At 34.7% G+C, this 57671-nt stretch carries 37 protein-coding genes and 4 pseudogenes (1 of these 41 running past the window's edge); 19 read left to right on the top strand and 22 right to left on the bottom strand.

From position 1 onward, the window contains the following. The 7 genes from F6K23_RS26400 to F6K23_RS26370 all read right to left on the bottom strand — a co-directional run. A protein-coding gene (locus F6K23_RS26400) for a cell wall metabolism sensor histidine kinase WalK (RefSeq protein ID WP_293161311.1) crosses the window boundary here: on the bottom strand, positions 1 to 175 show its beginning. Its footprint begins 1220 nt before the window's first position; 175 of the gene's 1395 nt are visible here — the first part of the coding sequence; its start codon is at positions 173 to 175; the stop codon falls past the left edge of the window. A 1052-nt stretch (positions 176 to 1227) separates the two neighbouring features. Then, positions 1228 to 1905 (bottom strand): response regulator transcription factor, encoded by a 678-nt coding sequence (locus tag F6K23_RS26395; protein ID WP_293161309.1) that lies wholly within the window; start codon positions 1903 to 1905, stop codon positions 1228 to 1230. A gap of 783 nt (positions 1906 to 2688) precedes the next feature. Continuing rightward, a complete protein-coding gene (locus F6K23_RS26390) occupies positions 2689 to 3477 on the bottom strand; it encodes a DUF3598 family protein (RefSeq protein ID WP_293161308.1) in 789 nt (262 codons plus the stop codon). A gap of 117 nt (positions 3478 to 3594) precedes the next feature. Then, positions 3595 to 3759 carry a hypothetical protein gene (locus F6K23_RS26385; RefSeq protein WP_293161307.1) on the bottom strand — a complete coding sequence of 55 codons (165 nt, stop codon included), beginning with the start codon at positions 3757 to 3759 and terminating at the stop codon, positions 3595 to 3597. Positions 3760 to 3864: 105 nt separating this feature from the next. Then, a complete protein-coding gene (locus F6K23_RS26380) occupies positions 3865 to 5070 on the bottom strand; it encodes an RNA-guided endonuclease TnpB family protein (RefSeq protein WP_293161306.1) in 1206 nt (401 codons plus the stop codon). A gap of 458 nt (positions 5071 to 5528) precedes the next feature. Next, positions 5529 to 6419, bottom strand: a complete 891-nt coding sequence (locus tag F6K23_RS26375) for an alpha/beta hydrolase (RefSeq protein WP_293161304.1) — start codon at positions 6417 to 6419, stop codon at positions 5529 to 5531. Positions 6420 to 7053: 634 nt separating this feature from the next. After that, positions 7054 to 8088 carry an SMP-30/gluconolactonase/LRE family protein gene (locus F6K23_RS26370; RefSeq protein WP_293161302.1) on the bottom strand — a complete coding sequence of 345 codons (1035 nt, stop codon included), beginning with the start codon at positions 8086 to 8088 and terminating at the stop codon, positions 7054 to 7056. Positions 8089 to 9077: 989 nt separating this feature from the next. Here F6K23_RS26370 and F6K23_RS26365 point away from each other — a divergent pair. Together F6K23_RS26365 and F6K23_RS42175 are read left to right on the top strand one after the other, a co-directional pair. Continuing rightward, complete coding sequence (locus F6K23_RS26365) at positions 9078 to 10457, top strand: aminopeptidase P family protein (protein WP_293161300.1); 1380 nt, start codon at positions 9078 to 9080, stop codon at positions 10455 to 10457. A 1314-nt stretch (positions 10458 to 11771) separates the two neighbouring features. Further along, a pseudogene (locus F6K23_RS42175) lies at positions 11772 to 12458 on the top strand (transposase); the annotation flags it as partial. 343 nt (positions 12459 to 12801) lie between these two features. Here F6K23_RS42175 and F6K23_RS26345 read toward each other — a convergent pair. Then, positions 12802 to 14124, bottom strand: coding sequence for a pentapeptide repeat-containing protein (locus tag F6K23_RS26345; protein ID WP_293161295.1), 1323 nt, complete (start codon positions 14122 to 14124; stop codon positions 12802 to 12804). Between the two features lie 535 nt (positions 14125 to 14659). Next, the gene (locus F6K23_RS26340) at positions 14660 to 15481 is read right to left on the bottom strand and encodes a pentapeptide repeat-containing protein (protein ID WP_293161293.1); all 822 of its coding nucleotides are present in this window, start codon (positions 15479 to 15481) and stop codon (positions 14660 to 14662) included. A 113-nt stretch (positions 15482 to 15594) separates the two neighbouring features. Between F6K23_RS26340 and F6K23_RS26335 the strand changes: the two genes are divergently transcribed. Then, positions 15595 to 15729, top strand: a complete 135-nt coding sequence (locus F6K23_RS26335; protein ID WP_293161291.1) for a hypothetical protein — start codon at positions 15595 to 15597, stop codon at positions 15727 to 15729. Positions 15730 to 15853: 124 nt separating this feature from the next. Here the strand turns inward: F6K23_RS26335 and F6K23_RS26330 are convergent, their stop codons facing one another. The 4 genes from F6K23_RS26330 to F6K23_RS26320 all read right to left on the bottom strand — a co-directional run bounded on the left by F6K23_RS26330 (position 15854) and on the right by F6K23_RS26320 (position 22870). Next, the gene (locus tag F6K23_RS26330) at positions 15854 to 17029 is read right to left on the bottom strand and encodes a pentapeptide repeat-containing protein (RefSeq protein ID WP_293161289.1); all 1176 of its coding nucleotides are present in this window, start codon (positions 17027 to 17029) and stop codon (positions 15854 to 15856) included. Between the two features lie 1700 nt (positions 17030 to 18729). Then, positions 18730 to 18855: a helix-turn-helix domain-containing protein gene (locus F6K23_RS42170; protein WP_367267826.1), complete on the bottom strand. Its 126-nt coding sequence runs from the start codon at positions 18853 to 18855 to the stop codon at positions 18730 to 18732. Between the two features lie 1160 nt (positions 18856 to 20015). Next, entirely contained in the window at positions 20016 to 21419 is a 1404-nt protein-coding gene (locus tag F6K23_RS26325; protein WP_293161287.1) for a hypothetical protein, read from the bottom strand. Positions 21420 to 22114: 695 nt separating this feature from the next. Then, complete coding sequence (locus F6K23_RS26320) at positions 22115 to 22870, bottom strand: WecB/TagA/CpsF family glycosyltransferase (protein ID WP_293161285.1); 756 nt, start codon at positions 22868 to 22870, stop codon at positions 22115 to 22117. Between the two features lie 231 nt (positions 22871 to 23101). Here F6K23_RS26320 and F6K23_RS26315 point away from each other — a divergent pair, with 231 nt between their 5' ends. The 3 genes from F6K23_RS26315 to F6K23_RS26305 all read left to right on the top strand — a co-directional run bounded on the left by F6K23_RS26315 (position 23102) and on the right by F6K23_RS26305 (position 28629). Next, positions 23102 to 24682: a serine/threonine-protein kinase gene (locus tag F6K23_RS26315; protein WP_293161283.1), complete on the top strand. Its 1581-nt coding sequence runs from the start codon at positions 23102 to 23104 to the stop codon at positions 24680 to 24682. Between the two features lie 1790 nt (positions 24683 to 26472). Further along, positions 26473 to 26790 carry a DUF6825 family protein gene (locus F6K23_RS26310; protein WP_293161282.1) on the top strand — a complete coding sequence of 106 codons (318 nt, stop codon included), beginning with the start codon at positions 26473 to 26475 and terminating at the stop codon, positions 26788 to 26790. A gap of 78 nt (positions 26791 to 26868) precedes the next feature. Further along, positions 26869 to 28629: an ABC1 kinase family protein gene (locus F6K23_RS26305; RefSeq protein ID WP_375340787.1), complete on the top strand. Its 1761-nt coding sequence runs from the start codon at positions 26869 to 26871 to the stop codon at positions 28627 to 28629. Positions 28630 to 29783: 1154 nt separating this feature from the next. Here F6K23_RS26305 and F6K23_RS26300 read toward each other — a convergent pair. The 3 genes and pseudogenes from F6K23_RS26300 to F6K23_RS26280 form a co-directional block, all read right to left on the bottom strand. Continuing rightward, a complete protein-coding gene (locus F6K23_RS26300) occupies positions 29784 to 30428 on the bottom strand; it encodes a Uma2 family endonuclease (protein WP_293161280.1) in 645 nt (214 codons plus the stop codon). A gap of 128 nt (positions 30429 to 30556) precedes the next feature. Further along, positions 30557 to 32398 (bottom strand): annotated as a pseudogene (locus F6K23_RS42165) (SUMF1/EgtB/PvdO family nonheme iron enzyme). A 626-nt stretch (positions 32399 to 33024) separates the two neighbouring features. Then, a complete protein-coding gene (locus tag F6K23_RS26280; RefSeq protein ID WP_293161276.1) occupies positions 33025 to 33495 on the bottom strand; it encodes a transposase in 471 nt (156 codons plus the stop codon). 768 nt (positions 33496 to 34263) lie between these two features. On the opposite strand from F6K23_RS26280, the gene glgX reads away from it, so the two are divergent. After that, positions 34264 to 36387, top strand: coding sequence for a glycogen debranching protein GlgX (gene glgX / locus F6K23_RS26275; protein WP_293161274.1), 2124 nt, complete (start codon positions 34264 to 34266; stop codon positions 36385 to 36387). Positions 36388 to 36663: 276 nt separating this feature from the next. Beyond that, on the top strand, positions 36664 to 37209 hold the full coding sequence (locus F6K23_RS26270) for a hypothetical protein (RefSeq protein ID WP_293161272.1): 546 nt from the start codon (positions 36664 to 36666) through the stop codon (positions 37207 to 37209). 237 nt (positions 37210 to 37446) lie between these two features. On the opposite strand, the gene F6K23_RS26265 is transcribed toward F6K23_RS26270, so the two are convergent. Then, positions 37447 to 37989, bottom strand: coding sequence for a DNA-binding protein (locus F6K23_RS26265; RefSeq protein ID WP_293161270.1), 543 nt, complete (start codon positions 37987 to 37989; stop codon positions 37447 to 37449). A gap of 127 nt (positions 37990 to 38116) precedes the next feature. On the opposite strand from F6K23_RS26265, the gene F6K23_RS26260 reads away from it, so the two are divergent. The 6 genes from F6K23_RS26260 to treY all read left to right on the top strand — a co-directional run bounded on the left by F6K23_RS26260 (position 38117) and on the right by treY (position 46303). Beyond that, on the top strand, positions 38117 to 38401 hold the full coding sequence (locus F6K23_RS26260; RefSeq protein ID WP_237397217.1) for a helix-turn-helix domain-containing protein: 285 nt from the start codon (positions 38117 to 38119) through the stop codon (positions 38399 to 38401). Continuing rightward, entirely contained in the window at positions 38289 to 39377 is a 1089-nt protein-coding gene (locus F6K23_RS26255; protein ID WP_293161268.1) for a transposase, read from the top strand. Before F6K23_RS26260 ends, F6K23_RS26255 begins: the two co-directional genes overlap by 113 nt. Before the next feature lie 259 nt (positions 39378 to 39636). After that, a complete protein-coding gene (gene treZ / locus F6K23_RS26250) occupies positions 39637 to 41463 on the top strand; it encodes a malto-oligosyltrehalose trehalohydrolase (RefSeq protein ID WP_293161267.1) in 1827 nt (608 codons plus the stop codon). Between the two features lie 440 nt (positions 41464 to 41903). Further along, complete coding sequence (locus tag F6K23_RS26245; protein ID WP_293161265.1) at positions 41904 to 42338, top strand: hypothetical protein; 435 nt, start codon at positions 41904 to 41906, stop codon at positions 42336 to 42338. Positions 42339 to 42630: 292 nt separating this feature from the next. Continuing rightward, positions 42631 to 42774, top strand: a complete 144-nt coding sequence (locus F6K23_RS26240) for a hypothetical protein (RefSeq protein ID WP_293161264.1) — start codon at positions 42631 to 42633, stop codon at positions 42772 to 42774. A 670-nt stretch (positions 42775 to 43444) separates the two neighbouring features. Continuing rightward, entirely contained in the window at positions 43445 to 46303 is a 2859-nt protein-coding gene (gene treY, locus F6K23_RS26235; RefSeq protein WP_293161262.1) for a malto-oligosyltrehalose synthase, read from the top strand. 399 nt (positions 46304 to 46702) lie between these two features. Here treY and F6K23_RS26230 read toward each other — a convergent pair whose 3' ends face one another. The 3 genes from F6K23_RS26230 to F6K23_RS26220 form a co-directional block, all read right to left on the bottom strand. Next, entirely contained in the window at positions 46703 to 47152 is a 450-nt protein-coding gene (locus F6K23_RS26230; protein ID WP_293161261.1) for a hypothetical protein, read from the bottom strand. Between the two features lie 141 nt (positions 47153 to 47293). Continuing rightward, complete coding sequence (gene cobU, locus F6K23_RS26225; protein ID WP_293161259.1) at positions 47294 to 47857, bottom strand: bifunctional adenosylcobinamide kinase/adenosylcobinamide-phosphate guanylyltransferase; 564 nt, start codon at positions 47855 to 47857, stop codon at positions 47294 to 47296. A 312-nt stretch (positions 47858 to 48169) separates the two neighbouring features. Further along, on the bottom strand, positions 48170 to 48490 hold the full coding sequence (locus F6K23_RS26220; protein ID WP_293161257.1) for a transposase: 321 nt from the start codon (positions 48488 to 48490) through the stop codon (positions 48170 to 48172). 843 nt (positions 48491 to 49333) lie between these two features. Here F6K23_RS26220 and F6K23_RS26215 point away from each other — a divergent pair. The 5 genes and pseudogenes from F6K23_RS26215 to F6K23_RS26195 form a co-directional block, all read left to right on the top strand. Next, positions 49334 to 50251 (top strand): glycosyltransferase family 2 protein, encoded by a 918-nt coding sequence (locus tag F6K23_RS26215; RefSeq protein WP_293161255.1) that lies wholly within the window; start codon positions 49334 to 49336, stop codon positions 50249 to 50251. A gap of 328 nt (positions 50252 to 50579) precedes the next feature. Then, the gene (locus F6K23_RS26210; RefSeq protein ID WP_293161253.1) at positions 50580 to 51530 is read left to right on the top strand and encodes a glycosyltransferase family 2 protein; all 951 of its coding nucleotides are present in this window, start codon (positions 50580 to 50582) and stop codon (positions 51528 to 51530) included. Between the two features lie 1560 nt (positions 51531 to 53090). Next, positions 53091 to 53540, top strand: coding sequence for a hypothetical protein (locus F6K23_RS26205; RefSeq protein ID WP_293161251.1), 450 nt, complete (start codon positions 53091 to 53093; stop codon positions 53538 to 53540). 863 nt (positions 53541 to 54403) lie between these two features. Then, complete coding sequence (hpsU, locus tag F6K23_RS26200; RefSeq protein WP_293161249.1) at positions 54404 to 54979, top strand: hormogonium polysaccharide biosynthesis acetyltransferase HpsU; 576 nt, start codon at positions 54404 to 54406, stop codon at positions 54977 to 54979. A gap of 259 nt (positions 54980 to 55238) precedes the next feature. Beyond that, positions 55239 to 55714 (top strand): annotated as a pseudogene (locus F6K23_RS26195) (transposase); the annotation flags it as partial. 47 nt (positions 55715 to 55761) lie between these two features. Here the strand turns inward: F6K23_RS26195 and F6K23_RS26190 are convergent. Both F6K23_RS26190 and F6K23_RS26185 read right to left on the bottom strand, forming a co-directional pair. Beyond that, a complete protein-coding gene (locus F6K23_RS26190; protein ID WP_293161247.1) occupies positions 55762 to 57189 on the bottom strand; it encodes a proton extrusion protein PcxA in 1428 nt (475 codons plus the stop codon). A 105-nt stretch (positions 57190 to 57294) separates the two neighbouring features. Further along, positions 57295 to 57671 (bottom strand): annotated as a pseudogene (locus F6K23_RS26185) (hypothetical protein); the annotation flags it as partial.

Raw genomic sequence — 57671 nt, 5'->3', positions numbered from 1 at the left:
TTTGAGATGCTGCTTCTGCTAATTGGAGTAAGTAGTCATTAAATTGTTGGTTGAGGTCGTAAGTTACCCAACGTTCCACGACTAAAAATGATATGCCTAAAGTTGCTACCATTATCCCCAAATAAGAGCGCATCAGACGCCATCGCACCGTTCTTAACTGCTTAAAATTAGACATTTTATATCATGTTCGGTTGAATACTTACACTTTGGAGGAAGGAAGGCACTTATGCTGAAGGCACTTATGCTGAAGGAAAGAAAAGTTTAAAAGGGATAAAGTGTTTTGATCGCTGATTATCCAAACATTATATTATACCATTTTGAAAAAAGAATGTTACGAATAATAAGCGTGATTAAAAGACTTTATAAAACCCATTTGAGTTCTATATAATTATGGTAGTCAAGTCTTTTCGCACATCAATTTTGAGGAAAAATCTGAAGAAGGAGTGTTGAATTTTTTGTATTATCTCTACCCACATCTTCCCTCTTACCGAATTATTAATTATTAATTATTAATTATTAAATAATTCGCGCCTTGAAGCCTCCCCTTTTAAGGGGAAAAAGCGGTCGAGGGATGGCGAGGTCTCCTCACCATATCCAATCGACCAAGAGAAAAGAAATAATATCTCCTTATATTCAATTCCGTAACGGTTAAAACCCGAGGTAATTATCAATTATCCATTATCCATTATCCATTAATGAACTCCTGTCTCCTGACTCCTATCTCCTGACTCCTAGTTAAAAAAACTTGATATTTATGAAGATACGATCGGGGGTTTTATATCAAATCCGTTGGCTTTGGAGTAGTATAATTCTGTTGATCGTCATACAATCGGTAAGGGCAAATGGCCATTTGCTAACGTAGAGCTGCCGCTTTATATGTTGCGGAGCAAAACGCCCCTACAATATAGGGCTTAGGGCTAATGGTATTCACCCCTACTCTTTAACACTGAATAATACCGATGCTACCGGATTTGATATAAAAACATTCGGTAGTCCTGTATAGTAATGGTGAATTGTGGCTGAAATGCTTGCTATACCGTTACCGAAAAAATTACAATGCACCACTACCAAACATTCTTCATCTTCACCATTACTAAATATTATTTATAAATTTTTTCCCTCCTGACTCCTGACTCCTGACTCCTGACTCCTGACTCCTGACTCCTAAGTAATTAAATTAGTATCATACCCTAATTCACCAACGCCCAAAAATTTATCAATTTGGTATTAGACATTAGGATTAAGTCGATAACCGACACCATATATATTTTCAATAAAATTAGCAGGTGCCCCCGCATTTTTCAATTTTGAGCGCAACCCACGCACATGAGCTTTAACAGTTTCTTCTTCTGGTGGGTCTTCAAATTCCCAGAGGTTATCCAGAATAGCACGACGACTGAGAATGCGACTATTACTGCGGAGTAATAATTCTAGCAAAGCATATTCTTTGGGAGTCAGTTGTAATAATTGGTGGTTATACTTGACTTGGTAATGATTAGGATCGAAACGGAGTCGTTCCCATTCTAAGATAGGAGGTAGTGTGGTTTCTTGGCGTCGTAATAGAGCGCGAATTCTGGCTAATAACTCTTTCATCTCAAAGGGTTTAACAACATAATCATCCGCCCCTACATCTAATCCTAAAACTCGGTCGTCGCTAGTATCTTTACCTGTCAACATTAAAATTAATGTCCTGTCTCCGGAATTTCGTAACTGTTGGCAAAGAGTAATTCCATCTAGTTTCGGTAAAATTAGGTCGAGGATAATTAAATCGTAAGTAAAAGTTTTGGCCAGCTCTAAACCTTCTGTTCCATCTTGAGCAGTTTCTACAACATAATTGCGATCGCGCAATGCCTCCGAGAGTGCATCGGCAACTTGTTTATCATCTTCAACTAAAAGAATTTTCATCTGGCGTTGCTGAATTAGTGTATGATATTAATCTTAATTCTTTAGTGCTGTAGGGTGCTGTTAGCGATAGCGTAACGCACCAGGCAACATCAAAAATTGTGCGTTATATTATTTCCGATTAAATAGTTATAAATCACGAGATAGGAGTCAGGAGTCAGGAGTCAGGAGGGAAGAAGAAGAAAGAAGAGGAAATGAAGGGGAAAGAAGAAAGAAGAATAGGAGAAAATTTTTTTATCACTAATTATCCGGACATGATATTACCGAAGAATTAATAATTAATAATTAATAATTAATAATTAAATAATTCGCGCCTTGAAGCCTCCCCTTGATCGGGGAAAAAGCGGTCGATCTTCGGAGCTTCTCCGTTGGGTGGGATGGCGAGGAAACCTGCGCCATATCCAATCGACCAAGAGAAAAGACAATATTCCTTATATTCAATTCCGTAACGGTTTTAACCAGAGGTAATTATCCATTATCCATGATCCATATCCATTAATGAAGCTCCACTTTGTTCCGCTAACGCACCCTACTGGACTGACACAACTTAAATGTTGCAATAGGAAATTTTTAAGAGATAACTTCCTCTAGCTACAATGGCAAATCTAATGCACTATTTTAGCTGAAACAGTCCACTACTGGGCTAGAAATAATATCAAATCCGTTTGCTTGCGAGTGTTATAAGAAACTGGGTTTAAATGGGGCAGCAGAGGTACTGATAACTGATAACTGATAACTGATAACTGATAACTGATAACTGAAATGACCTCTCATCATTTTTCAAGTTTAATCTTTCCGGTCAAATACTTCAGAAATCAACTGAATAAATTTGCCATATTTATCATATTTAATAGTCATTCGTTTATACTTATTTTCTATCATCATCTTACCTCCTACCAGTTCAAACTCTTCTCCTATGTTTACCTTTTCTGGAACATTTATAACTATACCATCAGGCAGAAAAAATGTTTGATTTTTACCTGCAGTTGGATCTAACTCAAGTTCTGTAAGTTCTGGTTCTTGAGAAATTTGTAAATCAGGATTCATAGACTGTTTTTGCCCCACCCAATTTCCCGATATATTTTTTAATTCTACCCCTGGTTTTTGGTCGGGATAACTATTAAGATGTTCGCGAATTTGTGTAAACCCTGCTAACTCACCATTTTCTCCATACATAGAAACAACGCTAGTCCGAAAATTTTGATGTTGGAAAAATAATTCACAACCAAAACGATTCCCTATTTTTAATTGTAGACACATCCAAGTTTTGGCTTCTTTACTGAAAGATAATGTCCTCATTGATTCAAATGCCGGATGAATCATTCCATCTGGTTGATTAGCAATTTCTTTCTCAATTTGCCATTGTTTTTCTTCCGTACTGCCATCAGCATAAGTGTAACTATTGTGGTGAGTAATTACTGTTTTATCCTGATTAGTTGAGAATTTTCTGATACCTTGAAAAGATTTTATAACTTCTAATTCTAGAGAATATCTAGTCCAAATACCATACCAAGCTGTTCCTTCTGGGGTATGATTTCCGAATAGGTTAGTCCAATTTTGTTCTTGTAGATTCATTACTAATTAATTATTTTGTTTGACTAGAGAAATTATATCAAAGTAAACATTTCCTGCGGACTGCTGCGCAAACAGCCATCAGCTAGCCTCCTATCGGAGGAACTACGTTATCAGCTATCAGCTATTGCTTTTAGTGAGTGATGAAAGCTTTATTAATTGAGCTAGAGAAATAGAATAGGAGAAAAAGGTAGAAATTTTCCCTCCATATTCACCATCTCCCCATCTCCCTATCTCCCCATCTCCCCATCTCCCCACACTTAACTCATAACCCCAAATAACCAATTTCCCAGGGTGGAATGAATCAAAAAATTATAAATTTCTCCAGTTTTCCACAACTCTTGTAGTCGTGTTCCATGATAACCAATTGACATCCTCCCGACGCTGCTCTCACGAGACAGCGCGGGATTCCCTAGCATCACTGCTAGAAACTTTCTGTTTCTTAGCACCCGCCTTCCGAGATTTACTCTCAGATGGTCTTACGGTCGCTCCACAGACTGACACTGCGAGTCCCGCAGCCAAAATATTGATACTTGCGTTTATATCCCTGTCATGGTGAACACCACATTCTGGGCAATCCCACTCTCTAATATTTAAAGGTAATTTTTCTACTATGTAACCACAATTAGAACAACGCTTAGAACTGGGAAAGTATCTATCAATCTTGATTAATTCCCGTCCATACCAATCAGCTTTGTACTCTAATTGCCTGACTAATTCAGACCAGTTGGCATCATTTATTGCTTTTGCTAACTTATGGTTTTTGACCATATTCTTTACGGCTAAATCCTCAACTACAACAGTTTGATTTTCTCTGATTAGTTGAGTCGTTAGCTTATGAGTATAGTCAAGCCTTGAATCTTTAATTTTTGCGTGTATCCTAGCTACTTTAAGCCTAGCTTTTTGGTAGTTGTTTGACCCAAAGGTTTTCCTAGATAAAGACTTCTGAGCTAACCTCAGTTTTTTGTGTAATTTGTTGAGATTCTTTGGGTTAGCGAATGTTTCTCCATCACTGGTAGTAACTAAACTGGTAATTCCTAAATCAATACCAACTTGCTTGGTTACTGGTTTAAGCCTCAAGTCTCTAGGGTCATTGACTCTAAGGGACACTGACCATCTACCAGAAGGGTCAAGTTTTACGGTAATTGTACTTGGTACACAGTTTTGGGGCAGTTGCCTACTCCATCTAATAGGTAACGGTTCAGAACATTTAGCCAAATATACTTGACCATCTTTCCACTTAAATGCGGACTTTGTGAACTCAGGACTACCACCATTACGCTTTTTCTTAAAGTTGGGATATTTGGTAAGTCCACTAAAAAAGTTAGTGAAAGCTGTTTGTAGATGTCTCAAGCCTTGTTGTAATGGTACACTGCTTACTTCTGTGAGGAAATTTAAGTCATCTCGTTTTTTCCACGAAGTAAGCATAGCTGAGGTTTGAGCATATCCTACTCGCTCTTTATTCTCATACCAAGCTTGAGTCCTTACTGCCAATGCTTTATTATATATCAAGCGTACACAGCCCAAAGTTCTCCGCAGCAAGTTTTCCTGTTCGGTATTTGGGTAGAATCTAAATCTGTACGCTTTTTCGACCATATACTGTTTACCCTTCAACATTTACATTTTAACAGATTGTTTGTGAAAGCGCAAGGTTGATTGGCATTCCCATACGACGCTCCCTTACAGGAGAGCGCGGGTATAAATGCCAACATTTAGATAACGTAACAGTGGACATCATATACAATGATACCTTCAGCCCAAAATTAAATCGGAATTAATGGTAAAAAATACGTAAGCATTCAGCTATTAGCAGTCAGCTATCAGCTTTTGAAGGTAATTACTTACTAAGGTTATCTGATAACTTTTTTCTTTCGGTGCGGAATGCGGAAGCAAACATATTTCATTCCTATTAAAGCTTTTATCTAAAACTAAAAGCAATAGCTGATAGCTGACGGCTGAATGCTTACAAAAATATTAATTGGTAATTAAGAATTGGAAGTTGCTAAAAACTCTCAATCTGGCCTCTACCATGAATATTCATGACCACCTAATTGTTAATCACCCCATAAATCATTTTTTATGAAAAAATCCTCAATATTTTCATAAACTTTCAGATTTTGACTATAACTAAATCCTCCATGTCCACCACCTGAAATAGTTAATAATTGATTCGGTACATTAGCTTGATTAAGTGCTTCGTGAAATTTCACAGCATGATTATATGGGACACTTAAGTCAGCATCGCCGTGAACAGTAAAAATTGGTGGAAGTTCAGAATGTACATAATTAATAGGAGAAATACCTTCGGCAATTTCCAAGCGATCGCTCTGGTTGCCCATCCACTCCAGAGCATAATCTTGAACATTAGGTCCCTCAAGTAAATCTTTAACATCTGTAATGCCATACCAATTGACGACCGCAGCTACTTTCAATCCTTCATCAGCAGAAGTAGGTAACATAGCAGTTGTCATAGCTAAATGGCCTCCAGCAGAATAGCCACTGATAATGATTTTTTCAGGGTCGAAATTGTACTTCTGGGCATTTTTTATCGTCCAACGTAAAGCAGACTGACAGTCTGTTACTGCTGCGGGTGCTAAGGACTGTGCTGCCAAACGATACCCCACATTCACAACAGAAAAACCCATTTTCAAATATGGCAATAAAAAAAATAGTTCCACTTGTTTTGGGCGGTCTACCCATCCCCCACCGTGAATAAAAATAACTACTGGGTGAGGTTTGTTTTTGAGAGACTGATAAATATCTAATTTTAAATCGTAGTTATTGACAGTCAAATATGTAATCTGTTTATGAATACTATAGTTGTTGAAAAATGCCACAATTTCAGCAGCAGAATTTGACCATATTTTCCTAGTAATTCTTGGTAAAAAGTTATAGCCAAGAAATACTGCTTGATATGATGTTTTAGATAGATAATTATTTAACATCTCTAAAAAAGAAAGAGTAGGAAGTAGGGGGGAAATAATTGATAATTTCTGTACAATTTATTTTATTTTTGATGATCACCAGATGTCTATTTAACATTAATCTGGCTGTGAATATTTAATTTTTCTAAGGGGATATAGTAATCAAATATAGCATTACTATTCAGAAATGGTTTAAGTATAGCATTAAGAGCTGATTTGTAAACTGAGTTGAAACTCCTTTCTAGCATGGGTTTACCAAAAATTATGCCCTTGGGACTTAGATAGTCTCAAACCCTTACACTGTAAAGCATTTACCCTCTTAATATTTACTTTATAAATCAGCTCTAATACTTATGAATTGGTATCATAAAACATAAGATTATTCCCTCTGTGCTAGATATAGCAACTGCCAGGTTGATATTTGACAATTAGTGCGAGCATCTTGCTCGCGTCATAAATCATCATAATTACCCGATGTCCTAACTATAGTGGCGACTGCTATAACTAATTGCCTAGATAATGAAACGTCTTTTTCCTTCTTCCACCAAGTTTAATACCAATTCACTTTAGAGATGTCACAAATAGTTTTATCCTATAAGATTTGAAATAATCTCCTGAAATTACTGTAGTTTCAAAGTTTTGAGCCTGTAAAATCTTACTTTTTACTTTTGACTTCTAACTTTTTAATTCCCTGAAAGGGTCTAACTCCTGCAACTTTAAGAGTAATTCGATAGAGGCTTTTACTAGCTGTTAAATAAAGAGTTTTATAGTCATTATTTCCCCATGCTAAATTAGCAACTTTTTCTGGTACGGCAATAATTCCTAATAACTTTCCTGATGGAGCAAAAACCCAAACTCCTCCCGGTCCAGTGCTATAAACATTTCCTTGTAAATCTACTTTCATTCCATCAGGTACACCTCGTTTATTTGAGTCTTTTAACTCAGCAAAAATCATTCCATTTTCTAGAGTTCCATCGGACTTAACATCAAAAACACGAATATGACCTTTTTCAGAATCATTAACATAAAGTTTAGTTTCATCAGGTGATAAAGCAATACCATTAGGGCGAGTAAAATCATCAACTAATAAAGTTAATTGACCATCTGGTGCAATCTTATAAACACCATAAAAACCTAATTCTTCCTGTTCTGATTTAATTCCATAGGGAGGATCGGTAAAATAAATACTGCCATCTGATTTGACAACTAAATCATTCGGACTATTCATACTTTTACCGTTATATTTATCAGCAAGTGTAATTATTTTGCCATCTTTTTCAGTTCTCGACACCCGACGATTATTATGTTCGCCAGTAATTAATCTTCCTTGTAAATCAAGTGTATTACCATTAGCTTTCCCGGAAGGACGACGAAATACTTTGACTTCTTGATTAGGTTGCCATTGATAAATTGTATTTTCTGGAATATCGCTAAATAGCAAAAAACCGTCAGGATGCCAGACAGGTCCCTCGATAAATTTGAAACCTTCTACTACTTTTTCTACTTGTGCATCTTTCCCAATAATATCCTGTAAATTTTCGGCTGAGTTAGCTTCAGCTAATTGGAAATAATTATTTTGATAGACAAGATTATTATTATTTTTAGCTTCAGATATACTATCATTCAGTATAGTAACTACTGTTGTTAACAAACACATTGATGTAATCATCAAATTTTTTATAATTGACATTTTTGATTTCTAGTTGATTTTGCTTTTTCCTATATTGACTAGGGGGAAATATCAGATAATTGACCTTTCCTAGTAATAATGTAGTGGCGTGAAACGCCTAAAAAGTTGCAATAGTAGGGGCGGGTTCCGCGTTAAATTAATGGTGTTACAAATTATCTTATTAACCCGCCCCCACCCCAAGGATATAATGCTTGCTGAACGTTAAATTTAGATAAACCCGCCCCATCCCCCTGTGTCAGTCCAGTAATATAGTAAATTTTGAAGCTGCTACAATAATAAATTAGATATTTTTTCAAATTATCTATCATTTGTGATACCCATCATCAAAAATCACACTGCAAAAAGGAAACTAGAAACTTTTGCCGAAAATTGACTTCTCTGTCATCCTAAAAACTATTTATTTATATCATTCTTGGCTTTCTCTTAATTTATTCTTCCTGATTCCTTTTGAAGCTGGTACAATAGTAAATTAGATATTTTTTCAAATTATCTATCATTTGTGATACCCATCATCAAAAATCACACTGCAAAAAGGAAATTAGAAAATTTTGCCAATAATTGATTTCTCTGTCATCCTAAAAACTATTTATTTATATCATTCTTGGCTTTCTCTTAATTTATTCTTCCTGATTCCTTTTGAAGCTGGTACAATAGTAAATTAGATATTTTTTCAAATTATCTATCATTTGTGATACCCATCATCAAAAATCACACTGCAAAAAGGAAATTAGAAAATTTTGCCAATAATTGATTTCTCTGTCATCCTAAAAACTATTTATTTATATCATTCTTGGCTTTCTCTTAATTTATTCTTCCTGATTCCTTTTGAAGCTGGTACAATAGTAAATTAGATATTTTTTCAAATTCTTTATCATTTGTGATACCCATCATCAAAAATAATACCGCAAAAAGGAAACTAGAAAAATTTGATTTATATCCTTCTTCCTTCTTCCTTCTTACTTCTTTCTTACTTTATATAAATAACTCCCATGCAGATTCCTAACTTACAAACTTCTCTAGCAACAACACTCCATAACCGACGAAAAAAATTAGCCAAATTAATCAATTTTCCAGTCATACTTTGGTCAGGAAGTAGTAGTCCCCGCAACTTTCCAGCTAATACTTTTCCCTTCCGTCCTAGCAGTCATTTTCTCTATTTTGCTGGACTACCTATTGAAGATGCTGCTATACATTTAGATGGAGAAAAATTAGAACTATTTATGGATAATGCACCACCGAGTAGTCTACTTTGGCATGGAGAAATACCCACACGCGATCGCCTAGCTGGAATTATTGGTGCTGATGCTGCTTTTCCTATGCAAGAATTGAAATCTCGCGCCACTAATGCTGCGACTATTTCTGTACAAAATTCTCCTACTCAAACCACACAATTTAAAACTCTGAATAGAGATATTTCTGCACCTAATAACCCCAAAGAAATTGACTTAGAATTAACAAAGGCTATTATCTCTTTAAGACTTAGCCATGATGCCACAGCTTTAACAGAAATAAAACAAGCAGTAGCAGTAACTGTAGAAGCTCATAAAGCTGGAATGGCAGCTACAAAAAATGCTAAATTTGAGTCTAATATCCGAGCCATAATGGAGAGTATTATTATCTCCCATAATATGACTTGTGCTTACTCCAGTATTGTGACTGTACATGGAGAAGTTTTGCACAATGAACAATATCATCACCCCCTACAAACAGGAGATTTACTATTAGCAGATGTGGGGGCAGAAACAAATTTAGGTTGGGCGAGTGATGTGACTCGTACTTGGCCTGTTTCTGGTAAATTTTCTCCCACTCAACGAGATATTTATGATGTAGTTTTAGCTGCTCATGATACTTGTATTGCTCAAATAAAACCTGGTGTTGAATATTTAGATATTCATTTATTAGCAGCTCAAGTTATTGCGGAAGGATTAGTAAATTTAGGAATTTTAAAAGGTCAGGCAGAAGACTTAGTGGAAATGGATGCTCATGCTTTATTTTTTCCTCATGGAATCGGTCATTTATTAGGTTTAGATGTTCACGACATGGAAGATTTAGGAGATTTAGCTGGATATGAAATAGGTCGGGAGCGTAGTAGTCGTTTTGGTTTAGGTTTTCTACGATTAAATCGTCCATTAATTTCGGGAATGTTAGTTACAATTGAACCTGGTTTTTATCAAGTACCAGGTATTTTAAATAACAAAGAAATGCGTCAAAAATATCAAGATATTGTGAATTGGGAAAAGCTAGAAAAATTTGATGATGTTCGAGGTATTAGAATTGAGGATGATGTTTTAGTAACTCCAAATGGTGCTGAAGTTTTGACTCAAGAATTGCCTAGCGATATTGATTCAATTGAAAATTTAGTCCAATAATTACTAAGCTCAATAAACAAATAAAATTAGCATTGGAAATAGCTGTAGGTTGAGGATTATTAATAGTGCGTTTGATAACTAAACCAATCAGAAAATTATCAAAAGCTGCTTTTCTTGAATGGATAATTGATAATTACCTCTCCCTTTTAGGGAGAGGATTGACAAATAAGGAAAAAATTTATTCTCTTGGTTGATTGGATATGGCGCAGGAAACCTGCGCCATCCCACCCTTCGGGAAGCTACGAAGATCGACCGCTTTTTTCCCCTTGAAAGGGGAGGCTTTTAACCCGAATTGTTTAATTATTTAATTATTTAATTATTAATTATTCGGTAAAATTTATCATGGAAAACTAGGTCAAAATTTTCTAATTACAGGAGTTATATTAAATTCGGTTGAATACTTATTACATAGTTGGCAGAGATGGGGAAATGGGGAGATTTAATTAATTGATAATTGATCATGGATAATTGATAATTACCTCTGGTTAAAACCGTTCTTGATTGAATATAGCAATCCTAAATAAGTCGCAACATATATAATAGTAAGAATAACATATCTAGTCAAAAGACAAAAAATGCATATTATAGATGAACTAGATGATTTTATCAATCAAACAAAAGAGTCCAAAGAAATTAAAAGAGCCTTGGCGGTCAAAATGATTTTGTCGAGAAAATCCTACCATTAAGTCAAAGAATTATTAAATGTTTCTCACAGTTTTATTAGCGAAAGGAAAAACCAAGCACTGTTTCATGGCGTAGAAAGTTTAAGGCTTAAATATAAAGGAACACAAGGTTACTTAAAGGCCGAAGAAAAAGAGCAAACAATTGAGTTGTTAAGGGCATAAGATTATCTGAGGTTATCAGATTTACAAAAATATTTAAAGAAGCAATATGATGTAGTATTTGAATCTAATCAAAGTTATTATAACTTATACTAAATCTCAAAAGTATTGCTACATCTCCTTGAGGGTAGGCAGTAGGATTCAAAGACATAATATATCTTGGCTTAATGCCGAGAATCGTTACAAACATTACTGAACTATTAGTAAGCATTCAGCCGTCAGCCATCAGCTATCAGCTATTCGTGTTAGTTTACAATAAAAACTTTATTAATTATCTTACTAGAAAAGTTGCCTCCCTTTCCCTTAAATTCTATATTAATTTAAACACTGTCTTTAAGAAGAGGGTCTTGCTGCTGTTTGCGCAGCATTCCGCAGGAAAAGCTGACTGCTAATAGCTGAATGCTTACAACTATTATTATTACTTAATAACTGAAATCTTAATTAAGTATAGCGTTATTTTTGGGAATTGGTATTACTCAAAGAAGCAGGAATAAGTTGGAAAAAACTCGCGAATAAGAATCCCGCTAAAAATGATGAATTAGTGCAAGTAAAAAAAAAGAAATAGAGGAATTGTTAGCCAAATAGCAACCGGAAATAGAAGCAGGAAACATGACAGTGTTTCGGAAGTGAAGAATGTCATTTGCTATGGGGGGATGTATTAGGTTCTGCTTGGGGAAGAACAGATGAAAGAATAGAAATCCCGCTCAAAAATGAAACAGAAAGACAGACTTATTATGGAGCATTAGACTATCAAAGCAAAGAATTTATTGTGCAAGAATATAAGAGTGGAAATACGGAAAATACCATTGAATTTATTAAATATTTGCAAAGCGCGAAGGCCGGGAAAAAGGTTGGCAATATTTTGGGATGGAGCAAGTTATCATAATTCTCAGGAATGCGCAAGAATATTTAGTGACAATTAATCAAGACTTAGTAGAAGAGGAATGGTTGATAAATTGTACAAAATTTGCCCCGAATGCCCCGGAGCAAAACCCCGTTGAAGATATTTGGTTACAAGCCAAAAATTTCACCAGACAATTCTATCATCTTTGCAGTTCTTTTAAAGTAGTTAAGTGGCTATTTAAGTTTTTTGCGCTATGGTCAAATATTCGATTTCCCAAAACTTTTTCTGTATGGAATTTTGCCACAACCAATTTAGGATTGCTATATATAGTATTTTTCTTCGAGGTGTAAATCTAGATTGAGTTTTTTTCTCAGAAAAAAAGCGCGCCGAGTGAGTGCTTTATATAATTATATTTACTACTATTTAATCTTGTTTTCCCTACTTTATTATTCCCTTTTTCATAGCATTCGATCTCCAAATCCCAGATAAAAATGCTTATTTTTCAATTATATTATTTTCGGTAGTATCGGAACCTTTATAAAAGAAGGTATTAATGAGAAAAAACTTCCTGCCTTTCGGTCCAGAATGCTGCGCAAACAACTCCTGCTGCCTTCCTTCCATCAAAATCTAATTACTCAACTGAACACAATATTATACTTTAATATTTATCCAGAAAAATAGCTCCACGTTTAACTAACTCCTGCTTCATTTCTTCAGTAATTCCTAAATTTTTACCAAATATAGCACCTTCTAATTCTGCACCTTCTAGGTTAATTTCTCTTAAATCAGCTTTCCATAACTTAGCATTTTTCAAATTAGCATCCATCAAATTTGCCATTTTCAATTTTGCATTTGATAATTCTGCATCACACAGTTGAGCTTTTACCAATTTAGCTTCATTTAATAAAGCACCTGTCAAGATAGCATTAAATAATAAAGTGTTGCTCAAGTTAGCACCTTGCATATTAGAATTAGACAAATTGGCTTTGATCAAATTAACATCTGTCAGATTAGTATTAGTTAATTTACTATTAGTGAGATTAGCATTGCTGAGGTTAGAATATCTAAGATTAGTGCATTTGAAGTTAGTATCTGCTAAATTAGCATTTCCTATATTAGCTCCTTTAAGGTCGGCATCCTCAAGTTCAACACCACTTAAATTTCTACCATAAGCTCCATGATTAACAATATCCCAAACAAGATACCACTTATCATCTAATTCTGTTGCATAATTAATTTTTACTCCCCTGAAATTAACATGATTTAAGTTAGCATTCATCAACTTTGCATAATTAAGATTAGCATCACTTAAATTAGCACCTTCTAGGTTAGCACCTTCTAGATTAGCACCTTCTAGACTAGCTCGATGTAATTGACCTCTGACAAGGTTAATTTTAGATAAATTAGCACCTTTGAAATTAGAATCTTTAAGCTTAACATCTGTCAAATTAGCATAACTAAAATTAGCATCTGTGAGATTAGCTTCACTGATGTTTGCTTCATCAAGTTGAGCATAACTAAAATTAGCATCTGTGAGATTAGTATTTCTGAGATTAGCACGAATTAAATTAGCATTAGTAAAATTGGCTTTAATTAATTGTGCATCTGTAATCTCACTACGCCAAAGATTAGCATTCTCTAGGTTAGCACTCTTAAGGTTAGCACCTTTCAAACTTATCCCTCTAAGGTCTGCGCTCTTTAAATTAACATTATTAAGGTTGGCAAACCACATTATTGCCCCACTCAGATTAGCATGACTTAGATCGCTATTACTAAAATTAGTTCTTTTGAGGTTGGCACAAATTAGATAAGCGTCCCTGAGAATAGCTTCAGTGAAATTAATATCATTTAGATCGCAAAGACTCAGGTCAACACACTCAAGACTTATACCAGTAAAATTGTTAGTCAATTTTTGATTGCTAGTTTGAGCACTATCATTAATTAGTTTCTGTAGTTTATCAAGTGATTTTTGATTCGCCATATAGAGTTACTCTTTAACACTATTAATAGGATGTTATTTAAAAGCCATCGCTGGAGTTAATTTAGTCAAGTATAATTCTAAATAATTACACTTTGACTAATAGAATTATAATCTAGTAAACTTTCTCATGGTTAGTTTTTACCATTTCATCTGAACTCTCAAAAATTACTAAAAAATCATCAGCTAGGATAAACAGAAGAATCTCAGAAAGAATACAAAATCAATCAGATTAATAATTATTAATTAAATGATTTGGCGTTGGTGATTTGAGGTATAATATCTTGTCCTAATAAGAGCGCTATAGAACTCCGTTCCGCGCTCCGTGATTATGCTGATGCAACACTTCCCATTAACATTTCCGGTAGCATTTCGACAGGAAAGTTGTGCGCCAGCAAACAAAAAACTTTCTTCTTCTACTCCTCTTTAACTCTTCTTTCTTCCCTCCTGACTCCTGACTCCTGTCTCCTGACTCCTAAATAATTAAGATTAATATCATACACGCTCTTCAGCAACGCCAATGATTTTTTCTCTGATTCTAATTCTCCTCAAAAAACGCTCCACGACTAATTAAATCTTGCTTCATTTCATCAGATAAACCAGAATCATGCCATAACCTAGCATTCTCTACTTTTGCATTCTGAAAATTAGCTCCTTTTAAATTTGTTAATGCTAATCCAGCTTGACTTAGATCGGCATCAGTTAAATTAGTATTACTCAAATCTGCATCACTTAAATTGGCATTACTCAAATTAGCTTCACTCAAATTTGCCCCACTCAAATTTGCCCCACTCAAATTAGCTAAAGCTAGACTAACACGGCGCAAATTTGCCTCAGTTAGATCGGCATTACTTAACAATGCTCCACTCAAATCTGCTCCACCTAAATTCACTTTACCAAGATTAGCTTCACTCAAATCTGCATCACTTAAATCTGCACCCCGTAGATAAGCTTCACTCAAATCTGCACCACTCAAATCAACACCACATAAATTAACTCCTAATAACTTAGCTCCTGCAAAATCTAAAGCAGGATTTATATCAGCGATACTTGCTAACTCCAGTAAATTTTCTGTATTAGCTTCAACCACTTTCTTTATTATTATTCTAAACTCTGAAAAATCACAACCTGCAGTCGTTGCAGACAATATCAAAGTTTGTAATTCCTCTGAAGATTTGTATTGCAATGACTCAGAAGTTAAGTTAGAGTCAAATTTTTGCGATCGCAACCAAAGCACCAATTTTCTTTCTAGCACAGCGAGTCGATTGGGGCTAATATTATGAGGCCATAATCCTTCAATTGCAGTCATAGAATCAACAATTTTCTCAGCTATATTTTTAATTGTTATAGCAGTTTTCACTACCGGAAAATCAGTTTAGAGTCAGGAGTCAGGAGTCAGGAGTCAGGAGTCAGGAGTCAGGAGTAGTGGTGTTCGCCTGTATTGTATCGAATCCTGTTTATAGAGATGGGGGGATGGGGGGATGGGGAGATTGGGAGATTGGGAGATGTGAAGATTGGGAGATGGGGAGATGGGGAGATGGGGAGATTGGGAGATTGGGAGATTGGGAGATTGGGAGGTTTAATATTGAAGTGTGGATAGAATTATAAACATTTGGCTAGGACAGATAAAAAGCTTAAAACTCAGACAACGCAATATTTTTCCTTCTTCCTTCTTCCTTCTTCTTCCTTCCTTCTTCATGCTATATACTTAAAATCAGCAACGCTTATTTTTCTATTCTGAAATCTCAAACAATGCCCCTCGTTCCACCCACTCCTGTTTTTGATGTTCAGAAATACCTATATTTTGAGCAAATATTGTCTTCTCTAAAATTGCATCTTTTAAATCTGTCCGTTTTAAATTAGCTCCGCGTAAATTGGCCCCACTTAAATTAACTCCACTGAGGTCAGCATTTTGTAAAGAAGCATTACTTAAATCCACATTGACTAATTTAGCATTGGGCAGATAAGCACTACTCAAGTCAGCATCACTGAGGTTAGCATTACTTAAATCGGCACGAGGTAATTTTGTCCGCAAATCTGCATCTTTGAGATAAGCTTCTACAAGTTTAGCATCTCGTAAATTAGCGTTACAGAGATTTGCTTGACTTAAGTTCGCACCATTGAGATTAGCTCCACTTAAGTCCGCAAGGGTTAAGTTAGTGCCACTGAGATTAGTCTTTTGTAAGTCTGCTCCAGCAAAATTAGTATATTGGAGGTCTATCTTACTTAAATCGCTACCTGCAAAATCTGCCGTAACATTTAGAGCTACAGTTTGAGCAATTTCTGTAAAGTTATTGCCCAGTTGCTTTGATAATAATTCTTTGGCGATCGCTATCTGTTGTTGTCTACATTCTTCTGCCTTTCTACCATCCTCCATTGATTGGTATACTAACCGGAGATTAAACAAAGCATCTCCTTGGCTAGTATAATTACCTATCTTTTTAGCAAAAGCTAACTGCTGTTGATAACATTCTTTGGCCTGGGCAAATTTTCCCGAACTATGATAGGCTATGCCTAAACTGGAGTAGACTTGTTCACAACCAAATTCGTCTTGCATTTCTTGAGCAATCGTCAAACGTTTTTGTTGATATACAAGTGCTTCTGAATAATTCTCTAGAGCATAATAAGCGTTTCCTAAATTACCTAAGGCTTTTCCTTCTCCTTCTCGGTCTTGAATTTCTCTAGCAATATTTAAGTGTCGTTGATAATATTCTATGGCTGAGTGATAATCTAGTAATGCGTCATAAGCAACACCTATATTTCCTAGAGCTGCAGCTTGTTTACGGCGATCAGAAATTTCTTGGTAGATAGCTAATGCCTGTTGCCAAGATTCCAAAGCTGCTTCAAATTTATGATTTTGATATTGATAAATTCCTTGTTTGAGCAGTTTGTCTGCTATTTTATTCATATTTTTACAGTTTTTTTTTACAGTTCCTTAAAAATACTATATTACCCTAGTTAAATATCTTTTTTAGTTCTAAAATATAGCACGCTAAATAGTTAATCATATTAAGTGTATAAACAAAATCAATTACATACTTTATACCAAAATTATCAAGCAGTTTTTTGAGATAATTAAGTAAATTTTGTCTACTCTGAGGCACATCAAGTTCAATCCATTCATATTTAATAAATTTCCAGAGAATCTCAGTTAAGTTTGGCTCAGGCCAGTCAGTGGGTAACCCAAAAAGCTGGAAATTTCTTGACCTAAAAATTATAGTCAATAGCCTCCCCTTTTAAGGAAAAAGCTGTCGTTAGTGGAGCTTCCCGTAGGGCAGGATGGCGAGGAAACCTGCGCCAGATAAAATCGACCAAGAGAAAGAAAATATTCCAGATTTTAAGCCTCCTTATTGCAAGAGGTACTGTTAGCTGATAACTGAAATGACTCCCATTTCTCTTGCTTTTTCATGAAATTATTACTCTTTTTGAATTGAGGTTTTATCCATAATGATTACTGTAGGTTTAGACAAATTGTAACTATAGTCATTTCAGTTTAGATTGAGACAAGGGTTGATTACAGCAGAAGGGTTTCAGCCGAAAAAGTGTTTCATTATTATTTGAAATGACTATAAATTTATCTCCAAACTCTATGACTATTTGACTGTCGAACGTGCCTCGATTAATTTCATAATATAATTCAATAATTCATTTTTATTATTGATTAACCCTAAAAAATTAATTATTTTACTTTGACAACTTTTAGAAGTTATTGTGATATGAAATACTCAAATTTTTGCTACAAATACCCACGGCTGTTTCAAGGATTCATAAGTCAGGAGTCAGTAGGAATAGCCTATATATCATTTATTAGATTTATTAGAGTCAAACTCTGTTTTTAGTCAAATCGACATTTATGGGTAAAGTTTTTTAACCAACTAAATTATTCGTAGCATTCTTTTTGATATTTCATATTATTCCTTTTTCCTGTCAAGTATCAGGAATATATGACATCACAGAGAATCAACTTTTATCTCAATATCTCAAGTCAATTTCTCCTTTTTCATCTTGGTCTTTCAGTTCTAATAGTTATGCCAATTTGATCAACGTTTTTTACAAATAGTAGAGACGTTGCATGCAACGTCCGTACGAAAGAAGGAAGAAGTAAGAAGGAAGAAGGAATAAATTTTGAAAAAAAAGGGAAAACGATACATATAACCATCTAAAATGAACTGGAGAAGCTATTTTTAAGCATATCCGATCAAGATGTACTTTTTATAGCATTCTTTTTTCAAACTGGTATTAGAGCTGATTTGTAAACTTAGCTAAAACCCTTATTTAATCTAACTCTCAGGGATTTATGCATTATTGGACTATAACTCCCAAAACCCTTGTATTGCCAGAGATTCAGCCTCTTAATATTTGCTTTATAAATCAGCTCTTAGGCGTATTTACTTCTACTTCTCAACTATCAGGGGTTTTGCTCAGTCCTATTTCTCACTCCTATTTCTCACTCTTTTTCAGACCATATTCAATTGGCAGGATAATTATTTCGATCGCTTCTTTGCTCACATCTATTCCTGATTGTTGATAAATTTTTATCATCACTTTTCTGAGTTTTTTTTACCTTGATTTGACTAACTGTTTTACTTGGTATTTTTGTGCCTAACTTCATTTCGGTTTCCGACCTCTTCCTATTTGATTATATAACCCTAAAAACCCCAGGATTTGCCATCTTTTCAACCAATTATAAATAGTTATGCTGCTAACTACAAAGATTTTTATTAATTCTGGGATAGAAAATCCCCAATCGCTTAATACTATAAATTAAGTTCTCTTTCTCAATTGTGGGAATTGACTGGAGGAATTTATTGTGATTAAAAGTTTGTGAGTATCTGTATTTATTTCTCTTATATCATGTTCGGACGGGTCAGTTATAAATAAAATTTAAGAACTGACAGTACCGAAGAAATACTGAAATTATCTTTATCTTTGTTCCTTCCTTCTTTCTTCCCTCCTGACTTCTGAGGACTGAGGACTGACTCCTCGCTAAGTTATTTATAAATCTTCAACCGAACATGATATTATTCAACAATTAATAATGAATAATGAATAATGAATAATTACCTCTCCTTGAAAATAAATTGAAGAGGATTGACAAAGAGATGAAAATTTTTCATCTCTTGGTCGATTGGATATGGCGAGGAGACGTCGCCATCCCACCCTTTGGGAAGCTGCGAAGATCGACCGCTTATTATCCCCTTAAAAGGGGAGGCGCATACCCACAATTTTTCGGTAATAACATTAATTTTTGAGTTTTAAATGATGAGTTCATCATCATATTATTATGTTTAATCTGTGCAATGAATTTTGTATAACCACTTAAATACAGTTATCAAAAATATTCGTTCGATCGCTATCTCCTCTACACCATATTTCCTCATCTACACAATTATGATACTCGATTGACTGGATTTACTGTGAGAACATAGATTGACTATCGACCTTATAAAGGTAAATTTTTTTTCTACTTCTGCCTTCTGGAGCTGCTATAATTACTCAACTTAATTAACCATAATTTATGTTTTATATTATAGTCATTTCCACTTAATTAACGACCGTAAATTTATAAGGTGCTAGGTAGTAGGTGGCAATGGTAAAATTGATAATTTATGGATAATAATTGATTGGATTTTAAATTTTTGAAGAGGTCTATTATATCAAGCCTAATTAATTAGCCAAGGGTAAAAATGTGATTTCTGATAAATTTCTTCCTGTGCCCTGTTACCGAAAAATCCTGGGTATGCGCCTCCCCTTTTAAGGGGATAAAAAAAGAGAATATTTCAGATTTCAAGCCTCCTTATTGCAGAGGTACTGATAACTGATAACTGATAACTGATAACTGAAATGACCTGTTCCCTAAAATTTTTATTGTGGGAATTCAAAGATACATGATATTATTGGTATTGTTCCTGTTTATTCCAGTGAATACAATTGCCTTTTTTTACCCCACTAATTGCCTGTTTACGACTCTCAAATAATTCTAAAACTCCATCAATAATCATTTTCACTAAATCTTGGTTACAGCCATCAATAAAATCTTCAGGAGAAATACTTTTTTGAAATAATTCTTTAGTTCTTTCCCTTTGTTTTTTTACTTCTTCAAATCCTATATATCTAACTATAAATGTACTCAATGGTGAGTTTCTCATATCATAAGCGGCATTTTGACATCGCCCGTCTGCCAACAAAGTTAATACTTCACGTTCCAGACTATTTTTAGGCTGATAAGGATTATGAATATCTGGTAAAAAACTCTCCAAATGAGCCGGATTAAATCCTTGAGTTGGCAATTCTCCAATCATTGTTGAAAGCGGTATATTCAAGCCCAATCGCATAGATAATGCTTCAATAAAACCTAGAGTAAAAATTTTACTTCCTAGATAAATTTTAGCAATTTCCAGATTTTTATTTGCCTGATTAACCCAACTTATGTAAGTTTTTTCATTGGGTTCTCCATCAAATTTGCGAAAAATTAAATCAGGATTTAAAGATTTAATAAAACCTTCAGTTTTTTCTAAAGCAATTCGGTACTCAGAAATAGTGTATGAATTACCATTGATAAGATTGTGGTTAGTTTCTGGTAATAAATTCCAGGTATTATCTAGAAAAATTGAACTAGGTGAACCAAAGCCAATAACATCTCGATTAGATAGTCTAACTGATTTTTTAATTGTTTGATATAGTTCGGTATCAGTTAAATTAATATTCCATTTACTGTTAGTTTCTTTAAGTCGTTGATAGAGACGTTCAGTACCAGTTAAGCCAGATTCTGAAATAGGTTGAAATGGAATACTTGCTTCAATACAAGCAGTAATTTTCAACAGATGTTTAGGTGTTAGAAATGTTTCCATTGCTTTAGCAGCAACAACAGCACTCATAAACTCATTTTGCCCCCCGAAAGGTAACAAAACCTGACCATCAACAAAGCCAAAAATAGATGCTATTATTTGAAAAATTTTATCCTTCGGCAATTCATTCTTTTCCCGAATTTTTAATTTTCCTTGTACCTCTTTAATATAAGGAGTAATGTAATAGCTGAGATTAAAATTAACACTATGATCTATTTGTAGATAGACTACATCATGGAATAAAGCAGCTAATACTTCTATTGCATCCTGTGAACCTCCCACTTCAAAGATATGATTTGGAGTATGAAAATAACGCCAAGGACTCATCATTGGTTGGACAACTAACTCGGCAATTTCAGCAAGTTTTTCTGATTGAACTTCTACCTGTAATTTCCCAGTTGCCCATTTCAATTTTTCTAAGCATCGTTGATATTCATATTCAAAATTCATAATTTTTTGATTCCTTATTTATGAATAAAATGTTGTACTTTACTAAGTTTTCCTTTCTCAGATAGATCGCTAGATTTTTTTGATGTGGCTGTTCTATCACAATTTTTTTATTTAGCTCTCGGAAATAGCGTTATTGATATTAATTCGTCAAAATGATATGACATAAGTTGTACAGTTTATTTGATTTTTTTGCCTACCTTTCCCTATCTCAATTTTTTATAGTGCTTTGCAGATAACTTTACCAATTTTATATGAGACTGCATAGAATTAGGTGTTAGGAGTTAGGTTTGATACCAATTTTATGTGAGGATGCACAGAATTCTGAAATTTATTAACAAGTCTTTCTCGATCTACACTCAATTCTGATTAAAATATTATTCTATGCAACTTCTTATGAATTGGGTATTAATTCTTAAAAACTTGACCAATAAAAATATTTAAAGCTTCAGAATAGGCAAAAATAACAACTAATTTTAATACCAAATACTCTCATCTCTATTTAGCTATTCCCTATTCCTCACTTTCTAAAATTGAGAAATATGTACTTCATAAAAGTGATAAATTCCACAAAATTTAAATCAAACTTTCTTGCTCCCGATCAAAATTATTCCTAGAAGTCAAAATTAATAGTTGACTTTTCACTACAAATTAGGTTAAATTATCAACTATAAATATTACAATTGGCTTAATCCTTACTAAAATTTCACCTCCATTAAACTCTTCCAAGCAAAATGTGGTAAAGCCAACATTCGTCGCCAGCGCCAAGGTTCTTGATAAAGTCTATACAACCACTCCAAAGAATTGTTACAAAACCAATCAGGCGCTCTTTCCTTCACCCCAGCCCATATATCCAAACTACCGCCAATACCAATCCAGACTGCATGAGGACAAATATGTTTATGTTCTGCAATCCACAACTCCTGGCGAGGTACTCCCAAACCTACAAATATTAGTTTTGGCTGTAACTGCTCTAAAGTACTTAGCAATTCTGTTTCTTCTGCCAGAGATAAATAACCATGCTGACAAGCAAACGCTAACTCTGACACTTTTTGTTGCCAAATGTCTGCCGCTTTCATAGCTACCCCTGGTTTTCCTCCATAGAAAAATACCAAGTTGTCTGGATTCTGTCTTGGTACTTGCCATAAAATACTCTCTGCTAATTCAATACCAGGACAACGCTGTACAAATTTACCCTTAAGCCTTAAGTATAGAACAACACCTGCCCCATCAGGAACTACCAATTCAGCTCCACGGATTATCTCAGCCAAAACGTGATTTTTCTCTGCCTGCATAACCATTTCAGCATTTAGTGTCACTACATGAGTTCCCAGTCCCTTCTCTAATCGAGAAAGTAAATAACCAGAGTAGTCATCAACACAATGCATCGGTAAACCTAGGACAAAATTTTTTGCAGGTAGACCAAGTGCGGACTCAGAATTTTTTTCACTCATATTTATTTTGATTTTATTGATTTATTTTTTTGTTTTACTATCCTCAATACCTACTGATTTAGATTAGTTGATTCCGCTCTTTCAGGCTAGTGCTTAACGACTTTCTTTCACCCTGATGCCATATCAAGATTTTCCAATTTTAGAAACTTCATCTATAATCAATCGAACAGAATCAACTACAAAAATATTGTTGTATTCTGACAAGTAACGCTTTTCTGAAAATTAGTGTTTATGAATCTTAAACCAGGAGTTGTCCTTCAAAAAGGAAAATATACTATTGATAGTATCTTAGGCCAAGGAGGCTTTGGTATAACCTACCGAGCTATTCATCATCAACACAATCAAATTGTTGTCCTGAAAACCCTTAATGAAAGTCTACGCCATCATCAAGATTTTGCTAAATTTAAACATCAATTTATAGATGAGGTTCATCTTCTGACAAACTCTAGACATCCTAACATCGTTAGAGTGTGGGACTTTTTTGAGGAAGAGCAGTTCTTCTTCATGGTAATGGACTATATTCCTGGTCAAAATTTGGCTGATTTAATACAGTCTGGCCATAAACTTCATCCCAACGAAGCTATTGATTATGTACATCAAATTGCTTCAGCTTTATCAGTAGTTCACAAAAATGGTTTTTTACATCGGGACATACAACCTAAGAATATTATTAGGCAAGCAGGTACTGATACAGTAATACTCACTGATTTTGGCATTACCTGTGACTTAACTACTGGAATTAGGCAAACTTATGCTAATTTATTTTCTGTGGGATATGCACCACCTGAACAGTGCGATCTAGAACAAAAGTTAACCCCCGCAGCAGATATTTATGCTTTGACTGCTACATTATACTATTTACTTACTGGTAAAGCTCCTACTCCTGCAGCTTTAAGGCTCAGTGATGAAGCTATTCCTCAAACACTTATAGTGTCTACAACTGAGCTAAGATTACTGGAAACGAATCTTTCTCCAAATATTGAGAATGCGATTATCAAAGGATTGGAAATAGACCCTCAAAAACGACCTCAAACTTTGGATAATTGGTTTGCACTACTGTTGGATAAGTCGGAGATTTCACAGGTAAGTAAACAAAAATACCAAGTAAAAGAAAGTTGTTGTGAAGTTAATAGTAATTATGGCTTGATGGATACTAACTTTAAGTCAAATATGAATAATAAAGTGGCAAATAATTTTACCAATCAATCAAAAATAAATAATTATCACAAAAATAATATAGCACCAATTCATATTTTAAAAAATTGTTATTTGGAAAATAATTTTAATTGGATTAATCAACTTTCTTTGCAATTAACAATTTTTTTAGTGTTTCTATTTACAGCAGCAACTTTTGGGTGGATAGGTTTTGATATTACCCTTCGTTATAGTTATGCAAAAGCTAACAAAAAAACAGTATCTTTAACGGCAGGTAATTTACTAGAAACTCTGAAGAATGAGTCTGAATATGCTTTCAGAGAGCACGATCCATCTAGCCCTCTTTTTGATTCTCCTTCGGTAAAAACTTACTCTACAACTCCACCAAAATTGAACAAATTGCCTAAACCTTATGTTGACACAGATGAAGTTTTTCCTAATAGTGGGTCTAACTCTTATGGGGAGAATTATCAGTCATACCAACCATATTATTCTTCTGATTTAAAAATTCAAATACCTAGCCACAATTATTCTGTTAATGAAGAAATTTATTCGCCAGAAAAATTAGACTATCCTTCTGACTATCAATCTAAACCTCTTGAGTATAACTATCAAAAATATCAACAACAAAATCAGTATCCTGATGACTACTATTAATTTTATTTTTTACAGATAAATTATAAATTCAAATTTTGAAGCAATGTTTGTAGCAGTATTTTTCACATTTTAGTTAATGCTAAAAATTACATACTATATACCACATCAGAATACTTGCTATAGTGAGCGATCGCTACTCTAACTAAAAAAAATATAATATATAATAGATGCTTTCTAACGGAGATGTTTTGCAAAGGGAATGCGCTCCCATTCAGCAATTAATAATGAATAATTACTTATCAATTTGGGTTTACAGACTTTGAAAGTAACTTTTTATTCAAACTCAATTTCACAGGTGACTTTTACCGAAAAATTGTGGGTATGCGCCTCCCCTTTTAAGGGGATAATAAGCGGTCGATCTTCGCAGCTTCCCGAAGGGTGGGATGGCGAGGTCTCCTCGCCATATCCAATCGACTCCTGTGAAGAAAAATTTTCATCTCTTTGTCAATCCTCTTCTTTCAAGGAGAGGTAATTATTCATTATTCATTATTAATTGTTGAACTTTGCCAATATTAATAGCTGATAACTGAGTGCTTACAAAATTAGTGGTGAGTAACAAGATTCCACTAATTTTAACTTCTGACTTTCGATCCGAATGCTGCGCAAACATACTTGTGATTTCTGACTTATTGAACAAATCCTAGTTGCCATCTATCTCCATAATTTCTAGAATTATTTATTATTAATTCCTCTCTCTGTTCTACTATTATGATTAGAACTCTCCAAAAACTCAAAATCAAATCAATCATTATCCATAAATTATCAATTATTTATACCTGCTCTCTTTTCCCTGTTCCCTTTTTTCTAGAAATTTCTATTCTGGTATTAGCTAATTGATACTCTCACCATCTCTAGAATTATTTATTATTAATTCCTCTCTCTGTTCTACTATTATGATTAGAACTCTACAAAAAACTCAAAATCAAATCAATAATTATCCATAAATTATCAATTATTTATACCTGCTCTCTTTTCCCTGTTCTCTTTTTTCTAGAAATTTCTATTCTGGTATTAGCTAATTGACACTCTCACCATCTCTAGAATTATTTATTATTAATTCCTCTCTCTGTTCTACTATTATGATTAGAACTCTACAAAAAACTCAAAATCAAATCAATAATTATCCATAAATCATCAATTATTTATCCCTGCTCTGTGTTCTCTGTTCTCTTTTTTCTAGAAATTTCTATTCTGGTATTAGCTAATTGACACTCTCACCATTAAATCTCGCGATTATAACGGAAGTCCTCTTTCAAAATTTTATGATAGGATTGGTCTTTGGTCTTTAGAGTAGATAAATATACTTGTATTCCATAACACTTTAATATTGGAAATATTAATATTTGGAATATTTTCATTAACTATTGGACATTGCCTTTACGATAATTGCACTAATAACACATCTGCAAGTCCAGATTGGAAAAATAAAACAAAGGTAAACATCTTGCAGGTAGCAAGATTCGGATATTTCTGAAATGATGTGATACAATACTTTACAATTAGGAGAACATTAATTGCCAACTGAGACAATTAGGTCTCAAAAACTGGAAAAGATTAACAAACAAAATAAATAATTAGAAGTATTTTAGAAGGATGGTGATTAAGATATATTTATAGTAAATATATACTAAATAAATCATAAAACATTAAAACTTGCTTAACCATAAGTAGCATAATTGAAAAATCAATAGAAAGCTTGTTAAGTAAATAAAAAAAAAGATTAGCCTTGCTTTTCCAGAAAATATCAATCAAAATTAATTACTAAAATCTCAAGATAGACAACTTTAATTATGAGTAAATCACCACTTCATGCCTTTTTCGTTGGTAGAGCTATTGCAGAAGGAGTTTACGAACAACTAGAAAACGTTGTTACTAACTCTCTTAGTACACTAGGAAAATTTGATGCAGAGCAAAGAGAGAATTTGCGAAGTTTCATTGAACAAGCATTAGAAAGAGCAGACCAGGAAGCTCAAACAGAAAATAATATCAGTAGCTCCAGCAACTTAGACTATCAACCCAAAGACCTACAAGCTATAATCGACGACTTAAGAGCTGAAGTCGCTCAAGTTAGATCGGAACTACAAAAATATCGTAGTGGTTCTGTCTAAAGATAATCCGACCACTAACTTTGTCCATTGCTATCAGCTAAACCTTAATCATATCACAAATTATTATATACTGCTACTGTGTCTGTTCTGCTTGATGACAACATAATTAACCGCAAGGGACAAGCTAACTATACAACTGGAGGCTCAATGACCAAAGCCTCCACAAAATCCTATAGTGATAAAGCTTATCGCTGGAATAAAGAGAATTATTCTCGCCAGCGTCGTTACATTGATATTTGGGCTTTTTTTCTCACCTGGCTAACCTGGCTATGGGTAGACAAAAAAAATTGGAGCTACCGAGGGGGAGTAACAGAAGAAAAGAAAAATCTCAGACGTCGCAAACAAGCAATTTGGGTACGAGAGACAATGCTAGAATTAGGCCCCACTTTCATCAAGTTGGGACAACTATTCTCTACTCGTGCAGACTTATTTCCTGTTGAGTACGTCGAAGAACTTTCAAAACTCCAAGATAAAGTCCCCGCTTTCAACTACGAACAGGTAGAAACAATAATCTTAGAAGATCTAGGAAAAAAGACAGACGAACTATACCATAACTTTGAACCAGTACCCCTAGCTGCGGCGAGTTTAGGTCAAGTTCATAGAGCGCAACTTCATTCTGGTGAAGATATAGTAGTCAAAATACAAAGACCAGGGCTGAAAAAACTATTCCAAATCGATTTAACTATTCTTAAAGGGGTAGCTCGTTATTTTCAAAGACATCCAGAATGGGGTCGCGGCCGAGATTGGTTGGGTATCTATGAAGAATGTTGCCGAATTCTGTGGCTAGAAATAGATTATCTGAACGAAGGTCGTAATGCTGATACCTTTCGCCGTAACTTCCGAAACTGTAATTGGGTAAAAGTACCAAGAGTTTATTGGCGGTATTCAGCACCACGGGTACTGACTTTAGAGTATGTTCCAGGTATCAAGATTAGTAATTATGAAGCTCTCGAAGCATCAGGTCAAGACCGTAAGGCTTTGGCTAGAATGGGTGCTGAAGCTTACTTACGACAACTATTGAATGATGGGTTTTTCCATGCCGATCCTCATCCGGGCAATATTGCTGTTAGTCCAGAGGGAGGATTAATTTTCTACGATTTTGGCATGATGGGGCAAATCAAGTCTAATATACGGGAAAAACTCATGGGAACTCTTTATGGCATTGCTTCAAAAGATGCTGAAAGAGTGATTATCTCTCTAATAGATTTAGGAGCGTTAACTCCTACTGGAGATATGGGCCCTGTGAGACGGTCGATCCAATATATGTTGGATAATTTTATGGATAAGCCGTTTGAAGCTCAGTCAATCACAGCTATTAGTGATGACTTATACGAGGTTGCTTATGACCAACCTTTCCGTTTTCCGGCAACTTTTACTTTTGTGATGCGAGCTTTCTCTACTTTGGAGGGGGTTGGTAAGGGTTTAGACCCAGAGTTTAATTTTATGGAGGTGGCACAACCGTTTGCCATGGAGCTGATGTCTGATGGAAATTCTCAAAATACTATTTTTAATGAACTAGGTCGTCAAGCGGCTCAGGTTAGTTCTACTGCTTTGGGTTTGCCTCGTCGTATTGAGGATGCGATTGATAAGTTGGAGCAGGGGGATATTAGGGTTCGGGTTCGGGCTACGGAAACTGATAGGTTGGTTCGGCGGGTTAGTAATGTGCAAATGGGTACTAATTATGCCTTGCTTATTAGTGGTTTTACTTTGTCGGCGACTATTCTCTATGTTAATAATCAGCCTGGTCTAGCATTTGCTTTGATTTTAGTGGTTGTTGTGATGGGGTTTGCTTTTATACGATTGTTGAAGCGTATTAATCGGTTAGACAAGATGATGTGATAAATTTTTTCTATTTTTAACTATCTTTGCCCACCCTAGTAAATCAAATTTGGTGGGTTTTTAAGTTTTAGTTTTCTGTTTTCCAATTTGTCATCAATCTCTGACAAAAAAAATCTCTGACAAAAAAAGAGAAATTTTTTCTACATCGGCTAACGAAGTTTCAATATTTTTAGTGCTCTTGTTCAGTTTTGTAGTAAGCTATGAACAGTGATAAATTCCAGCGGTTAGTTATTACTTGACTAGATTTTCAAGCTGCAAATACTTATTATTTCGTTGTTTTGTCGGGTGATCGCTCCTCTCTTCCTCTACTATGAATAACTAATTTTTCTCTTCTCATTTTTATGGGAGTTGACCTATCTACTTTTTCGTGATATGTGGGTTGTGATTTTGGTAGATATTAGTCTTTATTTCGGGTAGTTCTTCAGCTTTTTGGTATTCTTTAGTTGAATAAAAAGTCATGCGTAGGGGCGAGCTACTCCCAATAATAAAACTGTATCATGGTTATTTACAGAGTGCAAGGCAAAATCCATCGCCGATTTTTTTGAGCTTCAGAAAATGATTGATCGTGTTATGAGAGTAGGTAATGTCATAGAAGGAGCGATCGCCACAAGAGAGAAGAAAAAGTGGCAGTAAGATTTTCCTTTGCCAGAGGTTGTGATGTATATCTTTTCTGACCTTCACAAAATGATTTTCGCACTTTGTCGATTTCTATGACTATATTAGTTACCCTCAAAAAAAATTCCTTTTTTGCGTTGAATAAAAAGTCATGCATAGGGGCAAGCAACTCCCAATAATAAAACTGTATCACGGTTATTTACAGAGTGCAAGGCAAAATCCATCGCCGATTTTTTTGAGCTTCAGAAAATGATTGATCGTGTTATGAGAGTAGGTAATGTCATAGAAGGAGCGATCGCTACAAGAGAGAAGAATAAGTGGGAGTAAGATTTTCCCTTGCCAGAGGTTGTGATGTATATCTTTTCTGAACTCCACAAAATGATTTTTGTTATTTTTGGTGAGATGCAAGATATTTATATTTTTTTGGAGCTTTCAAGAATGATGAGGTAAAGATAGAAAATGGCATACTAAGGATTCTGCCACGGATGCGCTCACACGGATTTGGCCACGGATGTACGGATTGATTAATGAGTTTATTTTTACTTCTGTTGAAATTCCTTTAATAACCAAGGATAAACTTGACCTTGGTTTGTTTGGCAACTGCGCTGAAGTGCTTCTTCTAGCAAAGAAATGGCTAAACCTGGTAAAACTTGAGACTGGTTAATTTTTCTACTTCCTCCATTGGCAACTGCAAAAGCAATAATTTCTAGATTCTGTACGTCAACTATCCAATATTCAGAGACATTCATTGCTTCATACAACAAACGTTTTTCGCCTTTATCATCTAATAGGGAGGTATTAGCAACTTCAATGACTAGGGTTGGTGGAGGATAAATATCTAGATCGATAATAGAGGTTCCCCTGGGAATAATATTTGCATTTTCAGCAATGTAACAGGAGACATCGGGTTGAGCTTCTCGAAGCCCAGTTTTGCGGTAGGTGCAGTTATCTTTAAAGTTTAGGTTAATATTTCTGGTAGCAGCAAAGAGGCCAACTGCAATAGTGATAACTGCATGGTCATTAGCGTGGTCGTTGCCTACGGGGGGCATTTCTATTCTGAGTTTTCCGTTGTGATAGTAACTTTTGGCTTTTTCGTAAGTTGGGTCTTGAATAGTTTGGATGTATTTTTGCCAAGTTGCTGTTACCCAGGTATCTGTGGTTAGTTGGGCTTGGGTTTGATTCATTGTGGAATAATTTTAATTTATTGCAGTAAGGGAATTTCAAAAAAATTTCGACGCGCGTTAGTGCGATTCAAAGGAAAGAGGAAAGAAGGATAAAGGGAACAAGGGGAAAAGAAAAGAGGGGAAGAATCCTAGGAACCAGAGACAGACGAGACAATCCGAAAACCCCTATAGTTGATGAAGCCGTCGGCATCGCAGTCGTTACGCCTGGGACTCCGGCAATACCTAGAATTGTTGTTCCAGCTACCGCCACGGAGCATTCTTCTATTGCTATCTCCTTCAGTTTCCCAAGAACTTCCGTCGGTAGGCGCTCCATTATAATTACCGTGCCAGATATCCTGACACCATTCCAACACATTGCCGTGCATATCGTATAAACCAAAAGCATTGGGAGGAAAAGTTCCTACATCGGTTGTTTCTTGCCGACATTTGTCTTTAGGAGCATAAGCATAAGGATAGTTACCGTTGTAGTTAACTAACTCAGACGTTATAGTTTCTCCAAAATAAAAAGGTTTTGTTGTTCCTGCTCGACAAGCATATTCCCACTGACTTTCACTAGGCAACCTGTAAATTTTCCCAGTTTTCCTAGATAGCTTTTTGCAAAACTCTATAGCGTCATACCAACTCACAGTTTCTACTGGGCGGTTTTTTCCTCTAAAATTAGAAGGATTATTTCCCATCATAACTTGATATTGTTGTTGAGTAATTGGATATTTACTCATATAAAAAGGTTGGAGAGTAACTTCATGTTGCGGACCTTCATTTTTCTCTCTTCCCTCTTCATTGTCTGGGGAACCCATGGTAAAACTTCCCCCAGGAATATAAACCATTTCTAATTTAATACCATTACCTAAATCTTCGATGTTTTGCCTAGCACTTCCCTGGGTGCGGTGAGTAATATAGCCGGATATATTGACAGTTGGAACTTCAAAAGTAAATACTTCTCCTTTCTCTGATTCTGTTGAATAGAAAACACAGGGCATTGATGATTTAGATATTTCTGGCGGAGAAGTAAATTGTTTTTGTAGTTGATTGGTAGGCTGAATAATTGATGGTTGAGATATTTGCGATGGAACAGTAGGCTGTATTTTTCTTTGATAGTTAGGCAGAATAAGAGACAAAATTTCTCCTACATTTTTAAACCTTTTCTTAGTTCCTGCAACAATCATTTTATCCAAGATTTCTCCAACTCTATCACTCACACTCGACTTTAAATAATCTCGCCAAACCCAATCATTTTCACTCACATCAAATAAATCAAAAGGTTCTACTTGAGTTAATAAATGAATACAAGTCAGACCCAAACTATAAATATCACTAGCAAAAGTTGCTTTTCCTACTGCTTGTTCTGGTGCAGCATATCCGGCAGAACCTATAACAGTTCCCGTCACAGCTAAAGCAGTCTTTGTGGCATATTTAGCTGCCCCGAAATCTACCAATATTAATTGATTATTATTCTTTCTCCTAATAATATTCTCTGGTTTAATATCTCGGTGAATTACCTGCTGAGAATGAATAAATTCCAACACAGGCAATAAACTTTTTAACAACTCCAAAATTTGACTTTCATCAAAAGCTCCTGAATCTTCTAATTCCTGTTGTAAATTTTGCCCGTCGATAAATTCTTGTACTAAATACTGTCGATTATCCTGAGTAAAATATGCCAAAAGTTCGGGAATTTGTGGATGTCTACCTAAACCATCTAAACGTTCAGCTTCTTGAGCAAATAATTCGGCAGCTTTTTCTCAAGTTTTAGTTCCTTGTGCTTGAGGAAAAAATTGTTTAATTACACAAAAAGGTTTTGAAGGTTTATATTCATCTACAGCTTGAAAAGTTCTGCCAAAACCTCCTTGCCCAATAATTTTTAGAGCGCGATAACGTTCGGCTAAAACTAATTTTTCACCACAACTTTGACAGAATATTGTTTGTGGGGGGTTAGATTTTAAACAGTCAGGATTTAAACATTGAGTCATTTTAGTTATCGGTTATCAGCTATCGAGTGCGAGCATCTTGCTCGCCTATTTAATAATAATACCAAACCTGTTAGGAATTGAAATTATGTTCTGGGAAATTGAAATTATTTTCTGGGGAATTGGAATTATTTTCTGGAAATTGAATTATCTTCTGGAAATTGAAATTATGTTCTGGAAATTGAATTATCTTCTGGAAATTGAAATTATGTTCTGGGAAATTGAATTATATTCTGGGAATTGAGATTATGTTCTGGAAAATTGAATTATCTTCTGGAAATTGAAATTATCTTCTGGGGAATTGAATTATGTTCTGGGAAATTGAAATTATATTCTGGGAAATTGAAATTATGTTCTAGGAAATTGAAATTATCTTCTGGGAAATTGAAATTATGTTCTAGGAATTTGAAATTATCTTCTGGAAATTGAATTATATTCTGGGAATTGAAATTGTGTTCTGGGGAAATTGAAATTGTGTTCTGGGGAAATTGAAATTATATTCTGGGAATTGAAATTATATTCTGGGAATTGAAATTATATTCTGGAAATTGAAATTATATTCTGGAAATTGAAATTATATTCTGGCGAGCAAGATGCTCGCCCTCGGTAGCTCGCCCTGGATAGGAATTTTAATTATTCTGAAAATATGGGGATGAATTTCTGTCTAATTCCCAGAAAAAAGGATATTCTTCTGGTTGATTTACCAATTCAGCTTTGACTGGGTTTTGTCTGATGTATTCCCAGACGTCTATCATTTCTTTTTGACTTTTAATTAATCTCTCGTGTCGGCCATCTTGCCAAACTTTACCAATGTGCTTTATAACTTTAGGAATTTCCTTGGCACTATAGCCTTTAATACTATGCAGAATACTTCCAATTGACCAATATTCTGATTCCTGTTTCAGAAAAGGTACGATTAAACAATGTACATGATCTGGCATAATTACGACGCTCAAAATTTGATATCTTTGTTTGTGAAAAAATAAGAATGAATTTAAAACTATTTCCCGTGCTTCTGGGGTTAATTCTGATCTTTCCCAGGTGACAAATGTGATGAAATAAGTAGGTTCTATAAATTGAAATTTAGGAGATTTTTTCATAATTTTGATGATGATTTTTTCTACCCAGTGCGAGCATCTTGCTCGCGTATTAATAATACAAAATTGATATAAATTTAATTATATTCTGGGAATTTGATGGTGATTTTTGCCTCCCAGTGCGAGCATCTTACTCGCGTATTAATAATACAAAATTGATATAAATTTAATTATATTCTGGGAATTTGATGGTAATTTTTTGCCTCCCAACACGAGCATCTTGCTCGCGCGTTTAATAATACAAAATTGATATAAATTTAATTATATTCTGGGAATTTAATGGTAATTTTTTGCCTCCCAGTGCGAGCATCTTGCTCGCGTATTAATAATACAAAATTGATATAAATTTAATTATATTCTGGGAATTTGATGGTGATTTTTTCCACCCAGCACGAGCATCTTGCTCGCGTATTAATAATACAAAATTGGTAGAATTTTTAATTATCTTCTGGTAATTTGATGGTGATTTTTTTGCCACCCAGTGCGAGCATCTTGCTCGCGTATTAATAATACAAAACCAGGCGAAAATTTTGATAATGTTCTGACAATTTTAATAATATTCTGGCAATTTTAATAATGTTCTGACAATTTTAATAATATTCTGACAATTTTGATAATGTTCTGACAATTTTAATAATGTTCTGACAATTTTAATAATATTCTGGCGAGCTAGAAGCTCGCACTGGATAGCTCACCCTGGATAGCTCCCCCCGTTTCCTGTTATAAAATATAAAAAAATACCTCTAATTCTGGAGAATTCTCAATTTATCTATGTATGTACCACTTTGGCCTGGAAAACCATATCCTCTAGGAGCATCCTGGGATGGTAAAGGCACTAACTTTGCTATATTCTCTGAAAATGCTACTAAGGTTGAACTTTGCCTATTTGACAAGCAAAATCAAGAAACACGCTTCACTCTGACAGAAGTTAGTAACTTTGTCTGGCATAGCTATGTACCAGGTATAGGTCCAGGTCAAAGATATGGATTTCGAGTACATGGCCCCTACGAACCATCCCAAGGCCATCGTTTTAATGCCAATAAACTACTAATTGACCCTTACGCAAAAGCAATTGATGGGGATATACTCTATGGTCAAGAAATATTTGCCTATTCTTGGGATGACCCAGAAAAAGATTTAGCCTGCACCTTAGATGATGATGCTCATCTAATGCCAAAATCTGTGGTGATTGATGAAAGTTTTGATTGGGGAAATGACCAACTATTAAATATTGCCAACCACGAAACAATAATTTATGAAATTCATCTCAGAGGGTTTACTAAACTACATCCTGACATTCCAGAAAATCTGAGGGGTACTTATGCAGGGTTAGCACATCCAACAGCGATCGCCTATCTTCAGTCTTTAGGCATTACGGCAGTAGAGTTAATGCCAGTTCATCACTTTCTCCGATACCCAGGACATTTAGTTGATAAGGAATTATCTAATTATTGGGGTTATGACTCGATTAATTATTTTGCTCCCTACAGTGGTTATAGTTCTAGTGGTAAAGCAGGGGAACAAGTTCGAGAATTTAAACAAATGGTCAAGGCTTTACATAAAGCTGGTATTGAGGTGATATTGGATGTAGTTTATAACCATACTGGAGAAGGTAATCATCTCGGTCCAACTTTATCCTTCAAAGGTATTGATAATGCTGCTTATTATCGCCTGGTAGAAGATGACCCCCGTTACTATATGGATTTTACTGGTTGCGGTAATTCTCTCAATGTTCGTCACCCCCAGGTATTGAAGTTAATTATGGATAGTCTGCGCTACTGGGTGACGGAAATGCACGTTGATGGTTTTCGATTTGATTTAGCTTCAGCTTTGGCGCGAGAATTATATGAAGTGGATAGTTTGGCAGCTTTCTTTGATATTGTGCATCAAGACCCAGTTATTTCCAATGTGAAATTAATTGCTGAACCTTGGGATGTGGGAGAAGGTGGTTATCAAGTTGGTAATTTTCCTCTATTGTGGTCGGAATGGAATGGTAAATATAGAGATGCAGTTAGAGATTTTTGGCGAGGAGAAGAGGAAACATTAGCTGAATTTGCTTATCGTTTTACGGGTAGTTCTGATTTATATGCTTCTAATGGTAGGTTGCCTCATGCCAGTATTAATTTTGTAACTGCTCATGATGGTTTTACTCTCAACGATATAGTTAGTTATAACGAAAAACATAATGAGGCAAATGGGGAAGATAATAATGATGGAGAGGAACATAATCGTTCTTGGAATTCTGGAGAGGAAGGGGAAACTGACGACCAAGAAGTGTTGGATTTAAGAAATCGTCAAAGGCGTAATTTTTTGGTGACTTTAATGTTGTCTCAGGGCGTACCAATGTTATTAGGTGGAGATGAATTTGGGCGGACGCAAGAAGGTAATAATAATGCCTATTGTCAGGATAATGAAATTTCTTGGTTAGATTGGAATTTACAGGTAGAAAATTCAGATTTATTAGACTTTACTCGACAGTTAATTTATTTCCGTTGTCAACATCCAGTATTTCATAGACGTAAGTGGTTTCAAGGTCGTGCTATTCATGGTTCGGATGTGAGTGATATAGGTTGGTATAATCCCGATGGTGGAGAAATGACTGAGGAACAATGGAATATTGATTTTGCTAAGGCTGTTGGTATCTTTTTAAATGGAGAGGAAATTCCTGCTAGTGGCGAGCGTGGGGAAAGGATTATTGATGATTGTTTTATGATATTTTTTAATGCTCATTATGAATTGATAGAGTTTACAATTCCTCCTAAGTTTCAAGATAGAAGTTGGGTAGTTATTGTTGATACGAGTAAGTCTCGTTTTGTGGAAAATGGTAAGCAATATCAAGGTGAAGTTCCTATTCCTGTGATGGAACGTTCAATTGTTGTTTTAAGGCGTTTGTAAGCATTTAGGTATTAGCAGTTAGCTCTCAGCTTTATTAATGGATGAAAAATTATTTGTAAGCATTTAGGTATTAGCTATCAGCTCTCAGTTTTTTAATTAATAGGGTGCATCTGAATTTTTGTAAAAATACTTTTTTTCTATTCCCTGTTGTCTATTGCTTTTTCCTTAAAAGCCAAAAATTGGCTTTTTTCAAAATTTAGATGCACCCAATGAATGAAACAATCATTGGTTTAACTTCCTGTTCAAATTGTTCTAGTAGTAGATACATCTACTTCCATGTCTGGTGAACGTATAGATTTCTTAAATTCTGGAATTTCTGCTTTTAAAAAAGAATTTGAACCGAGTAGCAAAATATCCCAATCTCTGGAATTAGCTATCATCACTTCTAATAGTAATCGGCGAGGAATTCAAGATTTTGTAAATATGGATGAATTTATCCCATCTCCTCTCAAAACCGAAGCAGAAACTATGATGGGTAAAGGAATTAATTTAGCATTACAAGAAATAGAAAATTATCAGGATAATTACCAAAGTAATAATATTCAGGACACTCAAAAACCTTGGTTATTTTATATAATAGGTATCCCTCCAACTGACCCAAATTGGCAAATAATTGATAAGGATTGGCAAAAATCCACGCAATGTGCTTGGAAAGCTGTAGAGGAAAATAAACTCAATTTTTTTGTAGTCAATGTTCAGGGAGTAGATAGCATTAACCTGATAAAATTTGGCTCTCCTAAAACATCTCCCAAGTTGTTCAATGGTTTCCCTGAATTATTCCGCTCGATTGCTGAAAATCTCAAAAAAAGTTTCCAGGAATGAAGAAGGAACTCCTGCTATTTCAATTCTGCCTATTACAGAATCGGCACAAGATAAGGATTGATTTTTAGACACTATTTTCTAGGGGAGAATAGCCATTCACCCCTACTTTGGTCTACTAAAATGAAAACCGTTGTTATTTTATTATCTTCCATTAAGAGAATTTATAGATAAGGAGGAGCGATCGCCACACACCTTTCCCAAAATTCACCCAAAACCACTATATATAGTAGTCAAAAACTATAACGTTGCAGATACACAGCGTTTAGCCTTTCGATTTTTTTGTTTTGCCCGCTGCTGAAGCACTTCCGGAGGCGGACCATAATCTCCGTTACTGAAATATACTCGCTCTACTATATTTCCCGGTTCTACTTCAATCCACAGACGGGCACCTCCAGCTTGACTTGTATTAGGTTTATGAGGTTGATACACTATTTGGCAAGGTCCATGAATTTTCACAGCGTGGCAATAATCTTTTTTACCTCCTACTTTTACGGCGACTGCTGTATGAGAAGTTCCATGGTCTCGGTTATAGTCTATGGTCTTTCGCAAAACATGAATAAAAGTATTGGCTGTGCGTTGATTTTTGTTCCAAGTTGGTTCTGGACCACGACGACCAGGCGTAATTTCTGGCATTCCCCTCTGATTTAGGGGAATCTGCCAAAGTCTTTTGACTTTTTTCGCACCAATAACACGACCAGTATTTAGTAGAAAACGCAATCTACCCGTAGAGATATTTAGAAGAAAAGCTGCTTCGGTGGTACTAACTAATGAGACAGTCATAACTATAACGTTAGGGTTTTAATAATGTAACTAATACAAGAAGTGGAATTTAGAATTTTTTTTTTAAAGTAATTAGGTTTAAGGGGTTAAGAAATTAACAATAGCAGTAAAGTGTATAATAAAAATTATGATAATTACTCATTGCTATAAAATCAAGCTAACCCCAAAACAGTCAGTCAAAATTGATTATTGGCTGGAACTGTTACGACGGCATTGGAATTATGCTTTAGGTCAAAGACTAGATTGGTTAAATAGAACTAGATGTCAAGTTGACCGTTGTTCATTAATTTCATGTCCTATTGGCGAGATTCAAGAGTTGCCAGATTATTATTTTCAGCAATCAGCACTTAAACAGACAAAAAAGCTATTTCCTGACTATAAAGAAATCTCCATACGAAGTTCAACAAATTAACTTACAAAGGTTAGATAAAGCCTGGAAGCGTTGGCTAATACCTGATAAAACTGGTAAACGTGGAGGACGACCAAGATTTAAAAAATCAGGAAAGTTAAGGTCATTTTCTTTCAGTAGAGTCAATCATCCCAAAGCAGTAATTAAATTTGATGGAAAACAAATAATTACTAGGAGGTTTGGTGCGATTCGAGTCATAGTTCATAGACCAATTCCAGATAGGTTTGTTATCAAAACAGCAACTATAACTAAAAAAGCTGACGGCTATTATATTAGTTTTAGTTTGGAAGATAAGTCAGTTCCTAGTTTAATTCCTACAGATAATATCAAAAATTCTGTAGGTATTGATGTAGGTTTAAAAGAGTTTTTAACTACTAATACTGGTGAGACTGTTTCTGTTCCAAATTTCTATAGAAAAGCACAATCTAATTTAGCTAGAAAACAAAGTAAAGCAGCTAGAAAAGAAATTGGGTCTAATAACTGGAAAAAGGCACAAAATAAAATAGCTAGATTACACCAACATATTGCTAGACAAAGAGAAGATTTCCACTATAAAACTGCTAATAAATTAGTTAAAAAATATGACTTAATTGCTGTAGAAGACCTTAATATAAAAGGTTTAGCTAGAAATACTAAACTATCAAAATCAATTTATGATGTAGCCTGGGGAGCTTTTATTGAAAAGTTGAATGCAGTAGCGGTAAAACGCGGTGTTCATGTAATAAAAGTTAACCCTCACAATGCATCACAAAATTGTAGTAATTGTGGTCAAAAAGTACCTAAAACTTTATCAGTCAGAACTCATTCTTGTCCTAAGTGTAAAACGGTTTTAGATAGAGACGAGAACGCTGCAATTAACATATTAAATAAAGCATTAAACGAGGTGGGTATCATCTTGTCTGCTTGTGGAGGCTTAGACGTTGGTCAGCCTGTGAGACAAGAAACTTCTGAAACTGGGGTTCAATTATCTTTGTTCTAGAAGCTCCCGTTATAATCTCCGATTTAAGGGGAGAGAACTTCACGAAAAATTAATAGGTCTGCAAAAAGATGAATGGGGATATTGGCAAGGAGAAGCAAAAGACATTGACCCGGAAACTCTATACTTTTATCAATTAGACGGAGAAACTGAAAACCCAATTTCATCAATTTCAATTATAATTGTTTGAATAATCATAAAAAATATATATTCTCAAATAATATTTGATCGAAAACTTAACCGTCTAAGGAAATTTCAATTTATGAGAGTTGGTAGCCATTATTCAGCAGAAAAAAAACAATGCCAATTTAATGTTTGGGCACCTCTACGAGAAAAGTTAGCTGTACATATTGTACATCCTCAAGAAAAGTTAATAGGTCTGCAAAAAGATGAATGGGGATATTGGCAAGGAGAAGCAAAAGATATTGACCCGGAAACTCTATATTTTTATCAATTAGACGGAGAAACTGACCGACCAGACCCCGCCTCTAACTGGCAACCTCAAGGAGTACATGGTCCTTCAAAAATAGTAGACCATCAAAAATTTACCTGGAATGATAGTTCTTGGCAAGGTATCCCCTTGGCAGAAATGATTATCTATGAACTTCATGTCGGTACTTTTACCCCCGAAGGAACTTTTGCAGCAATTATTCCGAGGTTGCCAGAATTAAAAGATTTAGGAATAAACGTTATAGAAATAATGCCAGTTGCCCAATTTCCAGGCGATCGCAACTGGGGCTACGATGGAGTTTATCTTTATGGTGTCCAAGATTCTTATGGTGGGCCGGATGGTCTAAAGCAACTTGTTAATGCTTGTCATCAAATGGGCATTTCTGTGATTTTGGACGTTGTTTATAATCATTTTGGTCCAGAAGGTAATTATCTCTGGGATTATGGTCCCTACTTTACGGATAAATATCATACTCCTTGGGGTAATGCTGTTAATTTTGACGACGCATATAGTAATGAAGTCCGTAATTTTTTTATTGAAAATACTTTGTATTGGTTAGATAAATATCATATTGATGGTTTACGTTTAGATGCTATTCATGCCATTTATGACATGAGTGCTGAACCTTTTTTACAACAGTTAGCTGACCGAGTAGAAGAGTTTAGTAGAAATGGTAGTTGGAAACGTTATTTAATTGCGGAAAGTGACTTAAATGATGTGCGAGTTTTACGTTCAAAAGAAAATGGAGGGTTTGGTCATGATGCTCAATGGTGTGATGATTTTCACCACTCTTTACATAGTCTTTTAACGGGAGAAAGTTCTGGATACTATTCTGATTTTAAGAGTATAGAATCTCTGAAAAAGTCTTACAAAAAAGGATATGTTTATACTGGAGAATATTCACCTCACCGTAAGAGAAATCATGGTAATTCGACTCTAGGTTTTGCCGGAGAAAAATTTGTAGTTTGTATACAAAACCATGACCAAATAGGTAATCGATTAATTGGAGAAAGATTATCAGCTTTAGTAGATTTTGAAGGATTAAAATTAGCAGCAGGAGCAGTTTTAATTTCTCCATTTGTACCAATGTTATTTATGGGAGAAGAGTATGGAGAAGAAAATCCTTTTTTGTATTTTGTTAGTCATGGAGATCCTAACCTAGTTGAAGCAGTGAGAAAAGGTAGAGCAGAAGAATTTAAGTCTTTTAACTGGTCTGGAGAAGTGCCCGATCCTCAAGGTGAAAAAGTATTTATGGACTCTAAATTAAATTGGGAAAAATCTAGGGAAGGTAAATATAAAGTTTTGCGTTCTTTTTATAAACGCTTAATTGAGCTACGGAAAAAAATTCCAGTATTAGCTAAACTTGATACCTCTCAAATAAAAGTACAAAGTTTGGCAGATAAAAATGTCCTATTGCTTCACAGGTGGGGAGAAAAAAGTAGTGTATTGAGTGTGATGAATTTTGAAAAGCAATCTGTCACATTTGAACCTCAACTACCTATAGGAAATTGGCAAAAGCTGATTAATTCTTCAGATAGAGAATGGATAGGAGAAGGTGCTGTTTTACCTGAAAAATTATTATCTGGACAAACCGTGACAATTAGTCCTTTAAGCTTTGCTCTTTATGAGAATTTATAGAACCCATTTGGTATCTATGCGATCGCTAACCTCCTAAGCATCAGTTTTTTCCAAGATTCTCTTTCTCCACTTTTGATGGCTTGGGGGATAGTTGAAACCGAATCTTGGTCATAATCGTCGGATAAATTTTCTTTAACTTCTGTATGATTTTTTCAGGGTGGTATCCATTGTCAAGTACAATAGTAATTTTAGGAATATTGACTGGTTGAGATTTAAAGCAGCCAATCAATATTGTCTGATAAAATTTCTATTAATCAGCAAATAAAAAGTCGCCCTACAAGAGCGAGGCGTAACTACCCAATTTTTCGGTGAAATTCATTTCTCAATTTTAGTGTTTATTGTTGAGTCTTGATTTAATATAATACTTAAAATTCGTGATAAATTTCCCAAAAAACGTTTTTTCTGAGTCTTTTCCAATTTTTCAAAAATTACTTCCTTCCATGACTTCCATAAGGGAAAGAAAAGTTCTTAAGTATTTCGCTCGTTGCCTTTACTCTGGTGCGGGAGAAATAGTCTATCTTGGTTCAGGAGTAGCAGGAACAGTATATCCCTTTGCTTTGGGATTATCAAAAAATCAACAAGTATTAGAGAAAAAATCTAGAATTTATGCCTATGATGCTTTTACAACTCCAAAACAAAAAGTTGCAGCTAGAGGAGGACAAATTTATTACCAAAATATTAGAGAATCTCAAAAACAAGACTCCTACTTACACATATTTCAAAAAAACTGTAAGACTTTGATTGACTATGTTAATGTTTGTGATGGAGATATTACTACATTGTCATGGCTACATAAACCCATTGAGATTCTTCACATTGATATAGCAAAAAAAATTAAAAGTATGGCAACACATTGTCAAAGAATTTTTGCCTGATTTTTGTGTCAATCAAACTATTGTTGTTAATCAAGATTTCTCTAGATCGAGACTTCCTTGGTTAATTTATTCTACTGGTATAATTATGCCCTATATTGAACTTTTTGATCGTGTAATTAATGGTGTTATATATTTTAAAATAGTTCAATAAATACCATCAGTTATTCTTGGTAAACTTGCAGAAGATGATTTTAGTATTGCGGAGAAAATAGATGTAATTAATAAAATTACGGAGGTACTTGATGATTGTATTTTTGTCGGTAATGTTAACAAGGATTTAATGAAAGGACTTATGGATCTGGCAATTGCTTATATTTATTATTATTTTGGCAACAAACAAACATCTTCTACCTTGGCAGAAGCACTAAAGAATAATCATGCTCTTGTCCGGAATTACTCAGGGTTCTTTCGGGAATTAGGCGTTTCTCTTGATTGAAGCTTAACTACTATCAATTTTTAATTATCTTTGGGCTACATGAAGAATAAATATAAAGTTTAATATCTCAAAAAAATTTATCTGTTAAACGTTAAATTTTGAACTTTTAACGTAAGCATTTCCTGCGGAATGCTGCGCAAACAGCAGTCAGCTATCAGCTATTTGTTATTAACTCATTATCATACTAGAGGGGAATTATCCACCAAGGATAATTAAAATTCATTAATGAAATTGGCTATAACCTAACCTCAGTTCTTGCTTGAATATGTTCATGCATTTGATTGCTGTTTGCGGAGCATGACAAACGGAAATGCTTACCTTTTAACAACTAATTAATCAACACTTATAGCAGTTTTCATGTTTCATAGAATACAGAGATTTTAGCTGAAAGGCAGTGGGAGCTGAAGTTTTGTAGTCAACATAAGTGAAAACTGCTATAATTATATCTATTTAACTATGGGAATTCTCATAACGACATTATAGAATTTAATCTACTTACAGTTTTGACTTTGTAAGTAGATAAAGTCATAGTTTCATATTTAGCCAAACTAGAAAATTTTCAGATTTATGCTTTTCCTAAATGTTTGAAAAACAGATATTTATCTGTTAAACGTGAAATTTTAAACTTTTAACAGTCAATTAATCACCACTTAATTCTCTCTATTTAACTATGCGAATTCCCATAACGACTTATAGAATTCAATTTACTTCTAATTTTGGCTTTGATTCAGCTAAAGTTATAGTTCCATATTTAGCAGAACTAGGAATTTCTGATATTTATGCTTCTCCTATATTTAAAGCAAAAACAGGTAGTAACCATGGATATGATGTAGTTAATTCTAATATACTTAATCCTGAATTAGGTGGGAAAGAAAAATTTGCTGAACTAGCCACAGAAATTAAAAGTAATCAAATGGGATGGCTACAAGATATTGTGCCTAATCACATGGCATTTAGCAGCCAAAATCATATTCTGGTTGATGTCTTAGAAAATGGTCCTGAATCTCAATATCGTGACTATTTTGATATTGACTGGAATCATCCTTATGAAGGTATCAAAGGTAGAGTTTTAGCACCTTTTTTAGGTAAATTTTATGGAGATTGTTTGGAAAGTGGAGAGTTAAAACTTCATTACGGTCAAAATGGATTAACTGTTAACTATTATGATCATCAATTTCCGATTAGAATTGATTCTTATACTCAAGTTTTAACCTACAATATCGGCAAATTAAGAAATAAATTAGGCAGAAAAAATCAGGATTTTGTTAAATTACAGGGAGTTCTCTATAGTTTAAAATATATTCCTTCTGGAGCTGAGGGGAGAGAAAGATATGACCAAATTAGCTTCATCAAAGGGATGTTGTGGGAATTATGGAATGAAAATCTACATATTAAAGAATTCATTGAAGACAATATAAAGACTTTTAACGGGGTTCCAGGAAAGCCAGAAAGTTTTGACTTATTAGATAAATTATTATCCGAGCAATACTTTCGCTTATCTTTCTGGAAAGTGGGTAATGAAGAATTAAACTACCGACGATTTTTTACAGTAAATGATTTAATTTCAGTCAGAGTAGAAGATGAACAAGTATTTAATACTACCCATGCTCTAATTTTAGAAATGTTAAAAGAGGAAAAATTTACAGGTCTGAGAATCGATCATATTGATGGACTGTACGATCCTGCTCAGTATTTAAACAGACTGAGAGAAAAAGCAAATGCTCCTTATATAGTTGTCGAAAAAATTCTTGAACCCAGCGAAGATTTACCTGTTAATTGGCCGGTTCAAGGAACTACAGGTTATGATTTTTTAAACTATGTTAATGGTATTTTTTGTGACCATTTTAACGAGGAAGAATTCGACCAGATTTATTCTCGGTTTATTAAAGGTACTTCTAACTATGGCCAGCTAGCTGATGAAAACCAAAGGCTGATTATTAACAAACATTTAGCCGGAGATATTGATAATTTAGCTCACTTACTTAAAGATATTTCTAGTAAATATCGATATGCCAGTGATTTTACTATTTTTGGTTTGAAAGCTGCTTTAGTAGAAGTTATGTCGGTGTTTCCGGTGTATCGGACTTATGTTAGTAAAGAAGGGGTGAGTAAGGCAGATCGAGAATGTATTCAGAGAGTAATTGCTAAAACGAAAGAGAAAATTCCTTTCTTTATCAATGAACTTTTGAATGAATTGAGTTTTATTGAGAAGTTTTTGTTGTTTGAATTTGATGAACATTTAAACCAGGAAGATCAAGATAAATGGCTACATTTTGTGATGCGGTTACAACAATTTACCGGACCTTTAATGGCAAAGGGTGTAGAAGATACTGTTTTATATGTTTATAATCGACTTATTTCTCTCAATGAAGTTGGTTCAACTCCTAGTAAATTTGGAGTTTCAGTTGAAGATTTTCATGGATTTAATCAACATCGTATTGCGTATTGGCCTCATACTATGAGTGGAACTTCTACTCACGATACAAAACGTGGGGAAGATGTCAGAACGCGAATTAATGTACTATCAGAAATTCCTGAAGAATGGGAAAGTTATCTACAGAAATGGCAGGAAATTAATGCTCCTCAAAAAGATTGTGTAGCAGGTTTAGATGTTCCTGCACCTAATGATGAGTACTTTTTATATCAGACTTTGTTAGGTGCTTTTCCTGTTGATGAAAGTGAATATCCAACTTTTGTCGAAAGGATTAAAGAATATATTATTAAAGCAATACGAGAGGCGAAAGTTAATACAGGTTGGTTAAGACCGGATGATGATTACGAAAGTTCACTTATTAAGTTTGTAGAACATCTACTTAATAAATCAGAAGATAATGAATTTTTACCAGCTTTCCGACCTCTACAACGTAAGGTTCAATATTATGGTGTTTTTAATTCTTTATCTCAGGCTTTTTTGAAACTTACTTCTCCTGGAGTTCCTGATATTTATCAAGGTACAGAATTGTGGGATTTGAGTCTTGTTGACCCTGATAACCGTCGTCCTATTGATTTTGAAAACAGAGCAGAGTTTCTGAAGGAAATTAAGACAAAAATAGAGTCAGATATTTTAGGATTAATTGAGGAACTTTTGCAAACTCCAGAGACTGGTAAGATTAAAATGTTTTTAATTTACCAAGCTTTGCAGGCACGCCGAGAGTATTTGGATTTATTTCAACGAGGAAATTACCAAAAGTTATTTGTTATGGGTAGTTTGAAAGATCATATAGTTGCTTTCTCTAGAAAATGGGGAGATAGTACGGCAATTATTATAGCCCCCAGATTATTAACTAAATTGATTCAAGAAGGAGAAAATCCTTTAGGAGAACAAGTATGGCGTGAGACTCGAATATGTTTACCTTCTGGTTCTTCTTTGGTGTGGAAAAATGCAATTACTCAACAAAAACTTAAAGAAGAAAAAGAAGATACTTTATGGATTAGAAATGTACTGAATCATTTTCCTGTAGCATTATTAATTAATGAGCAGGGTGAAACAAATAATGATTCTGAATTAACAGTAGATTCTCGCAATTAAGTATACTTAGATTTTGAATTTTGAGATTTTCTCGACATCAAATTTACCCCGTCAGAAAACTTTTAAAAGGCGGTATTATCCCTGTACTTGTTTGTGCAGCATGACCTAGGAAAGTCAGAAATAGGAACTCAGAAGTCAGAAGTTTTTTATCTGAGAATTTTCGGTAATAAAATCTCTATTTCTAGACGGAGAAATAGGGTGACGCGACCCCCGCTATAGGAAAGTCAGAAATAGGAACGAACTCAGAAGTCAGAAGTTTTTTCCCTTGATAATTTGTGGTGAGTAACAATCTCCCACTAATTTTAATTTCTGACTTTCAGTCCGAATGCAGCGCAAACACACTTGTGATTTCTGACGAATTGAATGTTTTCCAAAATATCCAAGAAGCTTAAACTCTTCTTATTCAGAATAGTGACTATGAGTAGTAATATTTTCTTTCTTGTTGAATAATCGCTCACAAATACCTAACAAATATGATTTATTATTGATGGGCGATCGCGGCAATGGTTTTTCAGTATCAGGCCAGTGAGGTAAATCGAAACATGGACAACAACTAGGGGGCATTCCTTTGACACGAGATGGGATAGGCATCGAACAACGGGCACAATCACTAATGTCCCACTCTGGAGATAATAATTCTGCAATTGTTTGATGTGTTCCCTCTAAAAAACAATCTCCCGATCCAGAAGATAGAATTTGTTGCCAGCATGATTCAAAATCTTGACTGTAGCGATCGCCTAAAAGTACGACTTGAGGTTTCACAGCTTCTTGGCCATTCCTAATTAATACTTTCTTACCTAACTGAAACCAATAGGCAATATATTGTTTGACTCGATCGTGGGATGCCATAATTTTTATCCTATATTTTCCATGTTATAGAACTTCAAAGCTAATAAATAGCCTCATTCATCTACCTTCATTCTAAACTTTAAACATTGGAAAAGTTAGGGAGTGAAAATAATATTTTATTCCTTTATAATAAATTAAGAATTAAAAGTTCAAAGGTATGCCTAAAGTACTCAGATTCAAAACATGACCTCCTGTAACCAGATAAACAGACTGAGAAATTACTCCAACTCGACGAATCAGATGACCAAGGCGATCACGAAATAGCCGTCCGATAGGAAATGAAGGAACTACTCCCCAACCTGTTTCTTCACCCACTAAAATTACATCACCATTAGCTTTTAATAAAGCTTCAATTAAAGCTGCTAAAGTTTCATTCCAAGCTGATTCATCTTGTGACAAAATATTCGCCAACCAAGTACCTAAAGAATCTACCAAAATACAACAGTCTTCATCTGCATAAGTAGTTAAAGTTTCTGATAGTGTCACAGGTATTTCTAAAGTAGTCCAATCAGGAGGGCGACGGTTCTGATGTTGTTCAATTCGAGTTTGCCACTCTATATCCTGACCATCAACTTGAGAGGTAGCTATATAAATTACTTGTTTGTGAGAACTCATAGCTAAATTTTCAGCCCACTCACTTTTACCAGAGCGAGCAGGACCTGTGACCAAAATTATTTTCTTAGAAGTGGTTTGAGGAGAAATCATGGGAATGCAAAAAGATTATCCAGTGTAAACTGAAAATAAAGGATATTGACCTCTCCCCGCGCTTTTAAGCGCGGGGATTCTCAACTGTTGCTACGATTAGGGGCATTAGCCACATCTGGTAGCTTTTTTAGTTTTGGTTTCCCAGATCGGAAATCTGGTAGCAAGGGTCAAAACTTGCCTACAGACCTTGACTAGGCTTATAACTAATTATGTCTCTACTTTACGTTCGCGAAGCGTGCCGGAGGCAAGTATATTCGCTGCACCATTTAAGTCAGCGTTAACCAATAAACCTTTACCAGTAATGATTGATAACTATTTTTGCAGAATGTTAACTGCATCTCTCATCTGAAGGTTACGCTTTTCTGTGATGTGGGCTAATTGCTCATCCCAATAACCTTGGGGCTTACCCTCAAAGAGGGTGGAAACCCGTTTGTTATACCATTGGTTAAGGCTTTTCACCTTGTGCCCATCAATAATCAAGCTAGTACCAACGTTAGAAACGCAACTTAACCAATTATTAATTCCGGGGTCTATGCCCAAAACATTTTTAGGGTTTAATTCTTCTTGAACTACAATTTTTTTCTTGTAGACGAACTCTACATAAAAATATCGATTACGTGGTAGTATACGCAATTCTTTAAGTTCTGAAAACTGTAGATTAGATGATATTGGTATCAAAAAACTGTCCAATTTAAACCATCGTTTTACCGTTCCAGGGGAATTCTGATATTATTCCCAACAAGTCTTAAAGCTTGCTTGGGATAAGTCACCATTGCTAAACCATCTTTTTTACCGAATAATTAAGGTTTAAAGCCTCTCCTTTAAAGGAGAAACAAGCGGTCGATCTTCGCAGCTTCCCCGTTGGGTGGGATGGCTCCGAAACCTGCGCCATATCCAATCGACCAAGAGAGAAAAAATTTTCATTATTAGTCAATCCTCTCCTTGAAAAGAAGAGGTAATAATTAATAATTAATAATTAATTATTAATTGTTGAAGATAGCTAGGAATCCTTGGCTGAAAATGCAGATTACCCTTTTTTTATTTTTTGTTTAACTCTTTAAATGACTTAAAAGATTCAGCAACAAACCTAAGTATTTGCTGGGCTGCCTGTGAATACAAAGCTGACACATGTTTATTTGATTTGTACTCTTTTTCTAGGTCATACTTACCAATTATTTTCTGAGCTTTAAAAAACAATTGACGACCATAATAAATACCACAATTGGTTAGCTTGTGGGACCCGGAACAAATAAACTCCAGAATTGATTTTAAGTCATAATCGGCCTTGATTAGATGTTGCTGACAACCATACAAATAAATCACCTCCTTAATATTATAAATTATCTCCTGATTGTGTATTTGTAATGTTAAAATGGGGTAGAGACTGCGGTATTTATCCCCCAGTGTCCGTTTTCATCCCCTCTCTCAAGAGTAGGGGCTTTCAAAGTCCCGCTAGTTCTTTTGTAACAATTAAATATGGCCCAAATATCTGCTATTATCTGCACTCATAATCGGGACAATTACTTAGGAGCTGCCATAGATAGCCTACTTGGACAGGATTTTCCTGGTAGCTTTGAAGTAGTAGTGGTAGACAATGCTTCCACCGACCGCACCCGCGAAGTAGTAGAAGCAAGATATCCTAGTCCCAATCTGAAATATGTATATGAGCCAGTCACAGGATTATCTGTGGCCAGAAATACAGGGGCAAAAGCAGCCAGTGCAGAAATTTTAGCTTATCTTGATGATGATGCTGTTGCTAGTTCTCAATGGTTAAGGGTATTACAAGAAGCTTTTCAAAGTAATGAAAAACTAGCGATCGCTGGTGGTAAAGTTACTTTGATTTGGCCAGAAGGAATTAGCCCCCCCAAATGGCTTTCTCCAGAATTATCAGGAAACCTCGGTTACTATGACCTTGGTGATTCTGTAGTTTATATTAATCAGCCTGGTTTAACTCCTAGAGGTTTAAATTATTCCATTCGTCGTACATTTCTCGAACAAATTGATGGCTTTGATACTAACTTAGGCCGAGTGGGCAAAAAACTATTGTCTAATGAAGAGTTACATACCACAGAATTAGCAATCAAGCAAGGTTGGCAAGTAGCTTATTTACCTGAAGCTTTGGTTGCTCATAATGTAGCTCCTGAAAGGGTTAGACCTGCCTGGTTTATTGAAAGAGGTTGGTGGCAAGGCATTAGCGAATGTTATCGTGAACAACTAGCTGGTCAGGCAGGTCTTAGACAAATAAAAAAGGGGAGCGATAGAATGATTAGGGGTGTGTACAAGTCTCTAAAAAATATAGCAGACCCGGCCAAACGTTTTGATAATTTTGTCTATGCTTATGCTCAAATAGGCTATCTAGGTGCAGCTATTCAGGGCATGATATCTACAAAGTAGGTTTTAGGTAGTAGGTAAAAAAAGCTGATCGCCCTGCCAAAAAGCTAACCCAAAGCCACTCAACATCTCAAGGCATGATATTTATAAAGTAGGTATTAGGTGGTAGATTTTAGGTGGTAGGTAAAAAAAGTCGATCGCCCTGCCGAAATGCTAACCCAAGTCCACTCAATCTCAAATCCTACTTACCTAAAGGTTAACTAAAGGCCACTTAACATCAAATCCTAACTATCTAAATGCTAACCCAAGGCAACTCAATAGAGAACTATTAGTGCCTTAAAACTATAGCGATAATAAAATAAGGTAATTCCCATCTATAAAATTCTGAACTATGACATCATCTAAGATACCAGTTTCAGTTCTCATCCCGGCTAAGAATGAAGAAAAAAATTTACCCGCTTGTCTAGATAGTGTTGCAAGAGCAGATGAGATATTTGTAGTAGATTCTCAAAGCAGCGATCGCTCTGGGGAAATTGTAGAAAGTTATGGAGCAAATTTAGTACAGTTCCATTTTAATGGTCAATGGCCAAAAAAGAAAAATTGGTCTTTAGAAAATTTGCCATTTCGGAATGAGTGGGTACTTATTGTTGATTGTGACGAACGTATTACTCCTGAGCAATGGGATGAAATTGCTGTAGCGATTCAAGACCAAAATTACAATGGTTACTACCTTAATAGAAGGGTATTTTTTCTAGGTAAATGGATTCGTTATGGCGGTAAATATCCTGATTGGAATCTGCGTTTATTTAAGTATAAAGAAGGTCGCTACGAGAATTTAGGAACTGAGGGAGTGCCCAATACGGGAGATAATGAAGTGCATGAACACGTTGTTTTGAATGGAAAGGTAGGCTATCTGAAAAATGATATGCTTCACGAAGATTTTCGTGATTTATTTCACTGGTTGGAAAGACACAATCGTTATTCTAATTGGGAAGCGCGAGTACATTATAATATACTGACTGGTCAGGATGATGATGGAACTATTGGTGCAAGTTTATTTGGGGATGCGGTACAACGTAAACGTTTTCTGAAGAAGATATGGGTAAGATTACCATTTAAACCTATGTTGAGGTTTATTTTATTTTACTTCATTCAATTAGGGTTTTTAGATGGTAAAGCAGGATATATTTATGGTAGGTTACTGAGTCAATATGAGTATCAAATAGGCGTTAAACTTTACGAACTTAAAGATTGTGGTGGTCAGTTAAATACTGTTGAGAAAATAGAAAAAACTGCTAAACCTCAGCCAGTTGCTCAGGTAGATTCAGCAAGTAGTAGTTAGTAGTCAGGTTAAGGTAGTTCATTAGTGGATAATGGATAATTGATAATTGATAATTACCTCTGGTTAAAACCGTTACGGAATTGAATATAAGGAAATACTATTTCTTCTCTTGGTCGATTGGATATGCCTCCGAGACCTCGCCATCCCACCCTTACGGGAAGCTGCGCTAACGACCGCTTTTTTTCCCCTATCCAAGGGGAGGCTTCAAGGCGCGAATTATTTAATTATTAATTATTAATTATTAATTATTCGGTAAAATATCTAAAATATTGACAGTGGTGAAAATTTAGGTTTATTTCAGTTATCAGTTATTAGTAAAAGTATCAAAGAAGCGGTCGGAAAAACTGTAAGCATTTCCTGCGGAATGCTGCGCAAACAGCTATTAGCTTTCAGATCTCAGCTATTATAAGGGGTTTAAATGAATATAGACTGTTTCAGCCAGATTTTATAGTAAGTATAAATTCTGGATCAATTAGTAAAGCTTTTATCTAAAACTAAAAGCAATAACTGATGGCTGATAGCTGACGGCTAAATGCTTACGAAAAACTTGATTTTATTGTTGATGATTAGGATGGATAAATAACTCTAAATCTATATTCATACTTGACCTGATAGTTAGAATCAGTAATGCCAAAAATTTAACTAATTAATCTGAAATTCGCCGAACATTTAAGGGAGATAGAAAAAGGAAAGTTAACCTATTTTCTACTTCCCTATTTTGATTTTTATAGCATTAACTAGCTATAGCATTTCTCAAGTTACTGAGGTACAGTAATTTTTTTTATTTTCTATTTCCTACTCCCTACTCCCTAAAACAAACGAATTTTGTATATCATTAGGATGGGAATTGCTATATCAGCATTTCATAATTTCCGGACTGAAGCACTTTTTAACGATTCTAGGCATTAAGCGAAGATATCTTATTCCTGGGTGCATCTCAATTTTGAATAAAGCCAAAAAATTATCGCTTTTAGGGAACAGGGAATATATAGGAAAAAAAGTATTTTTGCAAATATGAGATGCACCCTTATTCCTAATTTATCTACTCCCTATTCCCTACTCTCAAAAAGATGTAGCAAAACTTTTTAGATTTGGTATAAAGTTATTTTAGACTATCAAATAAGACTAAAATATTGACTAAGAGAATAGCAGAAAATAAATTATCCAAATTTTTGTACTCTATCGTTAACTAGCTACTCTCTACTCCCTTACTTTTTCAATTTCTTCCCTACTCCCTACTCCCTACTCCCTACTCTCTACTCCCTTACCTTCATAGCTAATGGGATAATTTTTTATTTGGAAGTCCCTAAAATATAGCTAGCATTTCTGTAGGGGTTTGGTCTCTAAACTCCTACTTTTGCTGTGGTAGTATTCTATGTTTAATATTTTGTTGATAAATGGTCTCTGATAATTTTTATTCTATTAAAATATCCTTGAAATATTTGCCAAAAATACAGATTGATGGAATTTAACTACTATTTACAATAATTAGAGAAGAATCTGGAAAAAGGTAGTGAACGTACTCATTATCCTGCTTTAAAAAATCTGATTGAGGGTGAAATGTTGGGAATTAATGCCAATTTTGAAGAAACTGGAAATCAAGCTGGCATCCCAGATTTTACAGTTAGGAAAAATAATAACTTACTTGGCGATATTGAAGCTAAAAAAATTGGTGAAAATTTAGAAAAAATTCAATTAATTGACCAGTTAAAACGTTATTTAGAATCTGCCGTAGGTGAAAATTTAATTTTAACTAATTACTTAGAGTTTCGTTGGTATAAAGAGGGTAAGTTAAAACTTGAGACAAGTCTAGGCAAAGTAAAAAATCACAAAATTATTGCTAATGATAATTCAGAAAAAACTGCTGAATTAATCCAATCATTTTTAAGCTATCAAGAGAAAGTTATTAATAACTATGATGAGTGGGCAAAAATTATTATTGCCACCAGAGAAACTAGAAAAGTAATCACAAAAATAGATGAAATTACTTCCAGCTTTCCCCTAGAATAGTCACACAGTCAAACCAAGGATAAAAAATTCATTTATTTATATATAGTTGTCATCTCATCTCTAGGTAGATGAGATCAGAAAATTTACAAAAATTATCTCAATATTACCTAGTAACTATTTGCCCATCCCACAACCAATAAGTCGGCGAAAATTACTATTGCCACCAGAAAAACCAGAAAAGTAATCACAAAAATAGATGAAATTATGATGAAATTATTCTCAGCTTTCCCCTCATATAGTCACACAGAAAAACCGAGGATAGAAAATTAATTTATATATATAGTTGTCATCCCATCTATCTAAAGATGAGGTAGGAAAAGAGGTAGAAATATTTGTCAAAATTCTCTCAACTTTTCCAAAATAACTATTTGCCTATTCTGCAACGGATGAGTGGGCAAAAATTATTGTTGCCACCAGAGAAACCAGAAAAGTAATCACAAAAATAGATGAAATTATTCTGGAGGTTTGCTATTTTTCTGACTCAGTTCATTAATCTATTCCACAGTCAAAATAAATTGAATAAACCTTTCAAAATTAACTATTCTGTAGTAACATACTTTTCAATAATGAATAATGAATAATGAATAATTACCTCTCCTTGAAAAGAAGAGGATTGACAAAGAGATGAAAATTTTTCTTCTCTTGGTCTCATGGATATGGCTCCGAGACCTCGCCATCCCCCGACCGCTTATTATCCCCTTAAAAGGGGAGGCTTTAAACCACAATTTTTCGGTAAATATATAATTGGGTATTTTAATCAATTTTACGGTACGAGTATATAAAATTACTATTCCCCCAGTATAAACATCTCAATGGTATAAAATTGTCTAATCAAAGTCAAGCCTAAAAAAATTTAACTCCCAATGACAAATAACCAACAAATAGAATCTGGGGTCGATCTTCGTAAATACAACCAATCTTGGTATGACCGAGGTAAACCGGGTTGGTTCGTATTACTGTGGTGGTTCGTACAAGCAATTACTTTTCCCTTAACTCCCCAACCTTTATATGGTCTAAGACGACTAATATTAAATCTCTTTGGAGCCAAAATTGGTCAAGGAGTTTTAATTCGCCCCACTGCCAGATTTACCTATCCTTGGAAAATAGTGATCGGCGATTATAGTTGGATTGGAGACGACGTAGTTTTATACAGTCTTGACCGTATAGAAATAGGTCAACATTGCGTTATCTCTCAGAAAAGTTACCTCTGTACGGGTAGTCATGATATGGAAGACCCTACATTTGGTTTACAAACAGCAAGTATTAATATTGGTAATGGTGCATGGGTTGCTACAGATTGTTTTATTGCTCCAGGCGTTAATATTGGTGCTAATGCTGTTATTGGTGCTAGGAGTAGTGTTTTTAAAGATATGCCAGCAGGTCAGGTTTGCTTAGGAACTCCTTGTAAACCTCGTTACCCAAGACAAATTAAACATTAGAAATCTCCTCCAAAAGAGGGAGTGGGGGAGTAGTAAAGATATGATATTAATCTATATTTTTGGTCTTAAGTCTAAAATTTTCTCACTTGCAGATAATGAATGTAGCAATATTTTATGAAATTGGTATAATTTCCCCTTTACTTTCGACTCCCGACTGCCAAATCTCTGCCAAATAATTAAGGTTTAAAGCCTCTATGTATCAAGGAAAAAACAGAAAAAAATCCCATTAGTCAATCCTATAATTTTGTAGATCGATAATGATGAAAGAATAGAAATTCCGCTAAAAAATGAAACAAAAAGACAGACTTATTATGGAGCATTAGACTATCAAAGCAAAGAATTTATTGTGCAAGAATATAAGAGTGGAAATACGGAAAATACCATTGAATTTATTAAATATTTGCAAAGCGCGAAGGCCGGGAAAAAGATTGGCAATATTTTGGGATGGAGCAAGTTATCATAATTCTCAGGAATTTCGAGAATATTTAGTGACAATTAATCAAGACTTAGCACAAGAGGAATGGTTGATAAATTGTACAAAATTTGCCCCGAATGCCCCGGAGCAAAACCCCGTTGAAGATATTTGATTACAAGCCAAAAATTTCATCAGACAATTCTATCATCTTTGCAGTTCTTTTAAAGTAGTTAAGTGGCTATTTAAGTTTTTTGCGCTATGATCAAATATTCGATTTCCCAAAACTTTTTCTGTATGGAATTTTGCCACAACCAATTTAGGATTGCTATAGTATTAATTATTAATTATTAATTGTTAATTGTTTAATCTATTCATTCATATTCTTGTAAGTTGCCACTGCAGAAGGCGAACTACGGTTCAAGTAACGGAATATCCAATACTTAAAAACAGCATCTAAAATCACCGGAAAAGTTGCGATAAACAAGAAATTAAAATCTCTACTTTCTGCTACTCCAAAATGTTTAGCAACATTTTCCAAAATCACTTCCCAACCATGAGGGGAGTGAAACCCCACAAACATATCTGTTAACAAAATCAGAATAAATGCCTTAGCACTATCACTAAGACCATATATCACATCATCCATAAAAGATTTTAAAATCTCAACATCTCTTCTATTAGTAGAAATAATGCCAACAAAAGTAATCAAAGATATAAAGTCACAAAAAATATTTTTAATAGCATTATTACTTCTATTTTTATATTCCGAGGCTATTTCTTGAGCTTTTTCTTCTACTTTATGCTCAATCAATTCTTCTCTTTTAAGTTTGGGTATTTCTGAAATTTCTTTCCCAGCTTCATATAATTCTGGGAATAATTCTGGTGCCTGGCCTAAATACATTTGAAAATGAAGTTCTTCCTCATATTTACGCAACTCCATCAAGGCTTCTTCTTCCAAGTCACGGTTAATAAAAATCTCTTCTTGTTGATTAGAGACTGGCAGAAAACTATCGACTAAGTAACCCACAAAAGTTATTTTTGATAACTGATGCATTAGTAGAGGTACTAAAATCAATAACAAGATAAATCTAACTGAAGTAATAGTCTTAACTTTAGATTTTCTGAATTTTTTAATTACATCTTCTTCTGCTTCTGGGTCTAACTCTTTCTTGATTCTTTTGAAAGTACTTAATAATGAACGGGGTAAAAAGCTAGTTTCAGGTTGATCTCTTTCTAGTGTTTTTGTAGTATTTATAGCAGAATTAGATGATATATTATTAGTAGAACTATTAATATTATCTTGACTAGATATTATAGCTAAAGAAGATGAAGTATCAGGCACTTCTACAATTGAATTAGATGTTTGAATTGGAGATTTTGTTTGTTTACGATATCGACCAGCTACTTCATCAATAAACTCTAATTTTTCCAAAATAATTGATGGTCGGTCCTGAAATTCTTGCTGATAATATTTATTGAGTTTATCCTCGCCATCGCCAAGCTTATTTTTCTCAAAAATACCTACAACTGAAATACTTGCATTAAACTCAGCTAATCTAGTTTGAATAACTTTTAAATATCGCTTCAATTCAGAATTAAAATAAGACTTAACACTATCACCATAATTAGCTGATGCTAAAGAAATTTTTTGGCCTTCAAAATGTTTTTCTTCAATCGCCTTAATATTGAGAGCAGCATCATAAGCCATATCCAAAGCTCTTTCAGGAGTTTCTCGAAACCACTCATTAGCACTCAGAACAGAGAGTTTAAATTGCTTCCAGGAGTAAATAGCCATATCGATTATTTTCTGACAAGTTCAATCAGCTTGCCACTATTTATTAAATTTAGAACTGATAACCTCAAGTGATTGACTACTCCCCGGACTCAAGTCACGGGGATTCTAAGCAGATACTACGCAACACCGATAATCCATGTTGCTCCGTTTCTTCTTAGCTGACCAAAGATAAACTCTCTGGGGACAAGTCAAAGTGCCCCTACACAGTCTGCTTAAGTCTAAACTTAGCTTTCTGCTTACTTTTGTGATTATATTTGCTGCCCCATTACAGTCTGCATTAATTAACCAATTATTACTACTTCTATACAAACCACGCTTCTTGATGCAGTCGCTCATGGGGGGAACCCCCAAGACCGCGCTGCATCGCTTTATTCTTTTCGGTGACGGTTTCCAATCATCGGGTTTTTCACCATAAATAGGCAGATCGTCACCATCTAAAAACGTAGGGGCGAATGGCCATTCGCCCCTACAAGTATAACTTT

This window comes from Okeania sp. SIO2C9, from assembly GCF_010672455.1.
GTDB lineage: Bacteria > Cyanobacteriota > Cyanobacteriia > Cyanobacteriales > Microcoleaceae > Okeania.
The sequence above is the reverse complement of the archived record's forward strand: the minus strand, read 5'-3'. Positions and strand labels throughout refer to the sequence as shown.

Excerpts from the sequence above, each read along its gene's own strand:
- treY (WP_293161262.1), top strand. The coding sequence starts at position 43,445 with ATGCGAATTCCCATAACGACTTATAGAATTCAATTTACTTCTAATTTT.
- F6K23_RS26335 (WP_293161291.1), top strand. The coding sequence starts at position 15,595 with ATGGGGGGATGGGGAGATTGGGAGATTGGGAGATGTGAAGATTGGGAG.
- hpsU (WP_293161249.1), top strand. The coding sequence starts at position 54,404 with ATGACAAATAACCAACAAATAGAATCTGGGGTCGATCTTCGTAAATAC.
- F6K23_RS26320 (WP_293161285.1), bottom strand. The coding sequence starts at position 22,870 with ATGAGTGAAAAAAATTCTGAGTCCGCACTTGGTCTACCTGCAAAAAAT.
- F6K23_RS26325 (WP_293161287.1), bottom strand. The coding sequence starts at position 21,419 with ATGAATTTTGAATATGAATATCAACGATGCTTAGAAAAATTGAAATGG.
- F6K23_RS26380 (WP_293161306.1), bottom strand. The coding sequence starts at position 5,070 with ATGGTCGAAAAAGCGTACAGATTTAGATTCTACCCAAATACCGAACAG.
- F6K23_RS26260 (WP_237397217.1), top strand. The coding sequence starts at position 38,117 with ATGATAATTACTCATTGCTATAAAATCAAGCTAACCCCAAAACAGTCA.
- F6K23_RS26390 (WP_293161308.1), bottom strand. The coding sequence starts at position 3,477 with ATGAATCTACAAGAACAAAATTGGACTAACCTATTCGGAAATCATACC.
- F6K23_RS26300 (WP_293161280.1), bottom strand. The coding sequence starts at position 30,428 with ATGAATCAAACCCAAGCCCAACTAACCACAGATACCTGGGTAACAGCA.
- F6K23_RS26230 (WP_293161261.1), bottom strand. The coding sequence starts at position 47,152 with ATGGCATCCCACGATCGAGTCAAACAATATATTGCCTATTGGTTTCAG.
- F6K23_RS26240 (WP_293161264.1), top strand. The coding sequence starts at position 42,631 with ATGGATCTGGCAATTGCTTATATTTATTATTATTTTGGCAACAAACAA.
- glgX (WP_293161274.1), top strand. The coding sequence starts at position 34,264 with ATGTATGTACCACTTTGGCCTGGAAAACCATATCCTCTAGGAGCATCC.
- F6K23_RS26310 (WP_293161282.1), top strand. The coding sequence starts at position 26,473 with ATGAGTAAATCACCACTTCATGCCTTTTTCGTTGGTAGAGCTATTGCA.
- F6K23_RS26190 (WP_293161247.1), bottom strand. The coding sequence starts at position 57,189 with ATGGCTATTTACTCCTGGAAGCAATTTAAACTCTCTGTTCTGAGTGCT.
- F6K23_RS26345 (WP_293161295.1), bottom strand. The coding sequence starts at position 14,124 with ATGGCGAATCAAAAATCACTTGATAAACTACAGAAACTAATTAATGAT.
- F6K23_RS26280 (WP_293161276.1), bottom strand. The coding sequence starts at position 33,495 with ATGAAAAAATCTCCTAAATTTCAATTTATAGAACCTACTTATTTCATC.
- F6K23_RS26330 (WP_293161289.1), bottom strand. The coding sequence starts at position 17,029 with ATGAATAAAATAGCAGACAAACTGCTCAAACAAGGAATTTATCAATAT.
- F6K23_RS26375 (WP_293161304.1), bottom strand. The coding sequence starts at position 6,419 with ATGTTAAATAATTATCTATCTAAAACATCATATCAAGCAGTATTTCTT.
- treZ (WP_293161267.1), top strand. The coding sequence starts at position 39,637 with ATGAGAGTTGGTAGCCATTATTCAGCAGAAAAAAAACAATGCCAATTT.
- F6K23_RS26205 (WP_293161251.1), top strand. The coding sequence starts at position 53,091 with ATGTTGGGAATTAATGCCAATTTTGAAGAAACTGGAAATCAAGCTGGC.
- cobU (WP_293161259.1), bottom strand. The coding sequence starts at position 47,857 with ATGATTTCTCCTCAAACCACTTCTAAGAAAATAATTTTGGTCACAGGT.
- F6K23_RS26265 (WP_293161270.1), bottom strand. The coding sequence starts at position 37,989 with ATGACTGTCTCATTAGTTAGTACCACCGAAGCAGCTTTTCTTCTAAAT.
- F6K23_RS26270 (WP_293161272.1), top strand. The coding sequence starts at position 36,664 with ATGTCTGGTGAACGTATAGATTTCTTAAATTCTGGAATTTCTGCTTTT.
- F6K23_RS26215 (WP_293161255.1), top strand. The coding sequence starts at position 49,334 with ATGGCCCAAATATCTGCTATTATCTGCACTCATAATCGGGACAATTAC.
- F6K23_RS26395 (WP_293161309.1), bottom strand. The coding sequence starts at position 1,905 with ATGAAAATTCTTTTAGTTGAAGATGATAAACAAGTTGCCGATGCACTC.
- F6K23_RS26370 (WP_293161302.1), bottom strand. The coding sequence starts at position 8,088 with ATGTCAATTATAAAAAATTTGATGATTACATCAATGTGTTTGTTAACA.
- F6K23_RS26365 (WP_293161300.1), top strand. The coding sequence starts at position 9,078 with ATGCAGATTCCTAACTTACAAACTTCTCTAGCAACAACACTCCATAAC.
- F6K23_RS26315 (WP_293161283.1), top strand. The coding sequence starts at position 23,102 with ATGAATCTTAAACCAGGAGTTGTCCTTCAAAAAGGAAAATATACTATT.
- F6K23_RS26210 (WP_293161253.1), top strand. The coding sequence starts at position 50,580 with ATGACATCATCTAAGATACCAGTTTCAGTTCTCATCCCGGCTAAGAAT.
- F6K23_RS26245 (WP_293161265.1), top strand. The coding sequence starts at position 41,904 with ATGACTTCCATAAGGGAAAGAAAAGTTCTTAAGTATTTCGCTCGTTGC.